General features: G+C 70.8%; 54 protein-coding genes (1 of these 54 running past the window's edge). 32 read left to right on the top strand and 22 right to left on the bottom strand.

The window, feature by feature from the left end; translation table 11 throughout:
- Positions 1-2,852, bottom strand: partial view of a tetratricopeptide repeat protein gene (locus A3G1_RS0113235; RefSeq protein WP_018349955.1) — the 5' portion only. 322 nt of this gene lie to the left of the window's left edge; only the first 2,852 of its 3,174 coding nucleotides appear in the window; its start codon is at positions 2,850-2,852; its stop codon lies beyond the left edge, outside the window.
- Positions 2,849-3,301, bottom strand: a complete 453-nt coding sequence (locus A3G1_RS0113230) for a hypothetical protein (protein WP_018349954.1) — start codon at positions 3,299-3,301, stop codon at positions 2,849-2,851. The genes A3G1_RS0113235 and A3G1_RS0113230 overlap by 4 nt, the downstream gene beginning before the upstream one ends.
- 187 nt (positions 3,302-3,488) lie before the next feature.
- Here A3G1_RS0113230 and A3G1_RS0113225 point away from each other — a divergent pair, with 187 nt between their 5' ends.
- Positions 3,489-5,180, top strand: a complete 1,692-nt coding sequence (locus tag A3G1_RS0113225; RefSeq protein ID WP_018349953.1) for an Hsp70 family protein — start codon at positions 3,489-3,491, stop codon at positions 5,178-5,180.
- 1 nt (position 5,181) lies between these two features.
- A complete protein-coding gene (locus A3G1_RS0113220; RefSeq protein WP_018349952.1) occupies positions 5,182-5,895 on the top strand; it encodes a hypothetical protein in 714 nt (237 codons plus the stop codon).
- Positions 5,896-5,919: 24 nt separating this feature from the next.
- Here the strand turns inward: A3G1_RS0113220 and A3G1_RS0113215 are convergent, their stop codons facing one another.
- Positions 5,920-6,501 carry a TetR/AcrR family transcriptional regulator gene (locus A3G1_RS0113215; RefSeq protein WP_040478317.1) on the bottom strand — a complete coding sequence of 194 codons (582 nt, stop codon included), beginning with the start codon at positions 6,499-6,501 and terminating at the stop codon, positions 5,920-5,922.
- A 118-nt stretch (positions 6,502-6,619) separates the two neighbouring features.
- Here A3G1_RS0113215 and A3G1_RS0113210 point away from each other — a divergent pair, with 118 nt between their 5' ends.
- On the top strand, positions 6,620-8,143 hold the full coding sequence (locus A3G1_RS0113210) for a DHA2 family efflux MFS transporter permease subunit (RefSeq protein WP_018349950.1): 1,524 nt from the start codon (positions 6,620-6,622) through the stop codon (positions 8,141-8,143).
- The gene (locus tag A3G1_RS0113205; protein WP_018349949.1) at positions 8,140-8,727 is read left to right on the top strand and encodes an NADPH-dependent FMN reductase; all 588 of its coding nucleotides are present in this window, start codon (positions 8,140-8,142) and stop codon (positions 8,725-8,727) included. Before A3G1_RS0113210 ends, A3G1_RS0113205 begins: the two co-directional genes overlap by 4 nt.
- An 81-nt stretch (positions 8,728-8,808) precedes the next feature.
- Here A3G1_RS0113205 and A3G1_RS0113200 read toward each other — a convergent pair whose 3' ends face one another.
- Positions 8,809-9,189, bottom strand: a complete 381-nt coding sequence (locus tag A3G1_RS0113200; RefSeq protein ID WP_018349948.1) for a DUF1801 domain-containing protein — start codon at positions 9,187-9,189, stop codon at positions 8,809-8,811.
- Between the two features lie 143 nt (positions 9,190-9,332).
- On the opposite strand from A3G1_RS0113200, the gene A3G1_RS0113195 reads away from it, so the two are divergent.
- The 4 genes from A3G1_RS0113195 (at position 9,333) to A3G1_RS38540 (ending at position 12,020) form a co-directional block, all read left to right on the top strand.
- Positions 9,333-9,968: an MgtC/SapB family protein gene (locus tag A3G1_RS0113195; RefSeq protein ID WP_018349947.1), complete on the top strand. Its 636-nt coding sequence runs from the start codon at positions 9,333-9,335 to the stop codon at positions 9,966-9,968.
- Between the two features lie 98 nt (positions 9,969-10,066).
- Positions 10,067-10,699: a ribonuclease FAU-1 family protein gene (locus A3G1_RS0113190; protein ID WP_018349946.1), complete on the top strand. Its 633-nt coding sequence runs from the start codon at positions 10,067-10,069 to the stop codon at positions 10,697-10,699.
- Positions 10,700-10,809: 110 nt separating this feature from the next.
- A complete protein-coding gene (locus A3G1_RS38545; protein WP_018349945.1) occupies positions 10,810-11,364 on the top strand; it encodes a hypothetical protein in 555 nt (184 codons plus the stop codon).
- 35 nt (positions 11,365-11,399) lie between these two features.
- Positions 11,400-12,020: a hypothetical protein gene (locus A3G1_RS38540; protein ID WP_018349944.1), complete on the top strand. Its 621-nt coding sequence runs from the start codon at positions 11,400-11,402 to the stop codon at positions 12,018-12,020.
- A 1-nt stretch (position 12,021) separates the two neighbouring features.
- Here the strand turns inward: A3G1_RS38540 and A3G1_RS0113175 are convergent, their stop codons facing one another.
- Positions 12,022-12,345, bottom strand: a complete 324-nt coding sequence (locus tag A3G1_RS0113175; protein ID WP_018349943.1) for a hypothetical protein — start codon at positions 12,343-12,345, stop codon at positions 12,022-12,024.
- On the bottom strand, positions 12,345-13,037 hold the full coding sequence (locus A3G1_RS0113170) for a response regulator transcription factor (RefSeq protein WP_018349942.1): 693 nt from the start codon (positions 13,035-13,037) through the stop codon (positions 12,345-12,347). The genes A3G1_RS0113175 and A3G1_RS0113170 overlap by 1 nt, the downstream gene beginning before the upstream one ends.
- A gap of 60 nt (positions 13,038-13,097) precedes the next feature.
- Between A3G1_RS0113170 and A3G1_RS0113165 the strand changes: the two genes are divergently transcribed.
- Positions 13,098-14,060, top strand: coding sequence for a LysR family transcriptional regulator (locus A3G1_RS0113165; RefSeq protein ID WP_018349941.1), 963 nt, complete (start codon positions 13,098-13,100; stop codon positions 14,058-14,060).
- 197 nt (positions 14,061-14,257) lie between these two features.
- Positions 14,258-16,729 (top strand): collagenase, encoded by a 2,472-nt coding sequence (locus tag A3G1_RS0113160; RefSeq protein ID WP_018349940.1) that lies wholly within the window; start codon positions 14,258-14,260, stop codon positions 16,727-16,729.
- Here A3G1_RS0113160 and A3G1_RS0113155 read toward each other — a convergent pair.
- Positions 16,726-17,442: a nucleotidyltransferase domain-containing protein gene (locus tag A3G1_RS0113155; RefSeq protein ID WP_211216303.1), complete on the bottom strand. Its 717-nt coding sequence runs from the start codon at positions 17,440-17,442 to the stop codon at positions 16,726-16,728. The genes A3G1_RS0113160 and A3G1_RS0113155 overlap by 4 nt on opposite strands.
- A gap of 231 nt (positions 17,443-17,673) precedes the next feature.
- Here A3G1_RS0113155 and A3G1_RS0113150 point away from each other — a divergent pair, with 231 nt between their 5' ends.
- Genes A3G1_RS0113150 through A3G1_RS38530 form a run of 3 tightly spaced genes read left to right on the top strand, consistent with a single transcriptional unit; the run spans position 17,674 to position 19,781 of the window.
- Entirely contained in the window at positions 17,674-19,089 is a 1,416-nt protein-coding gene (locus A3G1_RS0113150) for an alkaline phosphatase PhoX (protein WP_018349938.1), read from the top strand.
- A gap of 9 nt (positions 19,090-19,098) precedes the next feature.
- Complete coding sequence (locus tag A3G1_RS38535; protein ID WP_051110524.1) at positions 19,099-19,359, top strand: hypothetical protein; 261 nt, start codon at positions 19,099-19,101, stop codon at positions 19,357-19,359.
- Positions 19,360-19,370: 11 nt separating this feature from the next.
- Positions 19,371-19,781 carry a CE1 family esterase gene (locus tag A3G1_RS38530; protein WP_051110523.1) on the top strand — a complete coding sequence of 137 codons (411 nt, stop codon included), beginning with the start codon at positions 19,371-19,373 and terminating at the stop codon, positions 19,779-19,781.
- A 147-nt stretch (positions 19,782-19,928) separates the two neighbouring features.
- Here A3G1_RS38530 and A3G1_RS34715 read toward each other — a convergent pair whose 3' ends face one another.
- From A3G1_RS34715 to A3G1_RS41150, 4 genes are all read right to left on the bottom strand, one after another.
- Positions 19,929-20,204 carry a hypothetical protein gene (locus A3G1_RS34715; protein WP_018349937.1) on the bottom strand — a complete coding sequence of 92 codons (276 nt, stop codon included), beginning with the start codon at positions 20,202-20,204 and terminating at the stop codon, positions 19,929-19,931.
- Positions 20,201-20,569 carry a DddA-like double-stranded DNA deaminase toxin gene (locus A3G1_RS39600; RefSeq protein WP_083936910.1) on the bottom strand — a complete coding sequence of 123 codons (369 nt, stop codon included), beginning with the start codon at positions 20,567-20,569 and terminating at the stop codon, positions 20,201-20,203. Before A3G1_RS39600 ends, A3G1_RS34715 begins: the two co-directional genes overlap by 4 nt.
- A gap of 99 nt (positions 20,570-20,668) precedes the next feature.
- The gene (locus A3G1_RS0113135; RefSeq protein WP_018349936.1) at positions 20,669-20,941 is read right to left on the bottom strand and encodes a hypothetical protein; all 273 of its coding nucleotides are present in this window, start codon (positions 20,939-20,941) and stop codon (positions 20,669-20,671) included.
- A gap of 134 nt (positions 20,942-21,075) precedes the next feature.
- The gene (locus tag A3G1_RS41150; protein ID WP_018349935.1) at positions 21,076-21,246 is read right to left on the bottom strand and encodes a hypothetical protein; all 171 of its coding nucleotides are present in this window, start codon (positions 21,244-21,246) and stop codon (positions 21,076-21,078) included.
- Positions 21,247-21,495: 249 nt separating this feature from the next.
- On the opposite strand from A3G1_RS41150, the gene A3G1_RS0113125 reads away from it, so the two are divergent.
- Positions 21,496-22,275 (top strand): helix-turn-helix transcriptional regulator, encoded by a 780-nt coding sequence (locus A3G1_RS0113125; protein WP_018349934.1) that lies wholly within the window; start codon positions 21,496-21,498, stop codon positions 22,273-22,275.
- A complete protein-coding gene (locus A3G1_RS0113120; RefSeq protein ID WP_018349933.1) occupies positions 22,263-22,733 on the top strand; it encodes an NUDIX hydrolase in 471 nt (156 codons plus the stop codon). Before A3G1_RS0113125 ends, A3G1_RS0113120 begins: the two co-directional genes overlap by 13 nt.
- On the opposite strand, the gene A3G1_RS39595 is transcribed toward A3G1_RS0113120, so the two are convergent.
- Both A3G1_RS39595 and A3G1_RS0113115 read right to left on the bottom strand, forming a co-directional pair.
- Positions 22,683-23,270 (bottom strand): HD domain-containing protein, encoded by a 588-nt coding sequence (locus A3G1_RS39595; protein ID WP_245563496.1) that lies wholly within the window; start codon positions 23,268-23,270, stop codon positions 22,683-22,685. The genes A3G1_RS0113120 and A3G1_RS39595 overlap by 51 nt on opposite strands.
- Before the next feature lie 348 nt (positions 23,271-23,618).
- The gene (locus A3G1_RS0113115) at positions 23,619-25,085 is read right to left on the bottom strand and encodes a sigma-70 family RNA polymerase sigma factor (RefSeq protein ID WP_018349932.1); all 1,467 of its coding nucleotides are present in this window, start codon (positions 25,083-25,085) and stop codon (positions 23,619-23,621) included.
- Positions 25,086-25,259: 174 nt separating this feature from the next.
- Here A3G1_RS0113115 and A3G1_RS0113110 point away from each other — a divergent pair, with 174 nt between their 5' ends.
- The gene (locus A3G1_RS0113110) at positions 25,260-25,475 is read left to right on the top strand and encodes a hypothetical protein (protein WP_018349931.1); all 216 of its coding nucleotides are present in this window, start codon (positions 25,260-25,262) and stop codon (positions 25,473-25,475) included.
- Positions 25,476-25,491: 16 nt separating this feature from the next.
- Here A3G1_RS0113110 and A3G1_RS0113105 read toward each other — a convergent pair whose 3' ends face one another.
- Complete coding sequence (locus A3G1_RS0113105; protein ID WP_018349930.1) at positions 25,492-26,460, bottom strand: asparaginase; 969 nt, start codon at positions 26,458-26,460, stop codon at positions 25,492-25,494.
- 90 nt (positions 26,461-26,550) lie between these two features.
- Entirely contained in the window at positions 26,551-27,438 is an 888-nt protein-coding gene (locus A3G1_RS0113100; protein ID WP_018349929.1) for a LysR family transcriptional regulator, read from the bottom strand.
- 71 nt (positions 27,439-27,509) lie between these two features.
- Here A3G1_RS0113100 and A3G1_RS0113095 point away from each other — a divergent pair, with 71 nt between their 5' ends.
- The 3 genes from A3G1_RS0113095 to A3G1_RS0113085 all read left to right on the top strand — a co-directional run bounded on the left by A3G1_RS0113095 (position 27,510) and on the right by A3G1_RS0113085 (position 30,552).
- On the top strand, positions 27,510-28,592 hold the full coding sequence (locus tag A3G1_RS0113095; protein ID WP_051110522.1) for a TDT family transporter: 1,083 nt from the start codon (positions 27,510-27,512) through the stop codon (positions 28,590-28,592).
- 66 nt (positions 28,593-28,658) lie between these two features.
- Positions 28,659-29,969 (top strand): condensation domain-containing protein, encoded by a 1,311-nt coding sequence (locus tag A3G1_RS0113090; protein WP_157641109.1) that lies wholly within the window; start codon positions 28,659-28,661, stop codon positions 29,967-29,969.
- Entirely contained in the window at positions 29,959-30,552 is a 594-nt protein-coding gene (locus tag A3G1_RS0113085; RefSeq protein ID WP_157641108.1) for a hypothetical protein, read from the top strand. Before A3G1_RS0113090 ends, A3G1_RS0113085 begins: the two co-directional genes overlap by 11 nt.
- Here the strand turns inward: A3G1_RS0113085 and A3G1_RS0113080 are convergent.
- Positions 30,533-33,301, bottom strand: a complete 2,769-nt coding sequence (locus tag A3G1_RS0113080; protein WP_026212103.1) for a CHAT domain-containing protein — start codon at positions 33,299-33,301, stop codon at positions 30,533-30,535. The two genes, A3G1_RS0113085 and A3G1_RS0113080, sit on opposite strands and share 20 nt — an antisense overlap.
- A gap of 110 nt (positions 33,302-33,411) precedes the next feature.
- Here A3G1_RS0113080 and A3G1_RS0113075 point away from each other — a divergent pair, with 110 nt between their 5' ends.
- The 3 genes from A3G1_RS0113075 to A3G1_RS0113065 all read left to right on the top strand — a co-directional run bounded on the left by A3G1_RS0113075 (position 33,412) and on the right by A3G1_RS0113065 (position 36,319).
- Entirely contained in the window at positions 33,412-33,813 is a 402-nt protein-coding gene (locus A3G1_RS0113075; RefSeq protein WP_018349925.1) for a hypothetical protein, read from the top strand.
- Positions 33,810-35,054, top strand: a complete 1,245-nt coding sequence (locus A3G1_RS38525) for a hypothetical protein (protein WP_018349924.1) — start codon at positions 33,810-33,812, stop codon at positions 35,052-35,054. The genes A3G1_RS0113075 and A3G1_RS38525 overlap by 4 nt, the downstream gene beginning before the upstream one ends.
- Positions 35,055-35,119: 65 nt before the next feature.
- Positions 35,120-36,319, top strand: coding sequence for an FAD-dependent monooxygenase (locus A3G1_RS0113065; protein ID WP_018349923.1), 1,200 nt, complete (start codon positions 35,120-35,122; stop codon positions 36,317-36,319).
- Positions 36,320-36,483: 164 nt separating this feature from the next.
- On the opposite strand, the gene A3G1_RS38520 is transcribed toward A3G1_RS0113065, so the two are convergent.
- Positions 36,484-37,305, bottom strand: coding sequence for a helix-turn-helix domain-containing protein (locus tag A3G1_RS38520; protein WP_018349922.1), 822 nt, complete (start codon positions 37,303-37,305; stop codon positions 36,484-36,486).
- Between the two features lie 146 nt (positions 37,306-37,451).
- Between A3G1_RS38520 and A3G1_RS0113055 the strand changes: the two genes are divergently transcribed.
- Genes A3G1_RS0113055 through fabG form a run of 4 tightly spaced genes read left to right on the top strand, consistent with a single transcriptional unit; the run spans position 37,452 to position 41,518 of the window.
- Entirely contained in the window at positions 37,452-37,988 is a 537-nt protein-coding gene (locus A3G1_RS0113055) for a hypothetical protein (RefSeq protein WP_018349921.1), read from the top strand.
- Entirely contained in the window at positions 37,985-39,460 is a 1,476-nt protein-coding gene (locus A3G1_RS0113050; RefSeq protein ID WP_018349920.1) for a hypothetical protein, read from the top strand. The genes A3G1_RS0113055 and A3G1_RS0113050 overlap by 4 nt, the downstream gene beginning before the upstream one ends.
- Positions 39,460-40,746: a hypothetical protein gene (locus tag A3G1_RS0113045; RefSeq protein WP_018349919.1), complete on the top strand. Its 1,287-nt coding sequence runs from the start codon at positions 39,460-39,462 to the stop codon at positions 40,744-40,746. The genes A3G1_RS0113050 and A3G1_RS0113045 overlap by 1 nt, the downstream gene beginning before the upstream one ends.
- A gap of 10 nt (positions 40,747-40,756) precedes the next feature.
- Positions 40,757-41,518, top strand: coding sequence for a 3-oxoacyl-ACP reductase FabG (fabG, locus tag A3G1_RS0113040; RefSeq protein ID WP_026212102.1), 762 nt, complete (start codon positions 40,757-40,759; stop codon positions 41,516-41,518).
- 67 nt (positions 41,519-41,585) lie between these two features.
- On the opposite strand, the gene A3G1_RS0113035 is transcribed toward fabG, so the two are convergent.
- Positions 41,586-42,500: an AraC family transcriptional regulator gene (locus A3G1_RS0113035; protein ID WP_018349917.1), complete on the bottom strand. Its 915-nt coding sequence runs from the start codon at positions 42,498-42,500 to the stop codon at positions 41,586-41,588.
- A gap of 99 nt (positions 42,501-42,599) precedes the next feature.
- On the opposite strand from A3G1_RS0113035, the gene A3G1_RS0113030 reads away from it, so the two are divergent.
- Together A3G1_RS0113030 and A3G1_RS0113025 are read left to right on the top strand one after the other, a co-directional pair.
- Complete coding sequence (locus tag A3G1_RS0113030; RefSeq protein WP_018349916.1) at positions 42,600-43,664, top strand: saccharopine dehydrogenase NADP-binding domain-containing protein; 1,065 nt, start codon at positions 42,600-42,602, stop codon at positions 43,662-43,664.
- Positions 43,665-43,694: 30 nt separating this feature from the next.
- The gene (locus tag A3G1_RS0113025) at positions 43,695-44,612 is read left to right on the top strand and encodes a phosphotransferase enzyme family protein (RefSeq protein WP_018349915.1); all 918 of its coding nucleotides are present in this window, start codon (positions 43,695-43,697) and stop codon (positions 44,610-44,612) included.
- 24 nt (positions 44,613-44,636) lie between these two features.
- Here A3G1_RS0113025 and A3G1_RS34700 read toward each other — a convergent pair whose 3' ends face one another.
- Positions 44,637-45,488, bottom strand: coding sequence for a CPBP family intramembrane glutamic endopeptidase (locus tag A3G1_RS34700; protein ID WP_018349914.1), 852 nt, complete (start codon positions 45,486-45,488; stop codon positions 44,637-44,639).
- Between the two features lie 22 nt (positions 45,489-45,510).
- Positions 45,511-47,319 (bottom strand): peroxidase family protein, encoded by a 1,809-nt coding sequence (locus tag A3G1_RS0113015; protein WP_211216302.1) that lies wholly within the window; start codon positions 47,317-47,319, stop codon positions 45,511-45,513.
- A 114-nt stretch (positions 47,320-47,433) separates the two neighbouring features.
- Between A3G1_RS0113015 and mdlC the strand changes: the two genes are divergently transcribed.
- The 4 genes from mdlC to A3G1_RS0112995 are packed head-to-tail and all read left to right on the top strand — an operon-like array spanning position 47,434 to position 53,758.
- On the top strand, positions 47,434-49,017 hold the full coding sequence (gene mdlC, locus A3G1_RS0113010) for a benzoylformate decarboxylase (RefSeq protein ID WP_018349912.1): 1,584 nt from the start codon (positions 47,434-47,436) through the stop codon (positions 49,015-49,017).
- On the top strand, positions 49,017-50,387 hold the full coding sequence (locus A3G1_RS0113005) for an FAD-linked oxidase C-terminal domain-containing protein (RefSeq protein WP_018349911.1): 1,371 nt from the start codon (positions 49,017-49,019) through the stop codon (positions 50,385-50,387). Before mdlC ends, A3G1_RS0113005 begins: the two co-directional genes overlap by 1 nt.
- Positions 50,384-51,724, top strand: a complete 1,341-nt coding sequence (locus A3G1_RS34695; RefSeq protein WP_018349910.1) for a cytochrome P450 — start codon at positions 50,384-50,386, stop codon at positions 51,722-51,724. The genes A3G1_RS0113005 and A3G1_RS34695 overlap by 4 nt, the downstream gene beginning before the upstream one ends.
- 21 nt (positions 51,725-51,745) lie before the next feature.
- Positions 51,746-53,758 (top strand): EF-hand domain-containing protein, encoded by a 2,013-nt coding sequence (locus tag A3G1_RS0112995; RefSeq protein ID WP_018349909.1) that lies wholly within the window; start codon positions 51,746-51,748, stop codon positions 53,756-53,758.
- Here the strand turns inward: A3G1_RS0112995 and A3G1_RS34690 are convergent, their stop codons facing one another.
- Together A3G1_RS34690 and A3G1_RS0112985 are read right to left on the bottom strand one after the other, a co-directional pair.
- Positions 53,759-55,408, bottom strand: coding sequence for a lipase family protein (locus A3G1_RS34690; RefSeq protein ID WP_157641107.1), 1,650 nt, complete (start codon positions 55,406-55,408; stop codon positions 53,759-53,761). It abuts the gene before it with no gap.
- A gap of 80 nt (positions 55,409-55,488) precedes the next feature.
- The coding region (locus tag A3G1_RS0112985; RefSeq protein ID WP_018349907.1) for an NAD-dependent epimerase/dehydratase family protein at positions 55,489-55,925 on the bottom strand (437 nt) is incomplete at its 5' end.

Below are 55,925 nucleotides of genomic sequence, written 5' to 3'. Positions count from 1 at the left end.
GCCGGGTCGGTCGCAGCCTGCGTCCGGAGGTAACCGGCTGCCTCCTCGGCCGCCGCGATCGCCTCGCCGTTGCGCTCCAGCTCGATCAGGATCATCGCGAGCTGCCGGAGCGCGCCCAGGTACGCCTCGGACGTGTAGTCGAACCCGCTCATGGTGTGCGGGCGCATGACCCGGATCGCGATCCGCAGCGCCCCGGCGGCCTCGTCGTACCGGCCCATCTCGCACAGCGCGTCGTGCTGGACCACCAGCGCCAGCCCGGCCTGCGGCTCGTAGACGACCGGGTAGGGCTTGGCGAGCTTGGTGAACACCTCGTAGGCGTAGCCGGCCGCCCGCGCGCTCTCCTCCCAGCGGCCCTCCTGGGACAGGGCCAGCGCCTGGGCGATCTGCGCCATGCCGAGCGTCGGGTCGCCCATCCCGGTCTCGGCCGGGTTGAGCGTGTCGGACAGCCGGGCAGCGAGTTCGGAAACCTCCCTGGCCCGTGCGGGATCACGGCCGGCGGCGGCGAGCTGCATGCTCAGCATCCCGAGCATGCTCGCCAGCAGTGGCTCGTGGGCGTGCGGGTTGACCGCGGCGAGTTTGCGTTGCAGCCGCTCGGCTTCCTCCGTGAGCGCCAGCGCGGCGTCGAGTTCGCCCTGGGCCAGGTAGACGATGCCGAGCGCGTGCAGGACCTCGGCGAGAGCCGGTGCGCTCGACGCGAAGTCCTGCTCGGCGAGCTGCCGGTAGATGCCGAGCGCCTGCCGGCCCAGCTCTGCGGCCTCCTCCATCCGGCCCTGGCTGGCGAGCACCAGGCTCAGCTTGACCCGGGTCGAGGCCGCAGGCACGGCGACCGTGTCCTCGCCCAGCTCGTTGCAGACCTCCAGCGCCAGCCGCAGTACCTTCTCCGCCTCGGCGAGCCTGCCCAGGATCAGCAGCGCGTTGCCCTGGTTGCCGAGCGCGGCGGCGTAGAACAGGTGGTAGGTGGTGGTCCGGCCGCCGACGTGCCACTTCAGGTAGAGGTCACCGGCCTGGCCGACCGTCAGCCCGCCCTGGAGCGGCTCGAAGATCGCCGGCGCCTGCGCGCCCGACTCGACCAGCTCACCCACGATCCTGGCGACCTCGATCGTGACGGGCAGTGCGTCGGCGCCACGCGGGATCGCGAGCAGGATGTTCGACTGTACCGACAGCGCGAGCGCCAGCACCGGCAGCCAGTCACCGTCCTCGGCGGACAGCGCCCGCCCGATCCGGACCGACTCGGCAGCGGTGTTCAGCGCACGGCGCAGCCACCCGGCCGACTGGAGCCGCACAGCCAGCCCGGCCAGGAGCAGCACCTGGAGCGGCCGCTCGGCGTCAGCCACCCGCCGGGCGGTCAGTTCCTCACAGATCGCGGCGATGCCGAGGTCGAGATCGATGTGCCGGTCGTTCGGCAGCCGCTTCTCGATCGCTTCCAGCACGGAGGTCTCGACCCCGGGCAGCTCGGCCAGCCGCAGCAGTGCTGTACTGCCGGCGCTCACGGCCACCTCAGCCTTGCTGCCGAGCATGGCTGCCGCGCGGGACCGGACGTGCGGCCAGCGGTGCGCGGTCTCCAGGAGGATGGTCACCACGTCGCGGGCGTACCCCGGCAGCTCACCATCCTCCTCCGCCAGCAGCTGCTCGACCAGCACGATCGACCACGGATCGGCGTCGACGCCCCCGACGGTGTGGCCGGGCAGCCGCAGCGCGACGAAGTCCTCGCCGAGCCGGTCGGGATAGAGCGGCTCCAGCCAGTGGCCGGTCGGGCTCGGGTAGCAGGTGTGGTGGTCGCCGAGGATCTCTTTGGCCCGGGCCAGGTTCTCGGCCAGGCCGAGCCGGATCAGCACCCCGGCGGCCTCGGGCGGGGGGAGCGCGCGGGTCAGCGTCGCCACGAACACCGTCTGCGCCATCACGTCCGGCGGGGTGGCGGGCTCGCCCTCTTCCTTCTTCTTCCGGTACATCCGGTCCCAGTGGGCCAGCTCGCGCTGGAGCAGGTGCCGGGACAGCACCGCCGGGTCGTCGGGCTGCACGTCGCCACGGGCGTGGGCGTCGACGGACACGAGGGCAGCCATGTGCAGGGTGAGAACGGAGCCGTACGCCTCGTTCCCGACCGTGCCGGGGAAGGGCAGCACCGTCGCGTCAGGACACTCGTAGATCTCGGCGAACCGGGAACGCGCCGCCTCGAACACGGCCAGCCGGTCCTCGTCGGACTCGGCGAGCGGTGGCAGCGGTACGGCGTCGGTCAGCACCGGCACCCCGGAACGCTGCCGGATCCGGTCCTGCAACGCGCCCCACCACAGCCCGGCGGAGCGCGCCGCGAGCAGCAGCCGTACCCGCTTCGCCGCCGCCACGCGCGGATCACCGGCCATCATGGCCAGCACGTCCAGCGACCACCGCTCGGCGTAGTCGACGACGATCAGGAGCCCGGGAGCCTCGCCGGGTATCAGGTCCACAGCGGAGCGCGACCCGCCCTGCCAGCCGGATCTGGCCTGCCAGACCGTCCAGCCCGCGGCCGCGCACAGCTCGGCGAAGTGCGTGATCATGCGGGTCTTGCCCTGCCCGCCGGGGCCGTGCACGAGCCGGGCCGCGACCGCCGGGCCGGCGTCCCGCCAGCGGGTGAGCGAACCCAGCTCCTTGAGCCGCCCGGCGAACCCGACCACCTGACGGCGGCTGTCGAGCAGCTGGCTGGGCTGGTCGCGCAGCAGCTCCAGGCCCGTCTCGTCCAGGTCACCGGACCCGGTGAGCGGCGCGAACTCGAACGGCGGGACCGACGTGCCGTAGTAGTTCGTGACGAAGGCCATCGATCCGGGGCCTGCCGCGCCACCGCCGCCCGGGGCGACCTCCATCCGGTAGCTCTCGGTCACCGCATCTCGCCGCCGGTCCGCTGTGCGGTGCCGCCGTAGTTGTGGACGGTCGCGGTGGCGTTCGGGCCCATCGCGCCGGCGCTGCCACCCTCGTTGCGCTGGTGGTACACGGTGAAGCCCTCGGGCTTGGCCTCCAGCGCCTCGCGGATCTCCCTCGTGAGCTGCTGGAGCTGCGGCGCGAGCTCAGGGTGATCGGCGAGCAGGCCACGGGCCAGCGTCTCCCAGGTGGCCTCCTGGACGACGATCTCGCGGCTCAGCCCGGAGCCGGCCGCCGCTGCGAGACGGGCCTCCGTGCGGTCCAGCTCGGCGGAGGCCTGGATCTCCCTGGCCTCGCCCTGGCGGCGGAACAACGCCGGTACCTTGCGGACCAGCTCCACCCCGCCGGCCACCACCGCCTTGATCAGTTCCTTGGCGAACTCGAGTTCCAGCACGCCGGGCAGGTCGGTCATGACCTTCTCCTCGGTGTCACAGGTTCTTCGGGGATCAACATAGGAGCACCGGCGCGCCGATCGTCCTGTCAGGATCGACAATCCGACAGAACCGGGTGACCAGCGTGACGTTTGCTAGGTTCGTCTGTACCGGGCTGATCATCCTCGATATCAGCACTCCACCGCGGTAGACATCGGAGACTTCCTGGTGAGCAGACACCGGATCGTGGCAGCCATCGACTTCGGCACCCACGGCACCGGCTTCGCCTGGGCCTTCGCCTCTGAGGCTGGCAAGGAGCCCGGCAAGCGCACCGTGCACTTCTACGACGAGTGGGACGGCCAGCCGACCAGCTACATCAAGAACCTGACCGCCCTCCTGACGAACCCGGACCACGAGGTGCTGGCCTGGGGCTACGAGGCGCAGCAGCGCTTCCTGCACGAGTCGCGTACCCGGCCGGACCTGGCCTTCTTCCACCGGTTCAAGATGCACCTGCTGGCCGGGGGAGCCCCGTCGGGCCCCGGCACCGAGCTGGAGCTGGCCGGCCGGAAGGTCGAGCAGCTCGTCACCGCGTACCTGAAGGTGCTGTACGAGTTCGCCGTCGGCCGCATCCTCGCCGCGACGGGCGTCCGCGAGGAGGAGATCCGCTGGTGCCTGACGGTCCCGGCGATCTGGCGCGACCGGGAACGCCGGGTCATGCGCGACTGCGCGGTCGCCGCAGGCCTGCCTGCCGACCCCAGGCGCCTGCTGATCGCGGTCGAGCCCGAGGTCGCAGCGCTCTACTGCCAGCACGACGCCGGCGTGGTCGGCATGGGCCACACCAACGAGCGGTTCATGGTCGTGGACGCCGGCGGCGGGACGGTCGACATCACCGCGTACAAAGTGGATGGTGAGGGGCTCACCGAGATCGGGTACACGTCCGGTGGCAGTCACGGCGCGACGTACGTCGACCAGTACTTCCTGGAGAACGTGGTCGCCAGCCGGGTCGGCTCCGACACCATCAAGCGCGTCGTCGACCTGGAGCCCTCGGCCTTCGTCGAGCTGCTCAACGCGTGGGAGCGGGTGAAACGGGAGTTCAGCCCGGAACGCCAGCGGCTGATCACCGTCCCGCTGACCTTCCGCCTGCACCGGCTGCTCGGTGACGACGCGCTGCGCCGGCTGGCCGAGGCGCAGAACGGCGTGGACGACGCGGTGACCCTGATGCCCGCCGAGGCTGCCCAGCTGTTCGAGCTGGCGGTCGGCCCGATCCTCAGCCTGGTCGACGACCAGCTCAGCAAGATCGGCCAGGGTTCGGTGGACCGGATCCTGCTGGTCGGCGGCTTCGCCCAGTCCGAGTACCTGCGGACGCGGCTGGCCGACCACGTCGGTAAGCGGGCCAAGGTGCTCGTGCCGTCCCGGCCGGCGTCGGCGGTGCTGATCGGCGCCGTGCACTACGCGCTGCAGCCCGAGGCGATCCTGGGGCGGCGGTCGCGGTACACGTACGGCTTCAGCGTGGCGCTCGACTTCGAGCAGGGCGACCCGCCCGGCTCCAAAGTGGTCGACACCAATGGCCGGGAGAAGTGCACCGAGCGCTTCGACATCTGCGTGCGCGCCAACGACATCGTCGAGCCCGGTCACCAGGTCACCAAGCGGTACTACCCGATCTACAGCAGCCAGGAGAGCATGACGATCGCGATCTACCAGGCCACGGCAGCCGAGCCGAGATACGTCACGGAGCAGAGCTGCAAGTACATGGCCGAGGTCGTGGTGGACATGAAGTCGACGGTGTCCATGCCGGCCGGCCAGCGCTCGGTCGACGTGACGATGCTCTTCGGCGGCACGGAGATCGACGTACGCGCCGTCGACACCAGGACCGGAGTCGAGGCGAAGGCGAGCATCGAGTTCAGCCCGGAGGACGACTGACATGGCCAACGCCCCCGCCCGCCTCGCGGACCTGCTCGGCTTCGTCGGCCAGGAGCTGGACCGGCAAGCCGTCGAGGCCCAGCGGCTCAGGACCATCATCCTCCAGCGCGACCAGCGCAACGCCGCCCTGGAGAACGAGCTGCGCCAGCACGGCGCGCGGATCGCCGAGCTGGAGAAGGAGCTGCGGCAGGTCCGCGGCCAGCTGAAGAGCTTCGACGAGCGGTTCACCGAGGCGCTGGCCGAGGCGTTCACGAAGAAGAACCCGGATGCCACCTCCGAGCGGCACACCGACCACTATCCGCTGGCGAGTGAGTACCAGGGCATGGTCAACGACCTGCTGCGCCAGGCGGCCCGGGAGGCGTACGAGACCCCGCCGCCCCGGCTGGAGCTGGCGAACCTGGTCGGCGAGCTGGCCAGGGCGCTGCTGGGCTCCCCGAAGATCGACAGCGGCGAGGTGCTGGACCTGTGCCGGGACGTGGACACCACGAACCGGCTGGTCGAGGAGTTCAGCGCCCTGCGCGAGCGCATCTCGGGCCTCGGCCACGAGCACCGCTGGGACTTCGAGTGCGCGCCCGGCGGCCAGCTGCATCCGGAGCGGCAGGACGCCTGGCAGCCCTGCGACCCGGCACAGCCGGTGCTGTTCCTGGTCGCACCGGCCTACGTCGTCGGCAACAGGCTGCTGTGCAAGCAGCTGGTGGCGACCGGCGAGGAGTGACCGGCCGGACGCGGGAGCGAGGGGCTAGCGGGTCCTGAGCCCGGTCATCACGGCGTCCACGATGGCCTCGATCCGCTCCGGGGTGGCGAGCCGCCGGGTGAGCAGCCACCGGTGGTAGATCGGGCCGTAGAGCAGCTCAACGATCAGGGCCGGCTCGAGTTCGGCGCGGAGCTGGCCTGCCTCCTGTGCCGCCGTGATCCGTTCGACAGCTGTGGCGACCATCGGGCCGATCAGCCGTTCCCACAGCGCCTCGGCGAGAGCCGGATCGTGCTGGGCCTCGCCGATCAGTGCCCGGTAGTGCTCGCCGACCGGTGAGGCGGAGAGGTTGGCCAGCGCGGCCCGCATCTGTGTCTTGAGGTCTGCTGTGACGTCCCCGGTGTCGGGGAAGGGCGCGGTGCCGCCCCAGAAGGCGAGGAGGCCGTCGAGCAGCACGGCAGCCTTGGACGGCCACCACCGGTAGATCGTGTTCTTGCCGACGCCGGCCCTGGTCGCGATGCCCTCGATGCTCAGCTTGGCGTAGCCGACCTCCAGGCACAGGTCCAGTGTGGCCTGGAGGACTGCCTGGGTGGCCTGGTCGCTGCGGCGTTCGGGGCGTCTGGGGGACATGGGCCAGAGCATACCCCATGCGAGACGGAACGTTCCGTGTTGACTTGGCCGTGAGCCTTCTGCATGCTGTTGGCGAGACGGAACGGTCCGTCTCGCCTTTGGAAGAGGTGCCCCCCCCGTGACCGCCACCGCCACATCCCCACCGGCCAGCCCCCGGCACGCCAGAGCGTCCCCCTCGCTCGGCGCCACCGCGACCGTCGTCATCCTCGCCTCGATCATGTCCGTACTGGACGTCACGATCGTCAACGTCGCGTTCAACCAGCTGGCCACGGTGTTCGACGCCTCGCTGGCCACGATCGCCTGGGCCGGCATCGGCTACACCCTCGCCCTGGCCACCGTGATCCCGGTGACCGGCTGGGCGATCGGCCGGTTCGGCACCCGCCGGCTGTACCTGACGGCCATAGCGCTCTTCGCCGCCGGATCGCTGCTGGCCGGCTGCGCCTGGGACACGGGATCGCTGATCGCCTTCCGGGTCGTGCAGGGCCTCGGCGGCGGCATGCTCATGCCGGTCGGCATGACGATCCTGATGCGCGCGGCCGGCCGGGAGGCGATGGGCCGGACGATGGCGCTGATGGGCATCCCCGTCCTGGTCGGGCCGCTGGCCGGGCCGGTGCTGGGCGGCTGGCTGATCGACGAGTACTCCTGGCGGTGGATCTTCTGGGTCAACCTGCCGGTCGGGGCGCTGGCCCTGCTCCTCGCGTACCGGACGCTCGACGCCGGCAGCGAGCGCGTCGCACGCCGGCTCGACGTGCCGGGCCTGGCGATGCTCTCGCCGGGCCTCGCCGCACTGATCTACGGCCTGGCGACCGGCGGCGACGACGCCGACTTCACCTCGCCCGGCGTGCTGGTGCCGGTCGTGGGCGGCGTACTGCTGATCGCCGGCTTCGTCATCCGCGCCCGGCGGACGGAACACCCGCTGATCGACCTCGGCCTGCTCCGGCACCGGTCGTTCGCTGTGCCCGCGCTGACCCTGGCCGCCTTCAACGCCAGCTACTTCGGCTCGATGATGCTCGGCCCGCTGTTCTGGCAGCTCGCCAGGGGGCACACGGCCACGGAGGCCGGGCTGCTCGGCATCCCTCAGGTCCTGGCCACCGGGATCAGCATGCAGCTGGCCGGCCGGCTCGTCGACCGCGTGCCACCCGGCCGGGTCGTGCTCGCCGGGGTGACGACTGCGACTGTCGGCTTCCTCCTGATGGCGACCCAGATCCAGGCGGACTCTCCATACTGGGCGATCGCCGTGGCCAGCGTGGTCATGGGCATCGGTGTCGGTGCCACGATCATGCCGGCCATCACCGCTTCCTCGCGGTCACTGCCGCCAGCCCAGATCCCCGGCGCCTCGACGGCGATCAACATCGTGCAGCAGGTCGCGGCCTCTGCCGGGGGAGCAGCCATTTCGGTACTGCTGACCAGGGAACTCACCGAGAAGCTGTCGGCCGCCGCCTCCGGTACCGGCGAGCGCGGCCTCGGTGCCGTCCGCCACCTGAGCCCGGCCGCACTGGAAGCCGCCGCGAGCCCGCTGGCCGGCGCGTTCCGTGGCGCGTACTTCTGGGCCGTCGCGCTCATGGCCGTCGCCCTGGTACCGGCGCTGCTCCTGCCCCGCCGCCGCCCCGCTGCGACCACAGTGGACTCGGTGAGGTCATGACCGCGATCGCTTTCATCGCCGGCAGCATCCGCCACGGCCGCCGGAGCCGTCTGGTCGCCGACTGGGCAGCCGGAGTGTCCGCCGAGGAACGCACCGGGCTGCACTGCGAGGTCGTGGACCTCGCCGACGCAGGCCTTCCCGCAGCGGACGGGCCGCGCCTCGGCCCGTACGGCGGCGAGTACACGCAACGCTGGTCGGAGACGGTCAGCCGCTTCGACGGCTTCGTGTTCGTCACCCCGGAAGCCGGCCACGCCGTGACCGGAGCGCTGGGCACCGCGCTCGACCTGCTCTACGCGGAATGGAACGACAAGGCGGCCGGCCTGATCAGCTATGGCCTGCACGGCCGTACGGGAGCCACGGAGACGCTCCGCGCCACGCTCGCCGGCCTGCGGGTCGAGACAGTACAGCCCCAGGTGGGCCTGTCGTTGCTGACCGACTTCCAGATCGAGTCACCGGCCCACCCCGGCACCGTGACACCGGCAAGGCTCCAGCGCCTGGCGCTCCTGGCGATGCTCGACGAGGTGATCGCCACGGCACGGGCACTCGGGCCGGTCCGGGCGGTGAGAATGGCTGCTGCCGCATAGCGCTGTCCCGATCCGGCGCCGCTGGCTGATGCCGCTGGCGCCGGCGGGTACACAATAGATCTTCTGTTCGCCGGGCCGGTTCTACGCCTTGACCCACCGCTGGACCAGGGCGATGAACGCTTCCTGGTGTGCCTTGACATCGCCGAGGTCAGCGAACGTCACCAGCGCCCGGTCCGCCGAACGCCACCGCATCAGGCCGGTGTCGTCGTGGAAGCTGAAAGTGTCAGCGTCGTCCCTGACCTTCGCGCCCCGGTGCAGGATGAGCTGGACCTCCGGTGACTTCAGCTGGAAGGTGACCCGGTCCGTGCCCTCGTAACAGAAACTCGGCGCGTTCCACTTCACCTGCTCGGTGATCTCCGGGTCCGCAGCCAGGATGGCAGTACGGAGGTACTCGACGGCATCCTTGTGCGGATGGGTGACCGTCGCCATCAGCTGGTCGACCTTCTCGCTGCCGCTCGCCATGACTGGGTCCTCCCTGTGGCCGGCACGATGCACATCGAGCCTACTGACGAGCGGGTACGCGCACGCGGCGATCGGGGAGCAATGATGCCCGGTTCCGGCCAGGTTTCCCGCCCGGGGAGCGCGTGTGCCGTAGCGTCGGAGGCATGTCCTGGCAGATCGTGCTGCTCCAGGTCGCTGCGGCGGCGATGGCCGGCGCGGTGATCGGGCTCGAACGCGAGCTGTCGGCCCAGCACGCCGGCCTGCGTACCCACATGCTCGTCTGTCTCGGCGCGACGCTCGCGACCGTGGCCGGGGCCAGCCTGCCCGGCGCCGACCCGACCCGGATCGCGGCTCAGGTGATCACGGGCATCGGCTTCCTCGGCGGCGGGGCGATCCTCCGCGAGGGGCTGACCGTGCACGGGCTGACGACGGCGGCCTCGCTGTGGGTCACCGCCTCGATCGGGCTCGCCTTCGGGCTGCGGGCGTGGTGGCCTGCGGCCGCCGGTACCGTGCTGGTGCTCGTCGTCCTGGTCCTGCTGAAGAAGCTGGAGGACGAGCTGCTGCCGAGGCGCCGCCCGCTGGAGGTCACCCTGACGGTCGCGTCCGGCGTACCACTGACCACTGTGGAGCGTGCCGTCCTGGCCGCGTGGCCGTCATGCAAGGTCAGCTCGGTCCGGTACGTGAGCGGATCCGAGTCGCTGGTCCTGTCGGTCAAGTCGCGCCGGGGCGCGACCCTGGCCGGCATCGCCGAGCAGCTCCGGACCATCGAGGGCGTGGACGGCGTGGCGATCAGCGCCTGACTGCCGCCCGTGGCGTACCTCACCGGATTCCGGTCAGCCGATGCTGGTGCGCGCTGCGAGACTCGTTCCAGGACACGGGCCGGCGAACGGGGACTGCGATGGGATTCGAGGCCGGACAGGTCATTCTCCGGCGGGACGTGCACCGCAACGGCCGCATCCGCTCCGTGCACACCGCCCGCGTGATCAGCGACGACGAACGCGGCCTGCTCACCTGGACGGGCCGCGGGTACGAGGTGATGCAGCGGACCCTCCTCAACGGAGGCTCGGTCCGCGACATCACCGTCGCCGAGCGGGCCGTCACGCCGACGATGCTCAGCCCCGGTACGTGGCGAGGCGACGGCATCCTCGTCCTCACCCCGCCGGGCGCGATGCACTCCCTCTGGTGGTTCTTCGAGGGGGATGGTGCCTTCCTCGCCTGGTACCTGAATCTGGAGACCCCGGCCAAGCGCTGGTCGCTCGGCGTCGACTACCTCGACCTGGAGCTCGACGTCGTGGTCCAGCCCGACCGGTCGTGGGCGTGGAAGGACGAGGAGGCCTTCGCCGCCAGGATCGGGCACCCCGAGTTCTGGAGCGCTGCGGAGGCGGAAGCGATCCGCGCCGAGGGGATCCGCATGATCGCCCTGGCCGAGCAGGGCGCGTACCCCTTCGACGGCTCACACACCACGTTCCGGCCCGGCCCGGAATGGCCGGCGGCTACGCTGCCCCCGCAGTGGGACCTGCCCGCCGCGTAACCCGGAAAAGAGCACAGCCGTTGCACCCCTCGCCCGAACCCGGCCCGCCTGCTACTCGCTATCCCGGGCCCGGGGAGTGCCATATCTGTGGCAGCACGCCCGCCATCCGGATGAGGGTGTACGGCCATGTCGGCCTGATGATCGCCTACCGGTCGATAACCGTGCGCGGCCCGTTGTGCCGTGGTTGTGGCATCACGCTCTTCCGGTTCATCACTGGCCTGACGCTCTACAAGGGCTGGTGGGGACCGTTGTCCCTGGTCATCTGCCCGATCCTGCTGATCGTCAACCTGATCAACCGCGCACGGCTCGCCAGGCTGCCGGAGGCTTCTCCCACGCCGGGCGTCGAAGCGTCCGCCCCGCTGGTCCCCGGGAAGCCGGTGCACCGCACTCCCGCGATCGCCGGGCTGATCATCCCGGTGGTGTTCCTCGGCGCGATCGGGCTGGCCATCGCCCACTTCAGCGAGCCAGCGAAAGAGTGTTACCGGGGCCAGACGGAAGGCACCCGCGAGCTGGTGGAGTGCTCGGAGCCGCACCTGGGCCGGGTGCTCGGCACGGTGGACGACAAGGCTGACGCCTGCCCACCGGGGTCCACGGCCCTGCTGAAACGCGAGGAGGGCGGCTACTACTGCCTGACCGCGAACACAGACGGGATACCAAACCGGTAGCCTGCCTCCTCCACCCCTTGTGAGAGGACCGAGGCATGAGCCAGCCGTTCCACCAGGTGCCACCCGCCGCGCGCGTTCCGGGGCCGGGTGAGTGCCGTTACTGCGGCTCCGGGCCTGCCCTCAAGCTCAACATGTACGGCCACGTTGGCCTCGTGATCGCCTTCCGGACGCTGACCGCGGCCGGCCCGTTCTGCCGTGACTGCGGCATCGCCGTATTCCGGCAGATGTCCGGCAAGATGCTCTACCAGGGCTGGTGGGGTCCGTTGTCCCTGGTCATCTGCCCGATCATGCTCATCGTCAACCTGGTCAGCCGGCTGCGGCTGGGCGGGCTGCGGGCCCCTTCTCCGGTACCCGGTGTGGCCGCCCAGCTCCCCGCCCCGATGGACGCGGGGAAGCCCCTGTACCGCCGGCCGGTGATCGCCGGGCTGATCATCCCGGTGGTCGCGTTCGCGGCCATCGGTGTCGCCATCGCCAGCGCGCCGGCGAAGGACTGTTACCGCGAGCTGCCGGACGGTAACGGCGAACTCGTGGAGTGCTCGCAGCCGCACGACGGCCGGGTACTCGGCACGGCGGAGGACACGGCCGACTGCCCAGCGGGTTCCACGGGCTACCTCAAGCGCGACTACAGCGGCTACTACTGCCTCGCCGAGAACTGAGCTAGGCGACTACCTCGAGCGCTTTCCGGTCCACCATCCACTCGGGGCCCCGCAGCTCGTACTCGCAGCGGGTGTCGAGGGTGAACGGATCGCCGCCGGTCCCGGGGAGCGCCGTGGCCGGCCGGCCAGCCCGGGTCAGCCGGTACGTGATGCCGGGGCGGAACCACGAGCCGCCGGTCACCGTCCACGCCGCGCCGTCGTGCCGGAGGCGGTACGTCTCGCCGGCCGTCAGCCAGTACACGTGGACCCCGGCTCCGGGCCCGTCGAGGCGGAGCCCGTCGAGCCGGTACCGGCCGGAGCCGTCAGGCAGTGCCCCGACCCTCATCACGGCTCCCGGAGCGCGACGCCGTGCCCCCGGGTGCTGTGTAGGTACCGGGGCGCGCTGGCATGCTCGCCGAGCTTGGCCCGCAGCCGGGACAGCAGCACGTCGACGGACCGGGCCGGAGCCGCCCGCCGTCCGGGGCGGAGGCGGGCGCCGAGCATGGCGCGGGACAGTACCCGCCCCGGATGCTCGCTCAGGCAGGCCAGCAGGTCGAACTCGGCGGCGGTGAGCTGGAGAGGCTGACCGGACAACGTGGCCTCCCGCGCGGCGGCGTCGAGCCGGAGCTGCCCGATCACCCGGGCCGGAGCTGGCACCGGGCTCGGTACCCGGCGGAGGATCGCCCGCAGCATGGCGCTGACCAGCGCGGCCGAGCACGGCTTGCGGGCGTGGGCGTCGGCACCGGCGGCCAGCAGCCGGGCCACTCCCGTGTCGCCCAGCCCGGCCGCCGTGACCAGCACCGGCCGCCCGGCCGCCATCCGGAGCAGGCGCAGGATCAGCACGCTGTCCGTACCGGCGGCGCACGGGTCGATCACCACGGCGTCCGGCAGGCCGGCCTGCGTCTGGGCCAGGCCGGACAGTGCCGTGCCGACCTCGGACAGCGGCAGGCTCGTGACGGCGTGACCGTGCCCGGCCAGCCCGTCGGCCATCGCCCGCCGCGCGGCGGCGTCGCCGTCGATGAGCAGGATGTCCGTCATTCCAGCAGCCTCACACCGGCTGGCTGCCTGCGGTCATAGCAGCGCGTATAGCCTTTGGTTATGGATCTCGACGTCCGGCACCTGCGGGCGCTGTGCGCCATCGCGGAGGCGGGCAGCGTCTCCCGGGCCGCGGTGCGGCTGGGCATGTCGCAGCCAGCCCTCACCGCCCTGCTCCAGCGGGTCGAACGCTCGCTCGGCGGCGAGCTGTTCGTCCGCAGCCGCTCCGGCGTGCGGCCCACGCCGCTCGGCGAGCGTGCGCTCCAGCGCGCCCGGCTCGTCCTGGCCGAACTGGACGGTTTCATCGGCGACCTTACCGGCGGCGGGCAGTCACCGGCAGCCAGGCTCCGGCTCGGCTCCGCGCACATGGACTGCTGCGGGACGATGCTGGAGAACGTGACGGCCGCCCTGCCGGACACCGAGATCACGATGCAGGTCGAGTCCTCGTCGATCAACCTCACCCAGGGCCTGGCCCACGACCGGCTCGACGTGGCGGTGATCGGGCTGTCCGACGAGCAGCAGATCTCCATCGCGCCGGAGCTGGGTCAGCGGATGCTCGTGCCCTGGGTACCGATCTTCATCGCGCTGTCCGACCAGCATCCGCTCGCCCAGCGCGCCGAGATCGACCTCGCCGACCTGGCGGGCGAGTCGTGGATCTCGCCGCCCGGCGCCGACGACGGCTCGCTCGCCGCGCTGCGGAACGCGTGCAGGCGGGCTGGCTTCGAGCCGAGGGTACGGTTCGACGCGCCGAGCGGGGGCGGTGGCCCGCTGATCGAGACCGGGCAGGCCGTCCGGCTGGTCGAGCCGACGTCGCTGGGCGGCCGGGGCATGGTGATCCGCAGGCTGGCCGGCGACCCGCTGCGCTTCCGGCTGGTGATGGCCTGGCGCCGGTCGCGGATCGCGGAGGAGGTCGCCGCCGAGGTGTACTACGCGGTGGCCCGCGCCTACACCACGCACGCCCTGGCGAGCCCGGTGTTCCGCCCGTGGTGGGCAGCGCATCCCGAGGCCCACCCGAGACTGGGTTAGCGGTTAGGTTGCTGAGGGACCTTTAGGGTTCGGGTAACGTTCGAAGTGATGGGCGTCAATGACGGGCTAACGGCTGTTGTCCGGACGCGTGCGGGCTCCTAGGTTCTGGGCACCGGCCACTGTGGCCGGGGATCGCCGACCCCCTCTCGGAGACCCCAGTGAGACCGATGCCTCAAGGGCGGCTCATTGTCGCCCGGTTGTCCCTTGTCGTCGCCAGCCTCGCGGCGGGACTGCTCGCCGCTCCAGCCCTTCCCGCCACCGCAGCCCCGGCCCAGGCCTCGCCGGCCGTGGGCACGCCGGTCGTGGCCCCTGACCGCGATCCGCAGCACGTGGGCACGTCGCCGCTGCCCATGAAGGACCGCGCCCCGCTTCCCGCGTCCAGCGACGCGACCCGCCGCGACTACGACGCCGCGCCGCCAGCCCAGCCGCAGGGCCTGGCCGCAGCCGCCTGCACCGTCAGCGACTTCACCAGCAAGACCGGCTGGGCGCTCGTCGCGCAGATCAAAGCCTCCACACTGGACTGCGTCAACACGCTCTTCAAGCTGACCGGTTCGGACGCGAACGGCGCCTTCCGGGAAGCGCAGATGACGTCTGTGGCCTACGGGCTGCGGGACAACGGCATCTCGTACCCGGGGGACAACAGCACCGGTACCGCGCAGCTCGTGCTCTACCTGCGCGCCGGCTACTTCGTGCACTGGTACCACCCGGCGGATGTCGGCACGTACGGCACGGCGCTCCAGACGGCGATCAGGTCCGGGCTGGACAGTTTCTTCGGGAACAGCCGCGCCTTCGACGTGAACGACGCCAACGGGCAGACCCTGGCCGAGGCGGTCACGCTGATCGACTCGGCGGAGGAGAACGCCCGGTACATCTGGGTCGTGAAGCGGATGCTGACCAGCTACAACAGTTCCTACGACGCGTACTGGTGGATGCTCGCGGCCGTCAACAACACCTACACGGTGACCTTCCGTGGCCACCAGGTACCGGCGTTCGTGTCCGCAGTGCAGGCCGACCAGAGCCTCCTGGACACCCTCCACACCTTCGCCACCTCCCACCTGGACATGCTCGGCGGCGACCGGGGCTACCTGACGGCGAACGCCGGCCGGGAACTGGGCCGTTTCCTCCAGCACTCCGCGATGCACACCAAGGTCCGGCCGCTGGCGCGTGACCTGCTGACCAAGTCGGCGATGACGGGCCCCCGGGCGGCGCTGTGGGTCGGCGTGGCCGAGATGGCCGACTACTACGACAAGGCCAACTGCGCGTACTTCGACACGTGCAACCTCCAGGCCCGGCTGTCGGCTGCGGTGCTCCCCGTCAGCCACACCTGCGCGTCGACCCTGCGGATCCGCGCGCAGCAGATGACGGCGGGTGACCTGTCGTCGGCATGCACGAGCATGCTCAACCAGGACGCATACTTCCACAGCGTCGTGGCCGACCCCGGTCCCGTCTCCGGCGATGTCAACACCGACCTCGAAGTCGTCGTCTTCGACTCGTCACGCGACTACCAGACCTACGCCGGAGCACTGTTCGGCATCAACACCAACAACGGCGGCATGTACCTCGAAGGCAACCCCGCCGACCCGGCCAACCAGGCCCGCTTCATCGCCTACGAGGCCGAGTGGGCCCGCCCGTCCTTCGAGATCTGGAACCTGAACCACGAGTACACGCACTACCTCGACGGCCGGTTCAACATGCACGGCGATTTCGGCGCCAACATCACGACCCCGACGATCTGGTGGGTGGAGGGCTTCGCGGAGTACATCTCGTACTCGTACCGGAACCTCACCTACACCGCCGCGATCACCGAGGCCGGGAAGGGCACGTACGCGCTGAGCACCCTGTTCGACACGACGTACGACAACGCGGACAGCACCCGGATCTACCGCTGGGGGTACCTGGCCGTCCGCTACATGCTCCAGTCGCACCGATCCGACATGACGACGGTGCTCGGCTACTACCGTGCCGGCAACTGGAACGCCGCCCGGACATACCTCAAGTCGACGATCGGGACGCGCTACGACAACGACTGGCGTACGTGGCTCGCGGCGTGCGCGGCGGGCTCGTGTGGCGGCGGCACGCCGTCCAACCAGCCGCCGGTGTCCAGCTTCACCTTCACCACGAGCGGGCTGACCGCGACCTTCACGGATCGGTCCACCGACCCCGATGGCAGCGTCACGTCTCGGTCCTGGGATTTTGGCGACGGGACCACCTCGACGGCGGCGAGCCCGGTGAAAACCTATGCGGGTGCTGGCTCGTACACAGTGAAATTGACTGTCACTGACAACAAGGGCGCGACGGCCAGCAGCACGCAGGCTGTGGCAGTCTCGTCAGGTGGACTGCCGGAGTGCACCGGGCCGGACCTGCGGACGCTGGACCGCAACTGCCAGCGCAGCAACCGGGGCACCGCGGCCGGCAACTACGACCACTTCTACATCTACCTGTCGGCCGGCGTGACCACGCTCCGCTTCACGTCCTCCGGCGGCACCGGCAACTGCGACCTGTACTACAACGCGAACAGCTGGGCCTACACGAACAGCTACACGTCGCGGTCGGCGAACGCTGGCAACGGTGAGACCATCACCGTCACCAACGCCCAGGCCGGCTACCGCTACCTCAGCCTCTACGGGACGACGGCCTGCTCCGGCGTCACGGTGAAGGCCGAGTACTAGGAACTGGGGCGCTCGCCCGGCACGGTGTAACCCGCGAACAGCGGACCGCCGTGCCGGACGAGCAGCGTCTCGACGTAGGCGATGATGGCGGCCGGATTTCCTTGCGCAGCAAGCCATTCGATGGCGACGTCCGGGTCGTACGCACGCAGGTCGCGGATCAGCCACTTGCCGTGCGCGACCCACCGGCCCGCGAGCGCCAGCGTCTGCTGCCCGGCGTACAGCCACGCCACCGCCGCGATGACCGCCTGCTCGCCAGGGTCGGTGTTGTGCGTCAGTTCGTCGATCTGGTCCGTGAGCATGTACCGCGCCCGGTCGCGTTCAGCCTCGCCCGGCAGCCCGGGACCCTTGTCCAGCACTGCCCGGCATTCGTCCTGAGTGGACGATGGATCGCCGAGCAGCGGCACGCCCATCGCCACCATCTGGTGCAGGACCGGCCGTTGCGAAGGCAGCTCCTTCGCGAGGTAGTGCGCGAGCGAGGCGGCGTCGTGCACGAACAGCTCGGCCGGCCAGCCGCGATAGTGCCGCGAATCCCGGTGCGGAGCCGCCGGATCACCGTCCGGCAGCATGACCACGATATCGAGATCGGACCCGGCCGTGCGGTGCGCCGTCGTGACACTCCCGGTCAGCAGCGCCCAGCGCGCCTGGGGAAACAGCTCGGTGACCAGATCGCGGGCGTCTTCCGCCGGCTCGTTTTCCATTGGCTTGTGCTCCACCAGGAGAGGCTAGCCGCGAACGTTGTACCTGCTGGCTGAAATTTCAGCGATGAGCACGGGGAAACACTCCCTGACCTGTGCGGATGTCCCGTGCGGCACCCGGGCGGCGTGCACGGGAGCTCTCGCCTGGCTCCTGAGGGGACGGATAGGCTCCGGCCCGTTCAAGGCGAAGACTCGCCCGTGACTCGCCTCGGCGCTGGCAAGCTGCCGCTCAACCGGAAAGGTCCTGTTGTGACTTCCCCTCTGTCCCGCCGGTCCCTGCTGCGCACGTCCGCCGCCGGCGGCCTTGGCATCGTCATGGCCGGGAGCATCGAGGCCGTGGCCGGTCCGCAGGCCGCGCTGGCCTGGCGCCCGGACGGCACATATGGCGAACTCGTCGCCGACCCCAGGGGCCTGCTCGCCCTCCCGCCCGGCTTCCGCTACGAGATCGTCGCGCAGGCCGGCGTCACCCGGCTGGAGAGCGGCGAGCCGACCCCGGCCAGCATCGACGGCATGGGCTGGTTCCGTGGCCCGGACGGCACGGCCCTGGTGTGCAACCACGAGCAGAGCGGCAACCCCGCGTACCGGGTGCCAGCGCTGCCGGGCCTGACCTACGACCCGGCAGCCCCGGGCGGCACCACGAACCTCGAAGCCGACCGGTGCGGTCTCCGGATCCGGGAGTACGTGTCGCTGGCGGGCACCCTGCTCAACTGCGCGGGCGGGGTCACCCCGTGGAAGACCTGGCTGACCTGCGAGGAGACCGAGCAGAGGGCCGGCGCCGTCTACCAGAAGGACCACGGGTACGTCTTCGAGGTCGACCCGCTGAACAACGCGGCCAACCTCAACCCCGTCCCGCTGAAGTTCCTCGGCCGCTTCGCGCACGAGGCCGTCGCCGTGGACCCGGTGACACACTGCGTCTACGAGACCGAGGACGCCAACAACCCGCACGGCGGCTACTACCGCTGGACGCCGCCGCCCGGCTGGGCCGGCGGCAAGGGCAAGCTCCGCGACCTGGCCACCAGCCCCGGCGGCGACACGGCGGGCACGCTCCAGGCGATGAAGTGCACCGACAGCACCGGCAAGCACGTCGTGAACCTGGCAGAGGCCACAGTCCCCGGAACCACCTACGCCGTGACCTGGGTGGACGTGCCGGACCGCGACGCGCGGGTCACGTCCGTCCGCAAGCAGTTCACCAGCGACCAGGTCACCAGGGCCCGCAAGCTCGAAGGCGCGTGGTGGGGCGAGAACGGCGCGTACTTCGTGTCGAGCTTCGCCCGCAGGACCGACGGCAGCCCGAACGAGCACGACGGCCAGGTCTGGCTGTTCAACCCGGACACCCAGACCGTCACCCTGAAGACCATCTTCGGCGTCAACCCGAACCCCGAGCAGGAGGGCACCAACTGGGACGGCCCGGACAACATCACGGTCTCCCCGTACGGCGGTGTGATCCTGGCCGAGGACGGCGACGGCGTCTCGCACCTCGTCGGCATCAACCGCAAGGGCAAGTCCTACCCGATGGCCCGCAACGACCTGAACGACAGCGAGTTCGCAGGCCCGGTGTTCAGCGGCGACGCCCGCATCCTGTTCGCCAACATCTACAGCCCCGGCTACGTCCTGGCGATCATGGGCCCGTGGGGAGCCGTTGACCGCACCCCCGACGTGTACTAGACACACGGCATGACGAGCGGCCCGTGGCGCAGCCTGCCCGGGCCGCCCGGCACCCGCACCGAAATCAAGATCAAAAACAGATCCTTCATCTTGTACGAACCGGAGGAACGCTCACCCGCAGTACCCCTCGTCCTCGTCCTGCACGGTGGGTTCGGCAGCACGGCCCAGGCGGAAGGCGCGTACGGCTGGAACGAGGCGGCTTCGTCAACGCGTACCCCGACGGCGCCGACCACGCCTGGAACGCCGGCGGTGGCTGCTGCGGGGAGCTAGGCAGGTCCGATGTGGACGACGTGGCGTTCCTCAGCGCCGTGGTCGCCGAGGCCAGCCGGAACACCAGCATCGACCCGTCCAAGGTGTACGCGACCGGCATGTCCAACGGCGCGATGATGGCCTACCGGCTGGCCTGCGAGACCACCCTCTTCGCCGCCATAGCCCCCGTATCCGGCACCATGCTCGTACCGTGCGCCTCCCCGGCCCCCGTGTCCGTCCTCCACATCCACGACACCGCCGACCGCAACGTCCCGTACGCCGGCGGCGAAGGCGAGGGCGTCGCCCACATCAACGGCCCGTCCATCGAGCCCGCTGTGGACAGCTGGCGCCGCGTGAACCTGTGCGGCACCAACCTGACCAGCACCTACCGCCACCCCGTCACGCGGACCACAGTCAGCTGCCGGGGGGGGGCAAAGAGGTGATCCTGATCAAGATCCTGGACGGCGGACACAACCCGGGCGATCGCGCAGTTCTTCACAGGCCAGGGCAGCTGGGTGTAGAGCTCCTGACGCGACGGCGTTACGACTCGCCTGTTGGTCATGCCGCCCGGTGCTTTCGCTCCGTGTGCGTCAGGTCCTTGGCAGGCGTGGCTCGTACTCGGCAGGGTACGCGGCCTGCTCGTCGTAACCGTTCTGCCAGAACAGGCCGGGCTCACGGCCGGATTCCTCCGGGAACGAGACGTAGCTCAGTTTCCACCGGTCCCTGTCGTCCGGGGGCTGCGCGCCGATGGAAAGGGCGTACGCAGTCAAGGCCCGCGTGCTGATGCCACGCCGGTGCATCAGGTCGGCCACGACCTCCGGGGACGCCTCAAGCGGATACTGGGCGGGGTCGTAATCGCTGGTCATGGATCTAGCCCTTCTCCGGTTCCTTCGTACACCCTCGTGGTGGTGCAGCCCTTTTCGACGCAGTACACGATCAGCGAGTAGCCGGCTGGTAGCACAGACTCGATGTTCTCATCGCACCCGTTGTCACCCAAGCAAGGCTTGGCGTTGATGTACAGATGCGCACCGCGGATTCGGTCGCGCCGCATGACTGCTGCTGCGTGGCCTTCTACGTGCCACGTCATCGTGGAATCAGATAGCCATGGCTCCCGAATTCCCGTTCCGTCTGAGGCTGGACCGTTCCCGGCCCGGTATACGTCCGTCAAGGCCCTGCCGTCTGCGGACCAGAGCTTGCCTTGAGCCTTGGTCCAGCGAGTGTAGGGCGGAATCTCAGCGGCCTTGGTGCTATCGGGCGGCGGAGGCGGTGAGGGAGGTCTCGGCGAGACCGGCCCCGCCGGGCGTCTGGCTTCGGCGGCCGGTGCCGTCCCTCAGAAAATGCCGCCGCCCTCGCCGGCGGCGGCCTTCGCCAAGGACAATGACTCTTCCAACTGCTCCTTGACGCTGGCGGCGGCACTGATCGCCGCGTTGATCTTCTCCGCAGCCATGTACGCCATGCTGGCCCGGTCGGAGACACCGAGATTGCTCAGCGAGCCTGCAACCTCGGTCAGGATGTTGTGCGCGAGTTTCGCCGTCGAAGTGAAGCCGTCCACGTTCTCGGCCATGTTACTGATCTGGCGTAGCGCGGTCCCAATATCGGCCATGTGGCTACCTCCTGTGAGTCGAAGGCATTTGGGTGGTGGTTGTTGATCGCAGCGTGGTTCCCTGACGGTTCGTGACTACAGGACGATGAGCCCAGCCCCGATACAACACAAAGCGAGCGACGTAAACGCGAGGGCTACAGCGGCTGAGACTCCTGCAAGCGGTGGTACAGGCCGATGTAAACCGCGCACGGCTGGTGGGGATGGCCCTTCACCTCGTGCCACTGAATGCGGGTTTTCAACTGCCCCAGTTCGTCACGGCAACCGTTTACTGTGGAGCAGATGACCTTGATCGACAGGCCGATCATGAGGTTGCTGGCTCCTCTAGGATCAGCTGCGCGAAGGCATCGACTGAGAGAACGACGTTCGACGTGTCTGAGTGCAGCTTCATGATCCGATGCCTCCGGGTCGCCGGTTTCCTCGTGCTGTGTCAGGGGCAAATCAATGACATCGGATTCGGCAGGACACGTAGACCGCCACTGTGGACCTCTAGGGACGTCCGCAGTACCTTGAGGACGTCCGGCGAGAAGTCCATATTCGTCCCCAGGTGGTGACCGATGGCGAACGAGCGACTGCGCGACGCGATCATGAAGTCAGGCAAGACCCCGGCGATGATTGCCGGCGATCTCCAAGTAGACGCCAAGACTGTCGAGCGCTGGATCACCAAGGGCCGCACGCCGTACCAGCGGCACCGTGCACGCATCGCTGCCCTCCTGGGTGCGTCAGAGAACTACCTCTGGCCCGACGCTCTGTCGGAAGACCGGAAGACGCTGGCGTCCCAGTCCGAGGTAGTGACGATGTACCCCCGCCGCACGTCAGTGCCTCCGGCGCTGTGGCTCGACCTGCTGGATAGGGCGGAACGATTCATTGGCGTCCTCGCGTATGCCGGGTTGTTCCTGCCGGAGCAGGACCCCGCCATGATCGAGACGTTGAGGCGAAAGGCTGAGGCTGGCGCAGAGGTCGTGATTCTTCTTGGATACCCGGACAGCCCCGCCGTCGCCCTTCGCGGAGCTGATGAGGGGATCGGTGACGCGATGGCAGCCAAGGTGCGAAACGTGCTGTCGTTCTACCAGCAGCTACGCGGGGTCCCGAACATCAAGGTCATGTTCCACGACACGACGCTGTACAACTCGATCTACTGGTACGACGATCAGATGCTCGTGAACACTCACGCCTTCGGGTTCCCGGCCGCCCACGCCCCAGTAATGCACCTACGCCAGCTCTCGGGCGGAACCCTGTTCGACACCTACTCGCAGAGCTTCGATCGAGTGCGATCCCGGTCGGCAAGCGTGTGGATGGACGAGGAACGTGACACAGTTACCGTGTGGCACGGATAGAGCACTTCAACAACCCAGACGCGCCGCGGCCGAACAGCATCGTGTCGGCGGTGACGGTGTTCGTCGAGGACGACCAAGGTCGCGTCCTGCTGATCCGTCGCAGCGACAACGGACTATGGGCCGTACCAGGCGGAGCCCAGGACTTCGGCGAGTACATCTCCCACACGGCAGTACGTGAGACCAAGGAAGAGTCGGGAATCGACGTCGAGGTCACCGACATCATCGGCGTCTACACGAACCCGAACCACCTGGTCGAGTACAGCGACGGCGAGGTACGCCAGCAGTTCTCGATCCTGTTCAGAGCCCAGCCCATCGGGGGTGAGCTGACGCCTAGCAGTGAGTCCACCGAGGTCCGGTGGGTGGCGCAGGGCGACCTGGATCAGCTCGACATCCACCCGTCCATGCGGCTACGCATCGACCACGGGTACGAGAAGCGAGCCAAGCCCTACATCGGTTAGCCGCGCCTCGACACGACGGACGGCCCCCACGAGCTCAGGCTCGGCCCGGTTGATGAACCGGGTCACCACATGGTCAGGGCCGTACCGTGAGCGGATCTCTGTCAAGCGCGCCTTGACGCCGACATCCTGTCCGTCTGGTCCAGTGGTCATGTCGCAGTACCAGAGCGCATCCGCTGTCTCAGACTGCTCACGGTCAAACTCAGAAGCCAGCTCTACACCGAGGCCTCGCTCCTCAGCTTCACACCAGGCGCACGAGTGATGAGCGACGAGCCGGACTACACGATCGTCCACCGATCGCTGTCGCAACCATCGTCCGCCATCAAGAGGATGAAACCCGGTTTGGGCGATGTTCGGTCCATAGCCAATGTCGTGAAGCCACGCAGCCGCGATGAGGACAGCGCCGTCTTCGGCAGGCAGCGAGGTGGAGACCCATGCAGCCTTCGCGGCTACCGCCTGGACATGGGTCCAGCGCCGAGGCAACGCCGCTGCTAGCTGTGTCTCAGCTAGCTCGCGGGCTTCAGTGATGAAATCGCTCACGACTGGAGGCTATGGCTCATCAAAGCCGCACGCACCAACGGCAGCCCAACCAGGGACGTCCTCAACCGCCGCAAGACGTCCCCATCTGCCCCTAGGTACCAAGACGATCAGACCTCCGGCGACCAGCACCCCACCGGCGCGCACCAAGAAGCCCCCGGGGCCGCCTGTCGTCCAGGTCGCCACGGGGGCTGAGCTATGTGGTCACGTCACCGGCTGGGAGCGTCGGGCGGCGCTAGCGTGCGGGACGACCCCTGGGCAGTGAGAGCGGCAGGTAGGGCCTACCCAGTCCAGCGCGCCGCCGATCCTCCAAGGCTAGGTCCTGCACCTCGCCGTCAGAGCCCATTCTGGTTACTTGTAGCCGAAGACCTGGGTCCAGTAGTAGCGGTAGGGGCCGCCTGTTGCGCGGCCGACGCCGAGGGCTTTGAAGGAGCAGTTGAGGATGTTGGCTTTGTGGCCGGGGGAGTTCATCCACTGCTTCATCGTCGCTTCGGCGCTCGCGTTGCCCGCCGCGATGTTCTCGGCTGCTGGTTCCATGTAGCCGGCGGCCTTCGCGCGGTCCCAGGGTGTCACGCCTTCGGGGGTGTTGTGGTCGAAGTAGCCGCGGTTGGCCATGTCGGTGCTGTGGCCGGCTGCGGCCTTGGCCAGCTTGTCGTCCCAGTGCAGCGGACCGCAGCCCGCCTCGGCCCGGCGCTGGTTGGTGATGGCGAGGACCTGCATCTCCGGGGTGCCCGCCGTGGGTACGGGAGCTGCGGAGGTGGTTGTCTTCGACGGGGTCGGGGTGGGCTTCGGCGGGGCGTTGGAGATCGCGGTGTCCGGGGTGGGCTGCGCGCTGGGCGGGGCTGGCGGCTGGGAGGCTGACTCCGGTACCGGAGCGGGAGCCGGGTTCACCGCCGCGGCCGGGGGCGGGGCGGCTAGGCCGGGCTCGGCAGGCTGGGGCGCGGGCTTCAGCAGGTACCAGCCGGCGCCACCGGCAGCCAGCAGCACCGTGAGGGCGGCAGCTGCGGCGACCAGGCCCTTCTTCGCCGCGGGTTTGGCGTGGCGGAGCGCTGGCGTGTCCGGCAGCACGACGCCGGTCGGCTGGAGCGGCGGCAGGGACTTGTCTGCGGCGGCGTACAGCGCGCCGAGAACGGACATCAGGCTCACGCTGGCCCCGAGCCTGCGGCAGGACGGGCAGCGCCGGATGTGGTGGTCCACACTGGACCGCTGGCGGGCGGTGAGGGCCGGCTTGACCGGGCCGACCAGCTCGTCCAGGCCGGCGCACTTGCCGCGCTGCCGGGCGACCAGCAGCACCCGGACAGCGTTGCCCAGTGCCGAGCGGCTGCGGTGCACGAGGACGGAGGCGTGCGCCCGGCCCACTCCGAGCACCTCGGCGATCTCGGCGCTGTTCAGCTCCCACCGGACGGACATCTCGAGGACGGCGCGCTGGCGTGGTTCGAGGCCGTGGGCCGCCGTCCAGACCAGGCTCGCGGCCTCGCGCTGCTCGGCGGACGCGCCAGGGTTGGCGCCGGGGGTCTCGTCGGCGACCTCGGGGAGATCGGCCAGCAGCACGGCACCCGGCCGGCGGTAGGTGTCCATCGCCTTGCGGTACGCGATGCCGAACAGCCAGGACCGGACCGAGGCGGGATCACGCAGCTCTGCGAGGTCCTTCCACGCGGTCAGGAAACAGTCCTGGACGATGTCCTCGGCGAGGTGGCGATCACCGGTCAGGCGCGTGACGAAGCCAAGCAACCCCGGAGAGTAACGGTCGTAGATCTCTCCGAATGCGCCACGGTCCCCGAAGGTCGCGGCGGTGGCCAGCGACGCATCGGTCTGCATCCTGCTACCTCCAGCTCGTACGGTCGTTGACCCTACGTCGTCGTGGCGGCCCGCGGATTACGCCCAGTGCGCCAAAAAATTTCCACTACTGTCCATGTATCTCCGGCTACTCATAGTCACCACCGGCGGAGTGTTGCCCCCACCGCGAGCCATCGCGGTGGCACCCTGGACGGCATGACGGAACGCATCGACCTGATGACCGGGGACACCAACAAAGACGGACGCCCCGACGTGTGGGTGTCCGACACGGACGGCGACGGGAAGGCCGACCTCTACCAGTTCGACCGCGACTACGACGGGGCCGTCGACCTCACGATCATCGACGCGGACCAGGACGGCACGCCCGACCGGGTGATCCACGGCGACGCCGGTCGCCCGCCTGCCGCCTGATTCTCCGTTCGTTTCCCTATCCGTGCTGTGCGAACGCTTCCCGGATCGCGGTCCGGGAAGCGCCGTTCGCCAGCAGCAGCCGGAGCAGGATCCGGGCCTTGTACGGGTGCAGCAGCCCCGCGTTGATCAGGCCCTTCTCCAGCAGGTCCTGCTCGGACCCCGGCCCGCCGTAGGTGCTGGTGAGCACCGGCCCGGCACCGGTACGCGAGCAGAGGACGACCGGGACAGCCGACGCCAGGCCGGCCAGCTCCGGTACGAGGCGGGCCGGGACGTGGCCCACGCCGAACGCGGACATCACGAGGCCAGCGACCCCGGCCGGGAGTGGGCTCTCGTCGTCGAACACGAGCTGGTGTACCGGCACGCGGGTCGCGGCCAGGGCCTCCGGGGACGGCGCGCTCAGCGGCAGGTGCCGCAGCGGCCGGGTCAGCAGCCGGGCCTCGCCCTCGGCGAAGTAGCCGATCGGGCCGGTCACCGGGGAGCCGAAGGTCGCGGTGCTCGTGGCGTGCGTCTTGCGGACCCAGCGCGCGGCGTGCACCTCGTCGTTGAAGGCGACGAGCGCGCCCAGGTCGCGGGCCGCGGGAGCTGAGGCGACCCGGATGGCGGCCAGCAGGTTCGCCGGCCCGTCGGGGCCGGCCAGCGTCGGGTTGCGCATCGCGCCGGTGAACACCAGCGGGGCGCTGTGCGGCCAGACCAGGTCCGCCAGGTACGCGGACTCCTCCAGGGTGTCGGTGCCCTGCGTGACGACCACGCCCTCGGCACCGGCCTTGACCGCCTCGCCGGCCTCGGCGACCACGTCGAGCACCTGGGCGAAGGTGAGATTGGCGCTCGGTACCTTCTGGGTGTCCCGGATCTCGATCTCGCTGGCGTCGAGCCCCGGCACGGCCCGGGTCAGGTCGGCCCCGGTGAGCCGGGCGACGACGCCCCCGGCCTCTGACTGGCCGGCCATCGAGATCGTGCCGCCGAGAGTGAACAGGGTTACGGACATCGGCGGCCTTTCCCGGCTGATCCACGAGCTGCGAGCGCGGTGATCGTATCCGGCTACCGGCCCGTACCCGCCGTCACCGTGACCCCTGTCTCAGCTCCTGGCGATGGCGTACAGGGTGGCCGCCAGGCCGGTGAGGCGGCTGGACCTGGGCCAGACGGCGTGCAGGGTGCGGCGGAGGTCGAGGCCGGGCACCGTGACGGCGTGCAGCGCGCCGGAGGCGATCTCCGCCGCGACAGCCAGCGAACTGACGACAGCCAGGCCGGCCCCGGCCCCGGCTGCCGTCTTGATCGCGGTCGTGGAGGACAGTTCGAGCACCGGGGCAGGCTGCCAGCCGGGCAGCACGGCGCGCATGGCTTCCTCGAAGGCGATCCGGGTACCCGAGCCCGGCTCGCGGAGGATCATCGGCGCGGCGGCCAGCTCGGCCGGGGTCAGCGGGCCGGTGGGCGTGGCGGCGACGATCGTCAGGGTGTCGGTGCCGACCGCGTGCGCCTGGAGCCCGCGCGGGATCACCGGGCTCTCCACGAACCCGACGCCGGCCCCGCCCTCCAGCGTGGACTGGGCGACCTCGGCGGAGTTACCGGAGCGCAGGGCCACGGTCGCGCCCGGCTCGCGGGTACGCAGGGCGACGAGCCAGCGGGGGAACAGGTACTCGGCGATGGTCTGGCTCGCCGCCACGTGCAGGTGGCTGCCCGTCTCGTCCCGGAGCGCCGCGATGCCCTCGTCGAGCTGCTGGGCGGCGCCCACGACCGCCCGGGCCCACTCGGCGACGAGCGCCCCGGCGGGGGTCGGCCGGGAGCCGCGCGTGCTGCGCTCCAGGACCGGCTGGCCGATCAGCCGTTCGAGGTACCTGATCCGGGAGCTGGCCGACGGCTGGCTGATCCCGTGCGCCTCGGCGGCCCGGCCCATGCTGCCCAGCTCGATCACGCTGAGCAGCAGGTCAAGGGCCGCGAGGTCGGGGACGCGCGGCGACAGAGGCATAGGCCCATTCTATGCCCGCCATCGCCCCGAGCCCACTACCAGCGCAAACCCGGCCGCGCGAGGCTGAAGGCATGGAAAAGCGCGGGGTGACACCGAACTGGTTCGCGGCAGTGATGGGTACCGGCATCGTGGCCAACGCCGCCGTGACCCTGCCCCACCAGGTACCGGGGCTGCGGGGCGCGGCCACCGTGATGTGGGCGCTGGCCGCCGTGCTCCTGCTGGTCCTGGTGACCCGGCTGCGGCGCGGGTACTGGGCGGATCCGGTCATGAGCCAGTCATACGGGGCCGTGGCGATGGCGTTCCTCACGGTCGGCTCGGGGACGCTGCTGCTGGGCGGGGCGCTGCCCGGGCACGTGGGAGTCGCGTGGGTGCTGTGGTTCGCTGGTACCGGCTTCGGGTTGTTCACCGCCTGCGCCGTCCCGTACCGCATGATCACGCGGCACCAGTTCCCGGCCGACGCCGCTTTCGGGGCCTGGCTGCTGCCGATCGTGCCCCCGATGGTGTCGGCGGCGACCGGCGCGCTGCTCGTCCCGCACGCCCCGGCAGGGCAGCCCCGGCTCACGATGCTCCTGGCCTGCTACGCCATGTTCGGGCTGAGTCTCTTCGCCGCCGTGTTCGTGATCTCCGCCGTCTACTCCCGGCTCATGCACCACGCCCAGCCGGCCGGCGCGACCGTCCCCGCGATGTGGATCGTCCTCGGGCCGCTCGGCCAGTCGATCACCGCCGCCGGGCTGCTGGGAAACGTGGCCGGGAGCGCGCTGCCCGCAGGGTACGCGAAGGGGCTTGAGGTCTTCGCTCTGGTCTTTGGCCTTGCGACCTGGGGATTCGCGATGCTCTGGCTGGCACTGGCGCTCGCGGTGACCCGCACTGCCCGGCCGTCTTACAGCCTCGGCTGGTGGGCCTTCACCTTCCCGCTCGGCACGTGTGTCACGGGAACGAGCGTCCTCGCCGCCCGCACCGGAGCCACGGTGCTCGGCTGGATCGCGGTGATCCTCTACGTCGGACTCGTCGTCGCCTGGGCCACGGTCGCCTTCCACACCATCAGGAACCGTGGCGCGGCCCCGGTGCGGCTCCCCGGGACACCCGCCGAACTACTGGTCGGCCAGGCCGTGGAATCCGGTGCCGGAAGCCCCCGGAGCCTCGCCAGGCTGTAACGCCGGTTCTTGGCGGTGCGGACGTTCCGCTCGGTGACCCCGGAGGTTGTATCTTGACCTTTCTCGATGGAACCTCGTGGCGGGACGGACATGTCGACGAAGCCTGGTGTCGCCCAGCAGTGCAGAGAGCAGTTCCTGCCCGTTCTGGTCGTGACGAGCCTGGTGCTCGTCGGCATAGCCAGCCCGGCTGGTGCGCTGAAGTTCACGCCACAGCAGGCGCTGGACAACTGGGCTGGGCCGCTGTCCGTCCTGCTCCAGGCACTGCTCGTCGGGGTGAACCTGCTGGCATGGCCTGCTGCCGCCATCCCGCGGTTCGCCAGGCGCCGGGCAGCCTGGCCCTCGAACCTGCCACGGCCACCGGACGTGCAGTACCTCCTTGTGGTCTGGCTCGTCATCGCCGTCGCGGACGCCGCGGCGCTAGCCGCCTTCGCCAGCCTCGACGGGCTGCTGGGTGTGCGGATCGCGGCAGGCGGACCCTGGGCCCTGGTCGGCAGCGGCCTGGCAGCCGGCGGCCTGATCGTGTCGTTCAGGTACTGGCGGATGAAGCGAGCCCACCGCAAGCTTTTCCCGCCGCCGTCGCGGACGCCCACGGAGACCGGCAACGGGCTGGTGTGGGTACTCCGCTCGGAGAAGGACATGGATCTCAACTTGCTCGAGTACGTCCAGGCCGAAGTGGAGCTCGCGGCCGTGCTCAAGGAGTACCAGGCCGATCCGGTCAACACCCACACGATCCTTGACCGCTCGGCCGTCGCGCTGGCGGAGAAGGTCAGCGCGACCAGACACGCCGGGATATCGGTTACTGGCTCGCCGCTTTACCGGGAGCAGGCTGTCCGGCTGCCGGCACTCTTCCACTATCTGCGATACAAGATTCTTGCGGGAACCGGATGCGAGTACCGGGATCTGGAGCGAGCTGTCACCCTCTACAACGACCTGCGCGATGGCAAAGTACCGCCGGAGATCAGGCCGTACGTGCGGAAGGCGTCCCGCGATCAGTCCCCGCAGAGGTCAGCTCCGTCGTGGCTGGCCGGCGAACCAGCAGCACCCGGGCCAGAAGAGCCGCCGGAGTCGAGCTGCGTCTGGGACCTCAGGCCCGGTCCTGATGACTCCACTGTGGCTGACTGGGCCGCACGTGCCTGTTACGGAGATCCGGTAGCCCGGTACCGGATCCAGGAGATCATTGAGAAGCTGTACGCCCGGCACGAGCGTCATGGCAGCCAAGTTCGCAGGTGCCCGCTGGCACGCAAGATCGAGTCGATGGTGAACCGGACCTCGGACGGTGCCCTCCTGGACCTCCAGGACGAGCACGAGAGCAATCTGGTCGCCGCGATCCAGGATGCGATCTTCAGACGGCAGGCTGGTGAACGCGATGCCCTTTGACCTCCCGCAGTTCATCGTCACGGTGATGATGTTCGCCGGGGCGGTGTGGTTCCTGCTCCGAGGGCAGTACGTACGGCGTTATCCGAAGATCCGGCGATGTGCGCAGGTGGTGAGCCTCAGCGCCAGCATCGCGATCGTGGCCCAGCTGGCGCCCGGTCCGGAGCTCGCCTCTCCAGTCTTCGGCTTCAGCTACCTGATCGCCTTCGGGTTCGCCGTCCGGGGCCTGTGGCTCACCCGGAAGGCGGGCTGGCGTGCCTATGTCCGCAAACGGGCGCTGACCGACAAGGCCACAGTGGACTGGGACAGGAACCTCAGGGAACTCGAGCTCAGGATCCAGGCGTGCACGGAGCACGGCGAGCACCGGGCGGTGCTGCACGCAACGGCCCTGTCCACGGCGGGTCAGGTGAAGCAACTCGCGCGGATGAGGGTTCAGCCAGCCGGGGCTTACGAACTCCTGGCCAGGTTCTACCAGGCTCGCTTCGATGCTGGTGGGGCCGGCGCCGATCGGCGGGCCGCCCAGGACTTCCGCGACAAGGCTGCGAGGTCTGGCAGGCCGTCCGTGCTCAGCGGCCGACGTGGATGAAGGGTGCCCACATGGTCGGGAAGTAGTGCCACGGCGAGCGGGTTTCCCCGTGCTCCCTGAACTGGGCGGGGTCGAAGAGCAGCGTACGCAGCGTTCTATGCAGGGCGGCGGCTGTCCCCGAGGGATCGAACGCGCCGGAGGCGCTGGCCGCCGAGTAGAAGGACGCGACGAGGTCCGGAGTGAGTGCCGCGTCGTCAACGGGCCACAGCGTTCCCACCACTGCCGGTACCGCTTCGTGTAGCGCTGCCGTGATATGCAGGAACTCGTCGGGGAGTGACGGATCACCCTCCGCGGTACTGCACGCGGACAGGAACACGAACTGGACTCCCGACTCGGCCAGCGCGATGAGCGTCCCGGTCTCGCCGATATCCAGCGAGCTGCGGTGCAGGTGCAACTGACTGGGGCGTGAGCTGCCGTGACAGCTGAAATGGATCGCCTGGTACCGCGGCAGCTGGCGGATGACCCGGGCCTCTGTCGCCCGCCGCCCGGTCAGCCTTCTCACCCGGCCAGGGAACCGCTCACGTACCGCCTCCGCCTCCGCACTGGCGCCGGGAAGGTCGGGAAGGCCCGGAGTGCGCGGCATCGCCACCACCAGTGCGCTGCCGGCGGGGGCGCCCGGAGCATGACGCTTGGCGCGGATGAAAGCGCGAAGCGTCGGGGTGTAGGAGGAGACGACCCTGCCGACGACGGTCAGTTCCCGGTCGGGACTGTTGCCCCTGAACTGCCCTGCGGCGTGCAGTGGGAGCCCTGTCAGGGGACCCGTCGGGCACCACCAGACTCGCCGCTCGTCGTCCGGGACACCAGGAACCCGTGGCAGGGTGGACAGCACCGGCTCGGCGATGGCCACCCACAGGTGGGTCAGCAGCTTGCGCATCTGGAGCTCACCGCTCCTGCGGTCGAGTTCGGACCGGCTGGTGGCAAGGCGGCCGACGATGTCCCTGAGCCTCCGCTGGAGATCCTGAGCGCCGTCCACCCTGAGCAGATCCAGCTCGATCTGGCGGACCCCGTCCCGGGAAATGAGCACGGCGAAGCAACCGGCGCGTGCGGCGCTGACCACCGCAACGGTCTCGTGTGGGTCCAGCAGGCCCTGGACCGTGGCGGGATCGGGCGTCCAGAGGATCTGCGAGTACTGGCCCTCGAAGCTGCGGAGCTCGGCCAGCAGGCTGACGAAGGAACGGGCCGTCCGCGACCTTTCCCTGTCACCCCAGGAAGCGGCAGGCGCGGCGGCGAACTGCGCTCCGCGGACGGAGGCGGCCAGCTGCTCGAGCTTGAGTGCGAAGTAGGGGTTCTTCTGGCGGAGTGCCGCCACGTCCCACCGTGTGTCGGCGAGCTGCCCCCAGAGCACACCACGGCAGGACTCCAGGAGGTCCAGCGCGCGGGTCGCCTCACGAGCAGCCAGCGCGACCGCCGCCGCTTCGCTGGCGAGGTTGGGCCAGCGCCGGAGGAGCCGCTGTTTCGTGGCCTGCGGCAGGCCTGGGTCGACCGCTTCCTGGAGGTAACCCTGCAGGGCGGAACGTTCGTCCTGGTCACCGCCAACGTTGAGGACGCCGGCGAGGACGTTGTCGTGGCGGTTGCCCAGCAGATCCCGGACGATGTCCAGCCCGAGCACTGGTGCGTTGTATGGCACGGACCGGACGGCGTGCTCCCACGCCCCGGCGCTGGCGGCTCGCAGCCTCTCCCGCTCCGCTGGAGTGGCCCGCTCGGCCTGGCGATCGAGGACGAGCGCTGTGAGGTGCCATGCCCTTGCGTCGTGCTCCGCGCGAGTGCCGCCGGTCGCCAGGCATTCGGCTGCCAGTGCCAGGATGCCGGGATCCGGATTGGTCCCCGGCTCGTCGCTGGCCGCCAGCGCGATCTCGCCGCACTCCAGAAGCAGATCCGTCCGGATGGTCAGTGGCCAGCTCCTGAGCAGGCCGGCGGCCCGGCTGGCCAGCGTGGCAGCAGTCTGCGCGGCTGCGCCTGCCCTGCCGCGGTCCCCGGCGTCGGAGGCATGCCGGGCTGACCGGGCCATCGCCATGAGTACCAAGGGATGGTCAGGTGCTTCCGGCGGGCTGGATGGTTCCTGCGGGGCCTGGCTTTCCTGCCCCGTGAGGTGGCGGCGATGGGTCACAACGTGTTCGAGCTGCGCTGACACGGCTGTCCACTGGGCAAAAGAACCCGCTGGGGCCCGCAGTACAGCGTCATGGTGCGACTCGGCGGCCGACTGCCAGGCACCAGGCTCCCCTGCCAGCACGGCGTGGCCGGTCAGCACACAGGCCGTAGCTACGCGCAGCGCCGACACGGTCACGGGACTTGAGCGGTTCCGGCGGATCTCCTTCTTGAGGAACCGGACAGCGGCTCGTGACGCGAGCGGTGATTCCAGGTGCGGGATGGCCGGGAGGAAAGCGAAGGTGTGGAGCACCTCGTCGACATCCCAGCCGGATGCCGCGACCTTTAGCGCCGCGTCCCACCGGTCCTGGAGGTTCGCTGAGATCGTCCCGAGGTCGGGTGCCCCGGCCAGTGCGTGGCAGCGCAGGGCCGCCAGCAGGTCGGAGCCACCGCAGCCGTGCCGCCCGAGGATGAGCGAGCGGTGCCAGTGTGCCTCGATGACCCTGCCGAGCAGAGGGCGCGCCCGCCCGGGGCTCCTTCCGGCCGTCTTTCCGATCCGCCTCAGGGCGCGGGTCATCTGCCTGTCGCGTAGCATCACGTCGTCTCCTTCGGCGAAGTAGACGTCGAGGGCCTGTTCGATCAGGCTGGCTTCGGACCTGAGCACAGGTCGGTCCTCCCGGGGCTGGACATAGCGTGGCTTCTATAGTCCATACCAGACGGAGCTGCGGGCCGCAGCCCGCCACGGGACCACCGCGATCGCTACGGGGAGACAGCTTGACCGACTACGAGATCCTGATCGACCACGGTGGGCCGGGCGACGCCGACGTCACTGTGGAGTGCGACGCTGACCACGGATTCGACCTGACCGTTGGGTTGCTGCGGGCTGTGCTCCGGGCCGATCCCTCGATAAGGAGATTCGTCCTGGAAGTGGACGGACAGCGGATCGGCGTCGTTCACGCTGAACTGCTGGACGATGACACTGACGGGACCTGGCATCGCACGGCTGACGGTGCGGCGGACGGGCGCGAGGAACTGCCGGGACTGACCGCCAGCTTCCGCCCAGTGGCTTTCACCTGCCCGGAATCAGGCTGCCCCAGGCTCACGTACCGGGGACACGCGAACGTCCGTCCACCGTCCTGTCCCGTGCACGGGGTTCCGATGGAAGGGCGTCAGTGAAGCCCGAGGAGCTGGCGAGGGCCGCGCTGGGGAACCTCCCGGTGCGCATGCTCCGGGTGAGCTGGTTGCCGGCCGCCATGTCAGCCCTGCTGCTGCTCGCCCTGCTCGTCGCCGGGCGGCACGAGAGCCCGCGCTGGGCCGAACCCTGGAAATTCCTCGGCAGGCTGACCGCCGCGCAGGTTGTGACGCTGATTCTCAGTATCGCCATCATCGTCGTCCTCACTCATCCCCTCCAGCTCGCTGTGGTCAGGATGCTCGAGGGGTACCTGCCTGCCTGGGCAGCCCCGCTTGGCCGTGCCCTGCGAGCTGGCCAGCTCCGGCGGCGTACCCGGCTGGAACGAGAGGTGCTGCTCGCCGACACCGGCCTGAACCTCGCGATGGGCGCGCAGGCGGTGGTCTCCGCAACGGATGACCAGAGCGCGAACCTCCGGATCCTGTGGACTGGGCTCAGCGCACTGGCACATGGCCGGATCAAGGGGCGGGCGCTGGACGCGCTGGCCGAGGCCGCTGACGCTCTTCCCGGGTACGCGGCGCAGGCACGTGACGGTGGGCCTGCGGAGCAGCTCGACAGTTCTGTGCAGATGGTCAGGGAGATCACGGCCGGTACGCCTGGCGTGCCCGGCCCGCCAGCTGACCGCCGCGAACTGGTTGAGAGCACGCTTGGCTGGGTCACTGAGTTCCAGTCACGGGCAGGACTGGCCGCGAGGAACCTCCGGGAGAGTTTTCCGCGGACGAGGCTGCTTCCCACCAGGCTCGGCAACATTCTCGCCTCCGCGGAGCAGAACGCTGGCGGCTACTACGGATGGGACGCGGTGGTCACCTGGCCCCGGATGTACCCAGTCCTGGACCCGCGCGTACGGGACACAGTGGATGGACACCGGGACGCCCTCGACGCCGCGGCCAGGTTCGCAGTGGCCGCAGCCGGGACAGCGATCACTGGAGCCGCCATCCTGATCGTTCAGGGGCACTGGAGATGGCTCCCGCTGGTACTCCTCCCGCTGTGCGTCGCGTGGGTCTCCTACCGTGGCGCGGTCGCCGCGGCTCAGTCCTATTCGCTGGGCCTGTACGTCGCCTTCGATCTGGGGCGGCTCGACCTGATCAGATCGCTCCGGCTCGAGCAGCCCGCGGATCTGGCCGCCGAACGGCTGCTGGCCGGGGACCTGTGCGCGATGTGGCGGGAGGGTACCGAGATCGACCTCAGGTACTCCGATCCAGACGCTGAGGACCCTGCCAAGGAGTAGCTCGCTGACCAGGGTCGTGCGCCGTTGGTGCGCGGCCCGTCAGCGGGGCCGGTGAACCTACCGGCATGACGAACACGAAGTCCCTCAGCGTCCTGATCTCCGGCGCGAGCATCGCCGGCCCGGCCCTCGCCTCCTGGCTGCACGCCTACGGGCACCGGGTGACCGTCGTCGAGCGTGCGCCCCAGCTGCGGCAGGGCGGGCAGGCCGTCGACTTCCGGGGCGATGCGCACCTGACGATGCTCCGGAAGATGGGCATCCTCACCAGCATCCAGGCCCGCCAGACCAGCCCCGGCCCGCTGAACCTGATCGACGCGGCGGGCCGGACGCAGGTCAGCCTGCCTGCCGACTTCACCGGCGGCGACGTGGAGATCCTGCGCGGTGACCTGGCCGAGCTGCTCTACGAGCGGACCCGGCACGGCGCCGAGTACGTCTTCGGCGACTCGATCACCTCGCTCACCGAGACCGCTTCCGGCGTCGACGTCACGTTCGAGCGAGGCGCGCCGCGCACGTTCGACCTGGTGGTCGGCGCGGACGGGCTGCACTCCAACGTGCGGCGGCTCGCGTTCGGGCCGGAGAAGGAGTTCGTGAAGGACACCGGTTACCACGTCGCGATCTTCTCGGCGCCCGACCATCTCGGGCTCGGCCACGCCGGCCTGCTCTACAACGAGCCCGGCCGGGGGATCAGCGTCGGCAGCCACGGGCCCGGTACGGCGTCCGTCCTGTGTGTCTTCGCCGGCGGTGACCTGACCTTCGACCGCAGGGACACCGAACAGCAGAAGGGGCTCGTCGCCAGGGCCTTCGCCGGGATGGGCTGGGAGGCCACCCGGTTCGTCGAGGCGATGTGGCAGGCGGAGGACTTCTACTTCGACGCGATCAGCCTCGTGCAGATGCCCCGGTACACGAACGGCCGGATCGCGCTGCTCGGCGACGCGGGCTACGGAGCGACCTGCGGCGGCATGGGCGCGGGGATGGCCATGATCAGCTCGTACGTGCTGGCTGGCGAGCTGGCCTCTGCGGCCGGTGACCACCGTGTGGCCTTCGCCGAGTACGAACGGCAGCTCAAGGACTACGCCAAGGCCTGCCAGCGCGTCGCGAGCGGAGCCGGGAGCTTCCTCGCGCCGAAGACCGCCAGGGGCATCGGCCTGCGCAACTCCGCCCACAAGATCCTCACGCTCCCGATGTTCGGGAACCTGCTGAAGAACCTGACGACCAAGGCGGCCAACAGCATCACCCTCAAGGAGTACCCGGTGCCGGTTCGCGGCTGAGGATTCTTGTCGGTGGTCCTGGATAGGATGCGGTCCTGATGATGAGCCGGACGGAGATCGTGAGGGACTCGCGGCTATGAGGGGTGGGCTGCGATGGACCCCGGCAGCCAGCTCGGGACCGGTAGAGATCAACCATGCCCCACCCCTCATCCATCAGCCCCGTGTCACCCCCACTGGAGCCCGTAACCCAGGTGCAGCGCCGGCTTCGGGAAGTCGGCGCAGACCTCGCCCACCGCGTCCACCGCGATCGACTCGGCCGGGGCCTGCGCGGCGTCGAACGCGCGGACCGGTTCGCCGCTGACCTGCCGCACCCAGCTCGGCAGCTGGCCGGGATGGAAGCGGATCCGCAGCGCGAACTGGTCGCACCGCCGCTCCGGCGTGAAGATGTAGTGCTGCCGCATCGGCTCACCGGGCGCGACCCGCAGATGCAGGCAGTACTCGGCGGACTCGCCGGCCCGCAGCGGCCTGGGCAGCCGGAGCACGAACTCCCTGCGATGCGGCCGGGGGCTCTCCACCACCTCCAGCTGCGCTCCGAACAGGACGGTCACCGCCAGCCCCAGCTCGGCCTGGCCGGCCTCACGCGGCAGGTCCAGCGCCGTGCGGACCTCGCGCAGCCCGTGCTGGCCGGCCACCACCCGGCGCAGCTCGTAGGCCTCGGGGGTCGGGGTGTCCAGCCGGAGCACAGTTTTCAGCCGGGCCAGGTGGTACGGCGACTCCGGTGGCTCCGCCGCCGCCCGGTTGAGCTGGATCTCGTCCCGCGCCGAGCACAGCCTGACGACCTCGTCCTCCGCGACGCCCAGCTCGTAGAGCAGCCGGTCGAGGCGGCTGGCCGGGGGGAGGGTGGTGCCGTTCAGGTACGCGTAGAGGGTCTTCTCCTTGATGCCGATCCGGTGGGCCAGCTGCCTGCGGTCGACCCGCTCGCCATCGGAGCGTTCCCGCAGCAGCAGGTGCCGCTTGACCTCAGCTGCCAGCTCGTGCCGTTCCATGCCGGTCATCCTCCACTGTGACCATCCGGTGCTGTCCGTGAGACTCCAGTGCTTTCTCGCGGACTCTCAATCGAAAGCATTCCATAACCCCAGAGTGAGATAGTCGTACGCCCACCGTGAGCAAGCCCCTCGGGAGTACGACGACAATGGAGTTCCACGCTCGCAAGGGCGCACGGGTCACCGTCACGATGGCCCTGCTCCTGGCAGGCCTGGCGGCGCTGGTCACCGGCGGCGTGCAGGTCGCAGCCAGCTTCCCCGGCCTGAACGGGCAGCTCGGCGCGCTGCTGTGCCTGGCGGGCCTGTCCGCGCTGGCCTGGGGCGCCCTGCGGCTGCGGGTGCTGCTCCGGCCGTTCCGGCTCCGGATCGACGCTGTGGGCATCATCGTGGACCGCCCGGGGCTCAGGACAGCCTTCGAGTGGGCGGACATCGAGGTCTCTGTCGACGAGCGGTACGAGCAGGGCCAGGTCTGGCTGACCGTGTGGCCGCAGCGTTCGCGCCCGGCGGGCCGTGAGCCGGACCGGCTCCTCAACGGCATGGCCGGGTACGAGGTGGCCTGCCTGTCCGAGCTGACCGTGCCCGTGCACCGGGCCGTCGAGGTGGTCAGGCAGCACAGCGCCGAACGGTACCGTGGCTGGTGGGACGATCTCCAGATCCGCTGGGTCGAGCGGGGCAAGACCGGGTGAGCCCCCACGATGGCGGGGGGCTGGGCCGGGCCGAGCTGCTGGGCCTGCTGGCGGAGGCCGTCCGGGCCTTCCTGGTCGCCGACGACCCGACGATGGTCCTCGACGACCGGCTGATCACCGAGGCCGGCCCGGCCGGGGTGCTCGGCGCCTACTGGCATCCGTCCGGCGAGCCCGACATCGATCTCATGCAGGCGATGGCGATGCTGCGCTGGTGCCGGGCCGAGGTCCTGCCGGCCCTGGCCGCCGCAGCCGACCGGCGGGAGGCGATGCGCTTGTTCACGATGCTCTACGCCACCGACCCGGCACTCGTCCCGGCCGGGGTGCGCGAGGAGGTCAGGGCGGCTGTCCAGGAAGGACCGTGGGACCGCGACCTCGAACCGGTCCGAGCCTGGGTACGCGAGGCCGAGGCCCTCGCTGGCTGCGGCGACTCCCAGCCCGGTGGCTGCCCGTCAGATCCGGCCGGGCTCGCCGGGGCGGCAGGGCTGCTGCGCCGCACGCTGGCCGGCCTCACCCCCGGCCGGGAGAGCCACCAGCTCTGCCAGGTGATGCTCGCGCACTGCCTCGCCGTGCACGCCGAGCTGACCGGGCGGCTCACGGACGCGGCCGAGGCGGCGCAGCTGTGCAGGCAGGCGCTGGCCGCCCAGCAGGCCGGAGCCGAGGACGTGCAGGTCAGGGCGCTGAGCGTGCTCGGGCAGGCGCTGTTCTTCCGGTACCTGAGGATCAGCACCCCGGCCGACCTGGCCGAGGCGCACCGGGTGCTGGCCGAGGCTGCCAGGCTCACCCCCGGCACCGACCAGGCGTGGCCGGAACGGCAGGCCCGGTACGCCGCCGCGCACCTGGCCCGCTTCGAGCTGGCCGGTGACCCCGACGACCTGGACGAGGCGATCGCCGCGTACCGGCTGGTGCTCGGCAGCCGCGACCCCGACGGCCCCGAGCACGCCATGCACGCCACGTACGCCACCGAGCTTGGCCGGGCGTTGCGGGCCAGGGGCTCGGCGGCCGACCTGAACGAGGCCGTGCACCTGGCACAGGACTGCGTCCGGGCCGCTCCGCCCGAGACGGGCCAGCACGGGCAGGCCCTGATCTCGCTGGCTCTGGCGCTGGCCGCCCGGTACAGGTCGGCCGGCGCGCTCGGTGATCTCGACCGCGCCCTGAAGGTACTGCCGATGGGCCTGGCCGGCCTGGCTCCTGGCGAGCCGGGACATGCCGCCGCGCAGGTGACGCTGGTCGGCCTGTGGCGGGAGCGGTTCGCCGCGACCGGGAAACTGTCCGATCTGGACTCCGCGATCTGGGCCGGGCAGGCAGCCGCCCAGCTGCTGGGTGAGGGGGAAGCCGAGTTGCCGTCGCTGCTGCACCAGCTCGCCGAGACGTTCCGGGCCAGGTTCGCCCTGACCGCCGACCCGGCCGACGAGCGGGAGGCCGCTGGGGCGGCTCGCCGGGCGGCCGGCCTGATCGTGGGCGGCGCCCGCTGATGCCGGGCTTCCCCTCACTGGGCGCGGAAGCCGCCCGGATGGCCGAGCTGGCGGCGGAGAGCGCGACCAGCCTCGACACCAAGGCCGAGATGTGGGCGCGGCAGGCGAGCTGGCTGGCCGACTACGGCGGGTACCGGCTGGCCCTCGAACCAGCCCGCAAGGCCGTCACGCTGGCCAGGTGGCTGGCTGGCCAGGGCGGGGCGGGCGAGCAGTACCGGCTGGTGACCTGCCTCAACGTCTACGGCCAGGTGCTGGCGGCAGCTGGGGACCACCAGCCGCTGTTCTTCTGCGAGGCACTGGACTGCCTGGCCGGGCTCGATCCGCGCGAGCTGGAGCCCGGCCGGTACACCGACAGCGGCTCGGCGGCCAACGATCCGGCGGCGATGGTCGCGGAGATGCGCGCGGCCCTGGTCCGCAGCCTGGCCCGGACCCCTGCCGACCCGGTGTCCGCAGTGGACGACGCGCACGAGGAGCTGCTTCGCCGTACCGGGGAGGCCGACCTGCGGGCGCTGGCCGAGGCCCACGCGGCCTACGCTGTGCGGCTCGCGGCGCTCGACCAGCTCGGTGAGGCGATCGAGCACCTGGAGCAGGCCGTCGTCCTGTACGAGCCGCTGGCCGCAGCGTCCACCGCGGACCAGGCCCGGCTGGCGGCGATCCTCAACCGGCTGGCCGCGTACGCCAACCAGGAGAGCCTGCACGCCACGGCCCTCGCCGCCGCGCACCGGTCGGCTGACCTGCTCCGGCCGCTGGCTGCCCTGCTGCCGGCCGAGCACAGTGCCGAGCTGGCCGACGTGCTGACCGAGCTGGCCCTCGCACTCGACGCCGACCCGGCCCGCACGCCGGAGACCCGGCAGCAGGCTGCCGACGCCACGGCGGAGGCTGTCGCGGCGTTCCAGGCCGCGCCGGGGCTGAAGCCGGGGGAGTACGAGGAGCTGACGATCGCGCTCATCAGCCTCGGGTACGAGTGCTTCGCCGCCGAGCGGTTGCCGGAGGCCGCAGGGCACCTGGAGGAGGCCGTCCGCCAGTGCCGGAGGCTGTGCGCGCTGCTGCCGAACCGGCACGAGGACCTGCTGGCCTGGGCGATGGCGTCGGCGGCGATGGTCTACGTGTGGATTCCGGCCACGCTGGGCGACGCGGAGGGGGTTGCTGCCGACGCGGAGCGGGTCTGGGAGGCCTTCCGGGTCAGGTATCCGGATCGGTGCAGCCCAGAGCTGGGCAGCCGGGTCCGCCAGGCCCTTGACCGCGCCCGCGACATGCTCGCCACGGTCACGGGGCTGTACGGCTAGAGTTCCGGGAATGAATCAAGATCAAAAACGGGTGGCCATCGTGACCGGCGCGGCGCGGGGGATCGGCGCTGCCGTGGCGCTCAGGCTCGCCGCCGAGGGGCATGCGGTGGGCGTGGTCGACCTGACCGAGGCTGACGCGGCTGTCACCGCCGCCGCGATCACGGCCGCCGGAGGGCAGGCGCTGGCCCTCGGGGCCGACGTGGCGAGCGAGGCGGAGATCGTCGCGGCGATCGGCCGGGTGACCGATGAGCTCGGCCCGCCGGCCATCCTGGTCAACAATGCCGGGTTCGCTCGCGACGCCGACATCGCCGACATGACGAACGAGGAGTGGGACGCCGTGATGGGCGTCTGCCTCAACGCGGCCTTCTACGCCACGCGCGCCGTCCAGCCGCACATGGTCGCCGCGCGCTGGGGCCGGGTGGTCAACGTCTCCAGCATCTCGGCGCTCGGCACGCCGGGCCGGGTCAACTACTCGGCGGCCAAGGCGGGCCTGATCGGCTTCACCAAGGCCCTCGCCTTCGAACTCGGCGAGCACGGCGTCACGGCCAACGTCGTCGCGCCCGGCTTCGTGGTCAGCGACATGACGGCCAAGACGGCCCGCCTGCTCGGCCGCGACTTCGGCGAGCACCAGGAGATCGCTGCGCGCTCGATCCCGGTCGGCCGCGTCGGCTACCCGGAGGACATCGCGCACGCGGTGGCCTACTTCACGAGCGAGGGCGCGGGCTTCGCTTCCGGCCAGGTCCTCTATGTCGCCGGCGGGCCACGCGACTAACTGGCCTGAAAACCCATTTTTTGTACCTGCTGCGCGAAGCCCCCCGGCGTCGTCTCCCTCCGAGTGCTCACACAGCGACGACAGCCGGGGCTTCGTCGTGCCGCCGGTACTGGCCGGGCGCCAGGCCGTACTCCCGCTTGAACGCCTTGGCGAAGGCGAACTCGCTCTGGTACCCGACCCTGCGGGCCACGCTCGCCAGCGGGGTGTCGAAGTCGCGGAGCAGCCGGGCGGCGGTGAGCATGCGCCAGCGCGTGAGGTACGCCAGCGGCGGCTCGCCCACCGTGGCGGCGAACCGCCGCGTCAGGGTTGCCCGGCTGACCCCGGCGACGGTACTCAGCTCGGGCACTGTCCACGCCCGTTCCGGCGCGCCGTGGATGGCGCGGAGCGCGGCGGTGACCGGCGGGTCGGTGAACGCCCCGGCCCAGCCTGCCGGTGCGGGGCCCTGGTCCTCGTACCAGGCGCGGAGCGCGAACAACAGCATGGTCTCCAGCAGCGCCGGGATGGCCGCGCCGGTACCGGCGCGCGGTTCGGTCACCTCGGCGGCCAGCAGGCCGAGTACTCCGCTGAGGGCTGGATGGCGGCCGGGACGCGCGGGGAGGTGCACGAACTCCGGGAGCTCGCCGAGCAGCGGATGGCTGCGCTGACGGCCGAGCGCGTACGCGCCGCACATCACCTCACTGCGCGCGCCGGGCCCGGTGATCTCGCGTGGTTCGCCGGGGCGGGCGTGCTCGGTCACCCCGCTGGTGAGGTCGTCGACCAGCGCGTGGCTCGCCCCGCGCGGCAGGAGGACAACGTCGCCGGCGCCCAGCGCGATCGGCTCACCCTCGGGCGGGACCAGCCAGCACGAGCCATCCAGGACCACGTGGAAGCCGGTGCCCGGTACTACCGGATATGCCCGTCCCCACGGCGCGTGCCGGACGAACATGCCGCAGGTCGGGTCGCCTGTGCGTATCGCGGTGATGGTTTCGCTGAGCAGATCCACAGCCCGAACCTACTGGCCGCGTGACCGTGAGCGTTTCGAGCATCGGGCTGAGCCGCTGAGCCATTCGTTCCGCCGGTGATCCGCCATAGCGTCGTAGCCATGACGAACACAGCAGCACACACGAACCACCGCAAGCCCGCGATCGCGGTGTACGGGGCCACCGGATACACCGGCGGCTATGCCCTCGCCGAGCTCCGGCGGCGCGGCCTCACGCCGATCCTGGTCGGCCGCGACGAGGAACGCCTGCGTAAGGCCGCCGCGGCGGCGGGTTTCCCCGAGGCCGAGATCCGGATCGCCGGCCTGGACGACCCGGCGGCACTGCTCGCCGCGTTCCGCGAGGTCGACGTGGTGATCAGTACCCTGCCCGCCTACGTCACCCTCGGCGAGCCGGTGCTGGCCGCAGCCATCGCGGCAGGAGCGCACTACACCGACACGTCCGGCGAGCAGCTGTTCCTGAGTAAGGCGCTCGACGAGTACGGCCCGCGCGCCGAAGCCGCCGGCGTGACGGTCGTGAGTGGTGTCACCAACAGCAACCTGCCCGGCGACCTGCTCGGTCATCTGGCCGCGCGGCAGGTACCCGGGCCGGCCGAGATCGTGATGAGCCTGGTGACGCGGGGCTCGGGCTCTGGCTCCCGTGGGAGTGCGGAAACTGTCCTGGCCGGGATGGACTGGTTCCGGGCAGGCGGCTGGCACTACGAGGACGGCGAACTGCGCACGGGCCCCAGCGACCGGTACCCGCTGATGACCTTCCCCGGCAACGCGGAGCCGACCGCCGTCGCGAAGTTCCAGCAGCCGCCGGTACTCACCATCCCGCGTCACACGGAGGTGTCCTATGTCGCGGGTGTCGTGGAGGCCACCATGCTCGCCCAGCTGGCCGGTTTCACCCCTGACGTGCTGGACCTGCTGCCCGAGCCGAGCCCCGGCCTGAGCTACGACCTCGTGCTGGACGCCAACGGCGCCGACGGCACGACGGTACGTGCCGTGCTCAGCGGCCCGGACGCCTACCGGGACACCGCGATCATGGCCGTGGAAGCAGCCGTCCGCCTCGCGGCCGGTGGAACCAGAGCCGGCAGCCTGGCACCCGCCGAAGCCTTCGACCCGGCCGAGTTCCTGGACGCGCTGAGGTTCCACGGCATGACGTGGCAGATCACCTCGGCCCAGTAATCCGATTGCTGCGTTCTGGACACTGGGTCCATGTCTGACGTGTTGCGGTCACTGGCCCGGCCGGACGCGCTCGGCCGGCTGGTCGAGCGGGAGTGGGGGGTCCCGGTTGAGCACGTCACGCTGCACCGGTCCCTGGCCAACGATGTCTACCGGGTGGACCCGGGTCACTTCCTGAAGGTGTACCGGCACGGCTGGCGCAGCCCGGAGGAGGTCGCGTGGGAATGCGAGCTGGCCGGGCACCTGGCCCGGGAGGGCGTCCCGGTACCGCCGGTGGTCCGCCGGGCCGACGGCGCGCTGAGCGGCACCTGGCAGGCTCCGGAGGGGCCACGGCCGCTGGTGTTGCTGGAGACGGTCGAAGGACACCGGCCCGTGCCGCCGTTCGCTCCCGGCCTGCACCGGGCACACGGCCGCCTGGTCGCCCGGATCCACGCGGCCGGCGAGTCCTTCCGGCCGGGTCACCGGCGCGGCGGCACGGATCTGGCTGCGGTACTGGACGCGCCGCTGGCCGAGGTCCTGCCGCTGTTGTCAGCGGCCGACCGGGACCGGGCGGTGTCCGTGGCGGCGGCCGCCCGGGCTGGCCTGGCCGCGAACCCGCCACTGCGCGGGTTGTGCCACGGCGACGCCACGATGGACAACGTCCTGATCACCGGCGGTACAGAGGAGGAGCCCGAGCTCGTGGTCTTCGACTTCGACCTCGCCGGTGAGGGTTTCCTGATCGCCGACTTCCCGTTCGGCTCCCCGAACTGGGGCCACTTCGTGGCCGGGTACACCGAGATCAGGCCGGTCGACCGGGCTGGCCTGGCCGCCGAGGCCTGGCTGGACGCGATCGAGGTGATCGCGGGCCTGCGCTTCCACCTGATCACGAAGCCGGCCTGGCGCGGAGCCGAGTCCCAGGCGGAGGGCTGGCTGGACCAGGCCCTCGGCGACCTCCGGGCACTCGCCGGCTGACGAGCCGGGTCCTGGGCCCCGGACTCAGCGACTGGAGGCGCTCCGGCCCATGGGCGCCGTGGTGGGTGCGGCGTCGCCGCGGGTGAGGAAGGCTGCGAGGACGCCGAAGGCGATCAGGGCGATGGTGGCGGACGCGGCCAGCGCGGTCCAGCCCGCGCCACCGGTGTTGACGGCTTTGTCGAGGCCGCCGGTGGACAGGAATGTGGTCGGGTCGGTGACCGCGTGCAGGACGATCGCTGCCCAGATCGTGCCGGTGACGCGCATGGCCAGGTACATGCACATCCCGAAGCCGAACGTGTAGACAACGGTGGTGGCCACGGTCGCCAGTTTCATGCCCGACAGCAGGTTGACGGTGTGCATGAGCGCGAACAGCAGCGAGGACACGATCGCGGCGAACCGTTCGCCGTGGCCGGCGTCGCGCAGCATCTTCACCGCCAGGCCTCGGGTCGCCAGTTCCTCGGCGAGGCCGATGAACAGGCCCAGGACGAAGATCATGGCGATCTGGCCGCCGCTCCAGGCCTTCCAGTCAGTGGCGCCGGCGTGCCCGATGATCGCCGCGACGACCAGGACAGGGCCGATCCACATCCAGCCCCGGCCGCGTACCGGCTGCGGCCCGAACACCGGCCGCAGCCAGCCGAGCCGCCCGGTGAACACGAGCAGCGCGGCCGCGCCGACGGCGACCGGGAGCAGGAGCGCGACCAGGATGCTGGGCGGGTCGGCCAGCACGTTGTCCTTGTTGACGTGGTCGCCGAACGCCAGTCCGAGCAGCCAGCCGGCGGCCAGGTAGAACACCAGGTAGCCGGCGATCAGCAGGAAGACCTTCCACGTCGCCGGCCGGTTCCAGAAACCACGTGCCGGGACGTCCGCGCTCGTCATCACCCCATTCTCGGCACGGACATCATCCAACGCGGCCAAACCAGGGAAACCGCCCCGCTGTGCGCCGCCAGGGGCTGAACGCGTTCGGGACTCCGTCGAGAGCCGGGGACAGTTCCGGGTAGTGGCGGGTGAGGACCGTGGTCATCGTGTTGTCCTCAACCCAGCGCAGGCCCTCGGGGGTGTACACCTCCGGCCGGTAGTCCACGGTGAAGAACCGGTCGCTCTTCAGGCGGCGAGAGGCCATGAGCAGGAAGACGCGGAAGGCGGTGTCGCTGAAGCCGAAGCCTCTCGGCAGCGGCTCGGCGTACATGCCGACCATCGCGTCGACCCGGTCGATGTCGCCGTCGTAGACCTCGGCGAGTTCCTTGCGCCAGCGCTCGTCGGGGGTCAGGTCCTCGAAGGAGGTCACCGGGGGCTTGCGGAGCATCCTGCGGAATCCGTTGTACCGGGGCACGCCCCGCTCCCTGTCCCGCAGCACGTCCACTGTGGCCAGGTCGAGCCGCTCGCCGTTGAGCCGCACCAGGTTCCGGAGCGATTCGGGGTGGTTGTGGAGGGTGATCGCGCCGGGGTGGCTCACGCCGAAGGTGTAGAGCAGGTTCGCCATGCCGTACTGGTCGCCGGCCGGCCGGGTACCGGAGCCCTGGAGCTCCAGGAACTCGTGGCGGCCGATCACCTCGTCCGTCCGGTAGGAGCGGATCTCCCAGTCGTCGGGGATCAGCGGGTGCAGCCGGTAGCAGGTGACGAACTCCTCGGTGATCGAGTAGGGCGCGGTGTGGTGCTCGGTACCGGTGCCGAGGATGCCCGAGAGCACCTCGCCGCGCCCGATCCGGCCGAAGCGGCGGCGGATGGCCGGGCCGAGCAGGCCGTACCAGTTGGCCTCCATCCCGGTGCGCAGGGCAGGGTGGGCGAGGATGCCCGGCGTCCACTCGATCGTGTGGATCTTCGCCATCAGCGCGGCGTTGACGAGCCGGGCGGTGTGGAAGAGCCGTTCGTCGCCCCAGCCCGGGTACCGCCGCCGGAGCAGGTCGCAGATCGCGTTGTGCTCACGGGCGAAGAGGGTGTGCAGGAGGGACAGGCCGATCCAGTAGTTGTCGGTGAAGCCGGCGAGGTCGATTCCTTTCAGTGCCGGGCGCGGCTCCTCGGGTAGCCGGCCGTCCGGCTCGACGCGCAGCTTGCCGTCCTCCCCGGTGCGGAGCTGGCGGCAGCGGCGTTCCGTGCTGCCGTAGAGCTGGGAGCCGTCCCACCAGTGGGTGACCGTGTTCTCGTACGTGGGCGGAGTCCCGCCGCCGGTGTGGGCAAGGGGGTCTGGCCGGGTACGGCGGATGGTCATCGGCCGGTGCGGCCAGGGGTCGTCGTCTTCGAGCGGCACGTCGTAGGGCTCGTCGAGGTGGTTGTCGCCGTGGCTGAACCAGTCGTGGTTCTGGAACTGGATCCACGCTGCGGCGAGGGCGTTCAGTGTGGTGGCCGGCCGGAACACGTCCCGCCTCAGCAGCCGCTCGCTCACCAGGCGGGGGCTCGGATACATGAGCCGGGCCGGGTCGGGGTGGCAGTCGGCCAGCGGGGCGTTGCGGTCGAAGCGCGTGCCCGCCCGGCCCATGTCGGCGTCGTCCGGGTCGTAGTCGCCCCCGTCGTAGGTCCGGTACGGCGGGAGTTCCGCCGTCGGCTGCCGGGGCCGCTCGCCGCCGGCTCCGAACGTGTCGTGGAGGTTGTGCTCGCGCAGCGCGTCGCGGAACGCCTTGAGGCACAGGATCGCCAGCGGGGTGGGCAGCCGGTGCCAGCCAGCCCGCGCGTCCAGCCGCATCACCAATTTGTGGATTGCCGAACGTGCCATCTGACTGCCCTTACTGCCCGAACCTTCGCCTCCATCTTGGATATCCTGATAGAACCGTTTTGGCATGTAATCCCGGTAAATGTGACACAGATTCGGGGAGCGGAGGCGGTGGCTGTGGGGACAGTACGAGAGGCCAGCGTCGCCGTGCTCCGCGCGCACGGCCTGACGACGATCTTCGGCAACCCCGGGTCGACGGAGCTGCCGTTCCTCGCCGACCTCCCGCCGGACTTCCGGTACGTGCTGGGTCTCCAGGAGGCTGTGGTCGCCGGGCTGGCCGACGGGTACTCGCTGGCCACCGGCCGCACCGTCCTGGTCAACCTGCACACCGGCCCCGGCCTCGGCAACGCGATGGGCGCGATCCTCGGGGCGGCGGCCAACCGGACGCCGATGGTGGTGACGGCCGGGCAGCAGGTACGGGCGATGCTCGCGATGGAGGCGCTGCTGACCAACGTGGACGGACCGGCGCTGGCCCGGCCCGCCTGCAAGTGGGCGTACGAGCCGCCGCGCGCCCAGGACGTGCCGGCCGCGCTGGCTCGCGCCATCCACGCCGCCCGGTCGGCGCCGGCCGGCCCGGTGTTCGTGTCGCTGCCGATGGACGACTTCGACGTCGAGCTGACCGAGCGGGAACTGGCCGAGGCCGAGGTTCTCGCCGCCCGTGCCGTCACGCAGCGCGCGGCACCGGACCCCGAGATCCTGCCGATGTTCGCCCGCCGGCTGGCCGAGGCCAGCAGTCCCGTACTGGTCGCCGGGTCCGACGTGGACTCGGCGGGTGCCTGGGTGGCCGCCGTGGCGCTGGCCGAGCGGTGCGCGATGCCCGTCTGGGCTGCCCCGTGCGATGGCCGGGCCGGGTTCCCGCAGGACCATCCGCAGTTCCGGGGTTTCCTGCCGCCCCTGATCCCCGGCCTGGCCCAGCAGCTCGCCGGGCACGACCTGATCGTGGTGGCCGGGGCGCCAGTCTTCCGCTACTACCCATATCTGCCCGGTTCATACCTGCCCGAAGGGGCAGAGTTGCTGCACCTGACGGCCGACCCGGCCGAGGCGGCCCGGGCACCCGCCGGTGACGCTCTCGTCGCCGACATCCGGCTCGCCCTCGAAGCCCTGGCCAAGGAGTCCGGCACCGCCGACCGGCCGGTACCCAGGCCACGGACGGCCCCGGCCGCACCGGCTCCCGGTACGGCCGGCGAGGTGTTCGCCGCGCTGGCCGGGGTCGCTGGCGACGACGTGATCTGGTTCAACGAGTCGCCGTCGAATCTCGCGGAGTTCCAGGACCAGGTGCGGATCAGCCGGCCCGGCTCGTACTTCTTCACCGCCGGCGGCGGGCTCGGCTTCGGGCTGCCCGGGGCGGTCGGTGCGGCGATCGGGCAGGACCGGCCGGTGATCGCGGTGCTCGGGGACGGGTCGGCGCAGTACGCGATCCCGGCACTGTGGACGGCCGCCGCCGAGCGCGCACCGGTGATCTTCGTCGTCCTCACCAACCGGGAGTACGCGATCCTCAAGTGGTTCGGCGAGTTCGAGAAGGTCGGCCGGGTGCCGGGGCTCGACATCGGCGGCATCGACATCGTGGCCATCGCGCGGGGCTACGGGGTGCCAGCGTGGAAGGTCGGCTCCGCGACGGAAGCGGCCGGGCGGGTGCGCGAGGCGCTGGGCAGCAGGTCGGGGCCGGTACTGATCGAGGTCTCCGTCGCAGGTACAAAATGATGAACCTGGACACCCTCTTCGCCGGGCTGCCGCAGGACGCCGGGACGACCGACTCGGCTGAGCTGGCTCTGCACGCCCGCGACGCGGCACCCTTCGGTGAGGCCGGCAGGCCGGTCGCGCTGGTGCGGCCGGAGACGGCGGCACAGGTGCAGCACGTGATGCGGTTCGCGTCGGAGCACCGGGTGCCGGTCGTGCCCCAGGGCGCGCGGACCGGGCTGGCCGGGGGAGCCAATGCCGTCGACGGCTGCATCCTGCTGAGCCTGGCCGGGATGAACCGGATCCTGGAGATCGACCCGGCCAGCCGGCTGGCGCGCTGCGAGCCGGGCGTGATCACCGCCGACCTGGCCCGCGCGGTCGCGGAGCACGGCATGAGCTATCCGCCGGACCCGGCCTCCTGGGAGACCTGCACGATCGGCGGCAACATCTCGACCGGAGCTGGCGGGATCTGCTGCGTGAAGTACGGCGTGACGGCCGACTACGTCCTCGGCCTGACCCTGGTGCTCGCCGACGGGACGCTGACCCGGATCGGGCGGCGGACGGTGAAGGGCGTGGCGGGCTTCGACCTGGTCCGGCTGGTCACCGGGTCGGAGGGCACGCTCGCGGTGATCGTGGAGGCGACGCTGGCGCTCCGGCCAGCGATGCCGCCCGCGCTGGCGCTGCTCGCGCAGTTCGGGTCGCCGGCCGCAGCGGGGGAGGCCGTGGCTGCGATCGTCCGCAGTGGACACACGCCGTCCGCGATGGAGCTGCTGGACAGGGTCACGACGGAGGCGATCACGGCCCTCGGGCACCCGCTGCTCGCCGCCGGAGCCGGAGCGACACTGATCGTCTCCACGGAGGACGGCGACCTGCCGGAACTGGCCAAGCACTGCGAGACGGCGGGCGCGTCCAGCGTCCGGGTCGCGGCCGACGCCGGCGAGACCCGGCAGATCCTCGACGCGCGCCGGCTCGTCCTCCCGGCCCTGCAAGCCCAGGCGGCCCGCACCCCGGGCAGGCCCGCCGCGTACATCGAGGACGTGGCCGTGCCCCGCGCGCAGCTCGCCGCGTTCATCGAGCAGATCGGCGACCTCGCGGACTCCCACGACGTGTACGTCGCCACGATCGGGCACGCCGGCGACGGCAACCTGCATCCGGCCGTGGTGTTCGACGCCGCAGACCCGGCCGCCGTGGCCAGGGCCGAGCAGTGTTACGACGCCATCATGGCCGCCGGCCTGGCCCTCGGCGGGACGATCACCGGGGAGCACGGCGTCGGCACGCTCAAACGCGGCTGGCTGGCCAGGGAACTCGACCCGCCGGCCCTCGCACTGCACCGAGGCATCAAGCAGCTCTTCGACCCGTCCGGCATTCTGAACCCCGGAAAGGTGATCGAGTGACCCGGTTCCCGACAGCCAAGGCCGCTGAGAGCCTGCGGTTCTTCACGCTCCACTTCGTGCCGACGCTGCTGCGCGGCCCGCTGCTCGCCAGGCCGAGACTGTCCGCCGCGCTCAACAAGCTGGACACCGCGAAGCACGCCGCCCGGTTCGTCGGCCGGCTGCGCCAGCGCTATCCCGGCGCCGAAGCGGTGTGGGTGCGGGGGCTGCGGGGGCCGATGCTGCTGGCGCTCACGCCCTCGGCCGTCCAGCGGGTGCTCGGCGGGCCGGTGGCCAGCTACGCCGTCGACTCGCCGGAGAAGCACAAGATGCTCGGCGGGATGCAGCCCGACTCGCTGATCCTGAGCCGGGGTGGCGACCGGGTGCTGCGGCGGCGGTTCAACGAGTCGGTGCTCGGGTTCGGCAGCCAGGAACATCCGCACGCGGCCCGGCTCCGGGCGATCATCGCTGAGGAGACCGGGCAGCTGCTCGCCGGCGAGACGGAGCTGACCGCCGCCCGGCTCGACCCGGTCATGCAGCGCATCGCCCGCCGGGTCATCCTGGGCGACGCGGCCGCTGGCGACCAGGAGGTGACAGACCTATATCTGGTACTGCGCCGCGAGGGCAACTGGCTCGGCACCCGGCGCTGGAAGGCCGCCGGGATCGCCTCGGCCCGCGAGCGGCTGCTCGCCCGGTTCCGGGCCTACGCGGGCTCCGCCGAACCGGGGAGCCTCATCGCGCGGTCAGGGGCCGCGCAGGGGACTGTGCCCGAGGGCCAGGTCACGCACTGGCTGCTCGCCTTCGACATCATCGCCGGCACCGTGCTGGGAACGCTCGCCATGCTCGGCGCCGACCCGTACCGGCAGCTCGAAGCCGCGAAGAACCCGGAGTACCTGCGCGCGTGCGTCCTGGAGACCCTCCGCCTGTGGCCGCCCGTCCGCGACCTGTACCGGGAGACCACCACGGCACTCGACTGGGACGGGCTCACGGTACCGGCCGGCACCGGCATCCTCCTGCCCGCCGCGTACCACCAGCGGGCCGGAGTGGCCAACGCGGACAGTTTCCAGCCGGAGAGCCGTGACCTCGGCAGCAGGGTACGCGGCTTCGACGCCGGCTACTTCCCGTTCAGCGGCGGCGGGGCCACGTGCGCCGGCCGTGACCTCGGGCTGCTGATCACCAGCGCGCTGCTCGGCGAGCTGCTGGACCGGGGGCGGTTCCGGCTGCTCGCGCCGGTGCTCCGGCCCGCGGGCCGCCTCCCGTACCTGCTGCCGGCCAGCGCGATCCGGCTCTCCGTCCAGCTGTCACCAGCGGCGGGGAACGATGTGTACCAATCGGCGGAACATGTACTTGGCGGGCACTGACAGCCGGGACCACAATGGCTCGTGCCGCAGGATCTACAAGCGCAGCGGCTCGGGCTGGTCTTCGACACGATGGACCCCACCGCCGACGGGTACGTGACGCTGGCCGACTTCGAGACCGTCGGCGACCGGCTGTGCACCCGCCTGGACACGAACGGCGAGCACAGGCAGGCCGTGATGGCCGCGTACCGGGCCTGGTGGGAGCAGACCCGCCGGGTCATGGACACCGACGGCGACGGCCGGGTGTCCCGCCGGGACTTCGTCGACGCCATCCGGCGCGGAGTCGGCGAGGACCCCGGGTACCTGGCCAACGGCATCGACCGCGTGATCGCGGCCCTCGCGCGGGCGGCCGACGCCGACTCGGACGGCTACGTCAGCGAGGACGAGTACTTCTACATCCTCAGCGGCGGGGACGTGAAGCGGCAGAGCGCGCTCACCGGGTACTACAGGATGGACCGGGACGGCGGGGGCTGGATCAGCGTCGAGGACTTCGGCGCGGCGGTGCGGGCCTTCTTCAGCCCGGAGCCGGCCAGCACCGACCTGCTCGCCCCGCTCCAGTCCCCGGCCCGCCGGATGGTCACGCAGCGGCAGCCGCCAGCCAGGGGCCGGGCGCTGATCGAGGACCTGACCCTGTCGTTCAGCGCGGCGGAGCGGATGCTGTGGGAGGCCTTCCCGCTCGGCGACCCGGTCGAGGCCCACCGCCTGCCGGACGGCCGGGCGCGGACCGTCCGCGCCGAGCTGATCCGGGCGCTGCTGCTCGGCGCGCGCCAGCCAGAGTCCGGATACGCCGCAGGGGTGTGGCTGAGCGGCGCGCACATCGACGGCGTGCTCGACCTGAGCCATGTCGACACGCCGTACCCGCTGACCTTCACCGGCTGCGTCCTCAACCAGGCTCCGATCCTGTACTGGGCGCGCATCCGCGGCATCAGGTTCGTGTCGTGCCGGCTGCCGGGCATGGACGCCTCCAGCGCCCAGCTCGACGGGCACCTGCTGCTGCGCGGCTGCGAGATCTCCGGCTGCCTGTGGCTGGCCGGGGCCCGGGTGTCCGGCATGGTCAACCTGGGCGGCAGCCGGCTGTCCAACCCGCTCGGCTGCGTGCTCGTCGGCGACCGGCTCACCGCCGACAGCGGCATGTTCTGCGACGACGGCTTCCACGCCAGGGGAGAGGTCCGGCTGCGGGGTGCCGGGATCGGGCGCTGCCTGTCCTTCAACGACTCCCGGCTCGACAACCCGACCGGCACGGCGCTGGACTGCGACGCGCTGACCGTCAACGGCGACGTGCACTGCGCGTCCACAATAGACGGACGTACCCGGTTCGTCGGCGCGGTGATCGACGGCCGGATGGAGCTGCGCGGCTCGTTCAGCTCGCTCGACCTGCGGCTGGCGCGCGCCGGGTACCTGACGGTCCGGCCCCGCGAGCCGATCAAGGGGCTCGTCGACCTCCGCCAGGCCCACACCGCCATGTACCGCGACAACCCGGCGCAGGGCCAGGCGCAGCTGAGGCTCGAAGGGTTCACCTACGAGGCGCTCGACCCGGTGCTCGACGCGCGGTCCCGGCTCCGCTGGCTCGCCCAGGACCAGACCTGCCACGATCCGCAGGCGCACGAGCAGCTGGCCGGCCGGTACCGTGCCCTCGGCCGGGACGCCGACGCCCGGCAGGTACTCCTGGCCGGCCTGCGGGCCCGCCGCACCCTCGCCTCCTGGCCACTGCGGATCTGGGGCCTCGCCCAGGACTGGACCGTCGGGTACGGCTACCGGCCGCAGCGCGCGGCGGCCTGGCTGGTTTTGCTCCTGCTGCTCGGCATCGCCGGCTTCACCCTGTACCGGCCGGTGCCGCGCAACCCTGGCACCGCCCCGGAGTTCAGCCCCGTCTTCTACACCCTCGACCTGCTCCTCCCGCTGATCTCCTTCGGGCAGGAGGACGCCTTCGCGCCACAGGGCGGCTGGCAGTGGCTCGCCTTCTTCCTCACGTCCTCCGGCTGGGGGCTGGCGAGCACCATCGCGGCCGGCGTGACCCGGACACTGCGCCGCGAGTGATCACCGGTCGGAGAGCTGGTAGACGAGGTCGCGGAGCACCTCGCCCCGGTACGGCGTGAGCTGCTCGTCGATGTGCCTGCGGGCCTCCGGCACCGCGTTCTCCAGGTTGGAGGCGTAGATCTGCATCGAGTGGCTGAGCGGGAACTCGTGGGTGTCGTCCGTGTAGTCCACGATGTACCAGTCGTCCCGCCGGTTGTGCGGCGAACCGGGACCCTGGCCGTCCAGGCTGGGCACGATGTCGTGGTGGTTCGTCACGCTCGCCACCCAGGTCGAGGCGCTGGCCGGCGTCTTGAAGTCGATCGGCGAGCCGACGGCGATCACGTGCGTGATCCGGTACAGCTGGTTGACGGCCACGCTCTGCGCCAGGTTCATCGCGGCCGCGCCGCCCTCGCTGTGCCCGACGATCGCCAGCTCGGCACCCTCCGGGATCTCCGCGAGCCCGAGCGCCTTGCACACCGCCTGCGTGTACGGGGAGTCCGCCTCGCAGGCGTTGCGGATCGCGCCGACCAGGTCCTGGGGCGAGCCGTTGCGGACCGAGCCCATCGCCATGCCGGGCAGGTGCAGCAGGTACCGGACGACGCCGTCGGGGCCGCGCGTTTCGCGCAGAAGTACTTTGCCCGTCGAGCCGATCACCATCAGGTTACGCAGCGCCTCCACGATCCCGCCGCCATCCTGGACGAAGGTGAACGGCTCCGTCACCAGCACCGCCCGGCCCTCGCCCTGGTCCAGCCGCGTGATCCACGACATTGGCACCCCGGTGATCGGCGAGACCGTCGGCATCCGGCCACCGACGATGTCCCAGCCCAGCGAGTCGTTGAACGGGTTCTCGTCGAGCAGCGCGTTGAGGGCCAGCAGCTCCGTGAGGACCGGCGCGACGGCGGCCAGCGCGTCCTCCACCCCGGCAGTGGTCAGCAGCTTGTGCAGGGAACGGGCCGCTGCGAGCTGCCGGTCGGCCTCCAGCGCCGTGATCAGGCCGTGGACGTCGGGATGGTCCAGGATCTCCGGGTGGGCCTGCCGGACGATCTCCAGCCGGAGCTTGAGCGAGGTGACCGCGATCTGGACCGCCAGCGTGTCGTCGTCCCGCCTGGTCAGCCAGCGCGCCGCCCGCCACACCGGGCCGCCGTCCGGCGCGAAGCCGTACCCGGCCGGGTCGGTGGCCGCCCGCCACAGCGCCCGGAACGCCCGGGGCGAGCCCGCGCCCAGCAGCGCCGTCACCGCGACGGCCGACGAGCGGACCTCCTCGGCCACGGCCGCCAGCACCCGGGCCGCCGCCACCGTGTCCTGCGGGGGTTCGGGCTCGGCGAAGACCGCTGGCCGCTCGGCCGGCATCCGCGCACCCTGCCAGCGGCCGGGCGCGATCCCGTACTCCGCGCACCACCCGGGCACCGGGCCAGCCTGGCCGGTCCGGCGCTGCTCGATGATCCCGGCAGCGTAGGCCAGGTCGGCGGCCGTGGTGGCGCACTGGGCAGCGTGCTGCTGGGCGAGGACCTGGCAGTGCCGGACGGCACCGAGGACCCGGGCCGCCGACCGCAGCCGGGCCGCCTGCCTGGCCATCCGCCGCGCCTCGGCCCTGACCTGCGCCGACAGGGCGCTGGTCCGCTGGATTCCCGGTAGTGATCCCGGTGTGCCCCGGTTCCTCGCGCCCCCCATACATGAAGATTAGGCGCCCTGCGGGACAGGGCGCCATATCTCAGTTCAAATTATGCGATCCGGACGTACTCCCGCAGGTGTCAGCCCTGCTCGAGTGCTGCCTTGACGAGTTCGGTCATGCCTTGTTCGACGGTGATTTCTGGGGTCCATCCGAGCATGTTTTTGGCGCGGGTGATGTCGGCGGCGCGGCGGGTGACGAGGACGTCGCGGGGGACGAAGATGGGTTCGACGTTGGCGCCGAGGGCTTGGATGAGGATTTTGGCGAGGGTGGCGATGGAGGTGTCGATGCCGGTGCCGATGTTGATGGGCTTGCAGTCGTGTTCGGATTCGAGGGCGGCGACGACGGATTTGGCGAGGTCGGTGACGTGGATGAAGTCCATCGACTGTTCGCCCTTGCCGTCGATGGTGGGGGCCTGGCCGGAGCGGATGCGCTGGATGAACGTGTTGATGACGCTGGTGTAGTAGGCCTCGATCTTCTGGCCGGGGCCGTAGACGTTGAAGAAGCGCAGGGCGTTCC

It is taken from the genome of Longispora albida DSM 44784, assembly GCF_000379825.1.
Lineage (GTDB): Bacteria > Actinomycetota > Actinomycetes > Mycobacteriales > Micromonosporaceae > Longispora > Longispora albida.
The sequence above is the reverse complement of the archived record's forward strand: the minus strand, read 5'-3'. Positions and strand labels throughout refer to the sequence as shown.

What these genes read in the sequence shown, in the direction of transcription:
- A3G1_RS0113230 (WP_018349954.1), bottom strand. Translation starts at nt 3,301, where the DNA reads ATGACCGACCTGCCCGGCGTGCTGGAACTCGAGTTCGCCAAGGAACTG.
- A3G1_RS0113220 (WP_018349952.1), top strand. Translation starts at nt 5,182, where the DNA reads ATGGCCAACGCCCCCGCCCGCCTCGCGGACCTGCTCGGCTTCGTCGGC.
- A3G1_RS0113215 (WP_040478317.1), bottom strand. Translation starts at nt 6,501, where the DNA reads ATGTCCCCCAGACGCCCCGAACGCCGCAGCGACCAGGCCACCCAGGCA.
- A3G1_RS0113205 (WP_018349949.1), top strand. Translation starts at nt 8,140, where the DNA reads ATGACCGCGATCGCTTTCATCGCCGGCAGCATCCGCCACGGCCGCCGG.
- A3G1_RS0113200 (WP_018349948.1), bottom strand. Translation starts at nt 9,189, where the DNA reads ATGGCGAGCGGCAGCGAGAAGGTCGACCAGCTGATGGCGACGGTCACC.
- A3G1_RS0113195 (WP_018349947.1), top strand. Translation starts at nt 9,333, where the DNA reads ATGTCCTGGCAGATCGTGCTGCTCCAGGTCGCTGCGGCGGCGATGGCC.
- A3G1_RS0113190 (WP_018349946.1), top strand. Translation starts at nt 10,067, where the DNA reads ATGGGATTCGAGGCCGGACAGGTCATTCTCCGGCGGGACGTGCACCGC.
- A3G1_RS38545 (WP_018349945.1), top strand. Translation starts at nt 10,810, where the DNA reads ATGAGGGTGTACGGCCATGTCGGCCTGATGATCGCCTACCGGTCGATA.
- A3G1_RS38540 (WP_018349944.1), top strand. Translation starts at nt 11,400, where the DNA reads ATGAGCCAGCCGTTCCACCAGGTGCCACCCGCCGCGCGCGTTCCGGGG.
- A3G1_RS0113175 (WP_018349943.1), bottom strand. Translation starts at nt 12,345, where the DNA reads ATGAGGGTCGGGGCACTGCCTGACGGCTCCGGCCGGTACCGGCTCGAC.
- A3G1_RS0113170 (WP_018349942.1), bottom strand. Translation starts at nt 13,037, where the DNA reads ATGACGGACATCCTGCTCATCGACGGCGACGCCGCCGCGCGGCGGGCG.
- A3G1_RS0113165 (WP_018349941.1), top strand. Translation starts at nt 13,098, where the DNA reads ATGGATCTCGACGTCCGGCACCTGCGGGCGCTGTGCGCCATCGCGGAG.
- A3G1_RS38535 (WP_051110524.1), top strand. Translation starts at nt 19,099, where the DNA reads ATGACGAGCGGCCCGTGGCGCAGCCTGCCCGGGCCGCCCGGCACCCGC.
- A3G1_RS34715 (WP_018349937.1), bottom strand. Translation starts at nt 20,204, where the DNA reads ATGACCAGCGATTACGACCCCGCCCAGTATCCGCTTGAGGCGTCCCCG.
- A3G1_RS0113135 (WP_018349936.1), bottom strand. Translation starts at nt 20,941, where the DNA reads ATGGCCGATATTGGGACCGCGCTACGCCAGATCAGTAACATGGCCGAG.
- A3G1_RS41150 (WP_018349935.1), bottom strand. Translation starts at nt 21,246, where the DNA reads ATGATCGGCCTGTCGATCAAGGTCATCTGCTCCACAGTAAACGGTTGC.
- A3G1_RS0113125 (WP_018349934.1), top strand. Translation starts at nt 21,496, where the DNA reads ATGGCGAACGAGCGACTGCGCGACGCGATCATGAAGTCAGGCAAGACC.
- A3G1_RS0113115 (WP_018349932.1), bottom strand. Translation starts at nt 25,085, where the DNA reads ATGCAGACCGATGCGTCGCTGGCCACCGCCGCGACCTTCGGGGACCGT.
- A3G1_RS0113110 (WP_018349931.1), top strand. Translation starts at nt 25,260, where the DNA reads ATGACGGAACGCATCGACCTGATGACCGGGGACACCAACAAAGACGGA.
- A3G1_RS0113105 (WP_018349930.1), bottom strand. Translation starts at nt 26,460, where the DNA reads ATGTCCGTAACCCTGTTCACTCTCGGCGGCACGATCTCGATGGCCGGC.
- A3G1_RS0113100 (WP_018349929.1), bottom strand. Translation starts at nt 27,438, where the DNA reads ATGCCTCTGTCGCCGCGCGTCCCCGACCTCGCGGCCCTTGACCTGCTG.
- A3G1_RS0113095 (WP_051110522.1), top strand. Translation starts at nt 27,510, where the DNA reads ATGGAAAAGCGCGGGGTGACACCGAACTGGTTCGCGGCAGTGATGGGT.
- A3G1_RS0113090 (WP_157641109.1), top strand. Translation starts at nt 28,659, where the DNA reads ATGGAACCTCGTGGCGGGACGGACATGTCGACGAAGCCTGGTGTCGCC.
- A3G1_RS0113085 (WP_157641108.1), top strand. Translation starts at nt 29,959, where the DNA reads ATGCCCTTTGACCTCCCGCAGTTCATCGTCACGGTGATGATGTTCGCC.
- A3G1_RS0113065 (WP_018349923.1), top strand. Translation starts at nt 35,120, where the DNA reads ATGACGAACACGAAGTCCCTCAGCGTCCTGATCTCCGGCGCGAGCATC.
- A3G1_RS38520 (WP_018349922.1), bottom strand. Translation starts at nt 37,305, where the DNA reads ATGGAACGGCACGAGCTGGCAGCTGAGGTCAAGCGGCACCTGCTGCTG.
- A3G1_RS0113055 (WP_018349921.1), top strand. Translation starts at nt 37,452, where the DNA reads ATGGAGTTCCACGCTCGCAAGGGCGCACGGGTCACCGTCACGATGGCC.
- A3G1_RS0113045 (WP_018349919.1), top strand. Translation starts at nt 39,460, where the DNA reads ATGCCGGGCTTCCCCTCACTGGGCGCGGAAGCCGCCCGGATGGCCGAG.
- fabG (WP_026212102.1), top strand. Translation starts at nt 40,757, where the DNA reads ATGAATCAAGATCAAAAACGGGTGGCCATCGTGACCGGCGCGGCGCGG.
- A3G1_RS0113030 (WP_018349916.1), top strand. Translation starts at nt 42,600, where the DNA reads ATGACGAACACAGCAGCACACACGAACCACCGCAAGCCCGCGATCGCG.
- A3G1_RS0113025 (WP_018349915.1), top strand. Translation starts at nt 43,695, where the DNA reads ATGTCTGACGTGTTGCGGTCACTGGCCCGGCCGGACGCGCTCGGCCGG.
- A3G1_RS34700 (WP_018349914.1), bottom strand. Translation starts at nt 45,488, where the DNA reads ATGACGAGCGCGGACGTCCCGGCACGTGGTTTCTGGAACCGGCCGGCG.
- A3G1_RS0113015 (WP_211216302.1), bottom strand. Translation starts at nt 47,319, where the DNA reads ATGGCACGTTCGGCAATCCACAAATTGGTGATGCGGCTGGACGCGCGG.
- A3G1_RS0113005 (WP_018349911.1), top strand. Translation starts at nt 49,017, where the DNA reads ATGAACCTGGACACCCTCTTCGCCGGGCTGCCGCAGGACGCCGGGACG.
- A3G1_RS34690 (WP_157641107.1), bottom strand. Translation starts at nt 55,408, where the DNA reads ATGGGGGGCGCGAGGAACCGGGGCACACCGGGATCACTACCGGGAATC.